This window comes from Bradyrhizobium sp. USDA 4369 (assembly GCF_054056435.1).
This window is the reverse complement of sequence record NZ_JBSRYH010000001.1, coordinates 8322428-8379364: the sequence shown is the minus strand read 5'-3', so window position 1 is coordinate 8379364 and position 56937 is coordinate 8322428. Positions and strand designations below refer to the sequence as shown.

The 56937-nt window shown below is 59.7% G+C and carries 55 protein-coding genes and 5 pseudogenes (2 of these 60 only partly in view); 47 read left to right on the top strand and 13 right to left on the bottom strand.

Features of this window, described 5'->3' with window-relative positions; translation table 11 throughout:
• From ACVIJ6_RS37885 to ACVIJ6_RS37875, 3 genes are all read left to right on the top strand, one after another.
• A protein-coding gene (locus tag ACVIJ6_RS37885) for a DUF2493 domain-containing protein (RefSeq protein WP_444837231.1) crosses the window boundary here: on the top strand, positions 1-218 show its end. Its footprint begins 706 nt before the window's first position; the window shows 218 of its 924 coding nt (coding positions 707-924); its start codon lies beyond the left edge, outside the window; it ends in the stop codon at positions 216-218.
• Positions 219-356: 138 nt separating this feature from the next.
• Positions 357-839: a hypothetical protein gene (locus ACVIJ6_RS37880; protein WP_444837230.1), complete on the top strand. Its 483-nt coding sequence runs from the start codon at positions 357-359 to the stop codon at positions 837-839.
• 553 nt (positions 840-1392) lie between these two features.
• Positions 1393-1716 carry a DUF736 domain-containing protein gene (locus tag ACVIJ6_RS37875; protein ID WP_456776850.1) on the top strand — a complete coding sequence of 108 codons (324 nt, stop codon included), beginning with the start codon at positions 1393-1395 and terminating at the stop codon, positions 1714-1716.
• A gap of 169 nt (positions 1717-1885) precedes the next feature.
• On the opposite strand, the gene ACVIJ6_RS37870 is transcribed toward ACVIJ6_RS37875, so the two are convergent.
• The gene (locus ACVIJ6_RS37870; protein ID WP_444837228.1) at positions 1886-2113 is read right to left on the bottom strand and encodes a helix-turn-helix domain-containing protein; all 228 of its coding nucleotides are present in this window, start codon (positions 2111-2113) and stop codon (positions 1886-1888) included.
• A 225-nt stretch (positions 2114-2338) separates the two neighbouring features.
• Between ACVIJ6_RS37870 and ACVIJ6_RS37865 the strand changes: the two genes are divergently transcribed.
• The 25 genes and pseudogenes from ACVIJ6_RS37865 to ACVIJ6_RS37745 all read left to right on the top strand — a co-directional run bounded on the left by ACVIJ6_RS37865 (position 2339) and on the right by ACVIJ6_RS37745 (position 23995).
• Positions 2339-2626, top strand: a complete 288-nt coding sequence (locus tag ACVIJ6_RS37865; RefSeq protein ID WP_444837227.1) for a DNA -binding domain-containing protein — start codon at positions 2339-2341, stop codon at positions 2624-2626.
• On the top strand, positions 2563-2952 hold the full coding sequence (locus tag ACVIJ6_RS37860; RefSeq protein ID WP_444837226.1) for a transcriptional regulator domain-containing protein: 390 nt from the start codon (positions 2563-2565) through the stop codon (positions 2950-2952). The genes ACVIJ6_RS37865 and ACVIJ6_RS37860 overlap by 64 nt, the downstream gene beginning before the upstream one ends.
• A gap of 124 nt (positions 2953-3076) precedes the next feature.
• On the top strand, positions 3077-3532 hold the full coding sequence (locus ACVIJ6_RS37855; protein ID WP_444837225.1) for a DUF2285 domain-containing protein: 456 nt from the start codon (positions 3077-3079) through the stop codon (positions 3530-3532).
• 132 nt (positions 3533-3664) lie between these two features.
• Positions 3665-3943, top strand: coding sequence for a helix-turn-helix transcriptional regulator (locus ACVIJ6_RS37850; RefSeq protein ID WP_444837224.1), 279 nt, complete (start codon positions 3665-3667; stop codon positions 3941-3943).
• Positions 3944-3967: 24 nt separating this feature from the next.
• Entirely contained in the window at positions 3968-4849 is an 882-nt protein-coding gene (locus tag ACVIJ6_RS37845; RefSeq protein WP_444837355.1) for a replication initiator protein A, read from the top strand.
• Positions 4850-5198: 349 nt separating this feature from the next.
• A complete protein-coding gene (locus tag ACVIJ6_RS37840) occupies positions 5199-5663 on the top strand; it encodes a DUF2840 domain-containing protein (protein ID WP_444837223.1) in 465 nt (154 codons plus the stop codon).
• Entirely contained in the window at positions 5660-6169 is a 510-nt protein-coding gene (locus ACVIJ6_RS37835; protein WP_444837222.1) for a S26 family signal peptidase, read from the top strand. Before ACVIJ6_RS37840 ends, ACVIJ6_RS37835 begins: the two co-directional genes overlap by 4 nt.
• The gene (locus ACVIJ6_RS37830) at positions 6166-6891 is read left to right on the top strand and encodes a lytic transglycosylase domain-containing protein (RefSeq protein ID WP_444837221.1); all 726 of its coding nucleotides are present in this window, start codon (positions 6166-6168) and stop codon (positions 6889-6891) included. Before ACVIJ6_RS37835 ends, ACVIJ6_RS37830 begins: the two co-directional genes overlap by 4 nt.
• 600 nt (positions 6892-7491) lie before the next feature.
• The gene (locus ACVIJ6_RS37825) at positions 7492-9219 is read left to right on the top strand and encodes a relaxase/mobilization nuclease domain-containing protein (RefSeq protein WP_057198324.1); all 1728 of its coding nucleotides are present in this window, start codon (positions 7492-7494) and stop codon (positions 9217-9219) included.
• 89 nt (positions 9220-9308) lie between these two features.
• Positions 9309-11285: a conjugal transfer protein TraG gene (locus ACVIJ6_RS37820; protein ID WP_082529050.1), complete on the top strand. Its 1977-nt coding sequence runs from the start codon at positions 9309-9311 to the stop codon at positions 11283-11285.
• Positions 11286-11295: 10 nt separating this feature from the next.
• Positions 11296-11751: a hypothetical protein gene (locus tag ACVIJ6_RS37815; RefSeq protein ID WP_057198292.1), complete on the top strand. Its 456-nt coding sequence runs from the start codon at positions 11296-11298 to the stop codon at positions 11749-11751.
• Between the two features lie 181 nt (positions 11752-11932).
• Complete coding sequence (locus tag ACVIJ6_RS37810; protein WP_057198294.1) at positions 11933-12598, top strand: hypothetical protein; 666 nt, start codon at positions 11933-11935, stop codon at positions 12596-12598.
• A gap of 82 nt (positions 12599-12680) precedes the next feature.
• Positions 12681-14012 carry an MFS transporter gene (locus tag ACVIJ6_RS37805; protein ID WP_057198296.1) on the top strand — a complete coding sequence of 444 codons (1332 nt, stop codon included), beginning with the start codon at positions 12681-12683 and terminating at the stop codon, positions 14010-14012.
• A 246-nt stretch (positions 14013-14258) separates the two neighbouring features.
• Positions 14259-15176: a P-type conjugative transfer ATPase TrbB gene (gene trbB / locus ACVIJ6_RS37800; protein ID WP_057198298.1), complete on the top strand. Its 918-nt coding sequence runs from the start codon at positions 14259-14261 to the stop codon at positions 15174-15176.
• On the top strand, positions 15176-15502 hold the full coding sequence (locus ACVIJ6_RS37795; RefSeq protein WP_021075728.1) for a TrbC/VirB2 family protein: 327 nt from the start codon (positions 15176-15178) through the stop codon (positions 15500-15502). The genes trbB and ACVIJ6_RS37795 overlap by 1 nt, the downstream gene beginning before the upstream one ends.
• Positions 15502-15765, top strand: coding sequence for a VirB3 family type IV secretion system protein (locus ACVIJ6_RS37790; RefSeq protein ID WP_021075729.1), 264 nt, complete (start codon positions 15502-15504; stop codon positions 15763-15765). The genes ACVIJ6_RS37795 and ACVIJ6_RS37790 overlap by 1 nt, the downstream gene beginning before the upstream one ends.
• An 8-nt stretch (positions 15766-15773) precedes the next feature.
• A complete protein-coding gene (gene trbE / locus ACVIJ6_RS37785) occupies positions 15774-18215 on the top strand; it encodes a conjugal transfer protein TrbE (RefSeq protein ID WP_057198300.1) in 2442 nt (813 codons plus the stop codon).
• Positions 18212-18949, top strand: a complete 738-nt coding sequence (trbJ, locus tag ACVIJ6_RS37780; protein ID WP_057198302.1) for a P-type conjugative transfer protein TrbJ — start codon at positions 18212-18214, stop codon at positions 18947-18949. Before trbE ends, trbJ begins: the two co-directional genes overlap by 4 nt.
• Positions 18946-19320 (top strand): putative entry exclusion protein TrbK-alt, encoded by a 375-nt coding sequence (gene trbK-alt / locus ACVIJ6_RS37775; protein ID WP_057198304.1) that lies wholly within the window; start codon positions 18946-18948, stop codon positions 19318-19320. Before trbJ ends, trbK-alt begins: the two co-directional genes overlap by 4 nt.
• Positions 19321-20547 carry a P-type conjugative transfer protein TrbL gene (gene trbL / locus ACVIJ6_RS37770; RefSeq protein ID WP_057198307.1) on the top strand — a complete coding sequence of 409 codons (1227 nt, stop codon included), beginning with the start codon at positions 19321-19323 and terminating at the stop codon, positions 20545-20547.
• Positions 20548-20633: 86 nt separating this feature from the next.
• Positions 20634-21311, top strand: coding sequence for a conjugal transfer protein TrbF (trbF, locus tag ACVIJ6_RS37765; protein ID WP_057198309.1), 678 nt, complete (start codon positions 20634-20636; stop codon positions 21309-21311).
• A gap of 32 nt (positions 21312-21343) precedes the next feature.
• Positions 21344-22034: pseudogene (locus ACVIJ6_RS37760) on the top strand (TrbG/VirB9 family P-type conjugative transfer protein); the annotation flags it as partial.
• Positions 22033-22560: pseudogene (gene trbG, locus ACVIJ6_RS37755) on the top strand (P-type conjugative transfer protein TrbG); the annotation flags it as partial. The pseudogenes ACVIJ6_RS37760 and trbG, both read left to right, overlap by 2 nt.
• Positions 22560-23747: a TrbI/VirB10 family protein gene (locus tag ACVIJ6_RS37750; RefSeq protein WP_057198313.1), complete on the top strand. Its 1188-nt coding sequence runs from the start codon at positions 22560-22562 to the stop codon at positions 23745-23747. The pseudogene trbG and the gene ACVIJ6_RS37750, both read left to right, overlap by 1 nt.
• A gap of 5 nt (positions 23748-23752) precedes the next feature.
• Entirely contained in the window at positions 23753-23995 is a 243-nt protein-coding gene (locus ACVIJ6_RS37745; RefSeq protein ID WP_057198315.1) for a DUF2274 domain-containing protein, read from the top strand.
• Here ACVIJ6_RS37745 and ACVIJ6_RS37740 read toward each other — a convergent pair.
• Positions 23968-25116 (bottom strand): LysR family transcriptional regulator, encoded by a 1149-nt coding sequence (locus ACVIJ6_RS37740; RefSeq protein WP_349510070.1) that lies wholly within the window; start codon positions 25114-25116, stop codon positions 23968-23970. The genes ACVIJ6_RS37745 and ACVIJ6_RS37740 overlap by 28 nt on opposite strands.
• A 179-nt stretch (positions 25117-25295) precedes the next feature.
• Positions 25296-25533 (bottom strand): annotated as a pseudogene (locus tag ACVIJ6_RS37735) (IS21 family transposase); the annotation flags it as partial.
• Between the two features lie 307 nt (positions 25534-25840).
• On the opposite strand from ACVIJ6_RS37735, the gene ACVIJ6_RS37730 reads away from it, so the two are divergent.
• On the top strand, positions 25841-26251 hold the full coding sequence (locus ACVIJ6_RS37730) for a hypothetical protein (protein WP_444837219.1): 411 nt from the start codon (positions 25841-25843) through the stop codon (positions 26249-26251).
• 887 nt (positions 26252-27138) lie between these two features.
• Here ACVIJ6_RS37730 and ACVIJ6_RS37725 read toward each other — a convergent pair.
• Positions 27139-28307 (bottom strand): IS3 family transposase gene (locus ACVIJ6_RS37725; RefSeq protein WP_152343783.1). Its coding sequence is split into 2 segments (ribosomal slippage): positions 27139-28019 and positions 28019-28307, totalling 1170 coding nucleotides; the frame shifts between segments, so codons are not numbered across the junction.
• A 1281-nt stretch (positions 28308-29588) separates the two neighbouring features.
• Here ACVIJ6_RS37725 and ACVIJ6_RS37720 point away from each other — a divergent pair.
• A complete protein-coding gene (locus tag ACVIJ6_RS37720; RefSeq protein WP_156402927.1) occupies positions 29589-29789 on the top strand; it encodes a hypothetical protein in 201 nt (66 codons plus the stop codon).
• Positions 29790-30039: 250 nt separating this feature from the next.
• Here the strand turns inward: ACVIJ6_RS37720 and ACVIJ6_RS37715 are convergent, their stop codons facing one another.
• Positions 30040-30609, bottom strand: coding sequence for a TetR/AcrR family transcriptional regulator (locus ACVIJ6_RS37715; RefSeq protein ID WP_057199284.1), 570 nt, complete (start codon positions 30607-30609; stop codon positions 30040-30042).
• A gap of 244 nt (positions 30610-30853) precedes the next feature.
• On the opposite strand from ACVIJ6_RS37715, the gene ACVIJ6_RS37710 reads away from it, so the two are divergent.
• The 6 genes and pseudogenes from ACVIJ6_RS37710 (at position 30854) to ACVIJ6_RS37685 (ending at position 38027) form a co-directional block, all read left to right on the top strand.
• The gene (locus ACVIJ6_RS37710; protein ID WP_057199283.1) at positions 30854-31906 is read left to right on the top strand and encodes an efflux RND transporter periplasmic adaptor subunit; all 1053 of its coding nucleotides are present in this window, start codon (positions 30854-30856) and stop codon (positions 31904-31906) included.
• A pseudogene (locus ACVIJ6_RS37705) lies at positions 31906-35041 on the top strand (efflux RND transporter permease subunit). Before ACVIJ6_RS37710 ends, ACVIJ6_RS37705 begins: the two are co-directional and overlap by 1 nt.
• A 277-nt stretch (positions 35042-35318) precedes the next feature.
• The gene (tnpA, locus tag ACVIJ6_RS37700) at positions 35319-35714 is read left to right on the top strand and encodes an IS66-like element accessory protein TnpA (RefSeq protein ID WP_083780697.1); all 396 of its coding nucleotides are present in this window, start codon (positions 35319-35321) and stop codon (positions 35712-35714) included.
• The gene (tnpB, locus tag ACVIJ6_RS37695) at positions 35711-36058 is read left to right on the top strand and encodes an IS66 family insertion sequence element accessory protein TnpB (protein WP_041750840.1); all 348 of its coding nucleotides are present in this window, start codon (positions 35711-35713) and stop codon (positions 36056-36058) included. The genes tnpA and tnpB overlap by 4 nt, the downstream gene beginning before the upstream one ends.
• Positions 36059-36129: 71 nt before the next feature.
• Positions 36130-37779 carry an IS66 family transposase gene (tnpC, locus tag ACVIJ6_RS37690; protein ID WP_012044968.1) on the top strand — a complete coding sequence of 550 codons (1650 nt, stop codon included), beginning with the start codon at positions 36130-36132 and terminating at the stop codon, positions 37777-37779.
• Entirely contained in the window at positions 37776-38027 is a 252-nt protein-coding gene (locus ACVIJ6_RS37685; protein ID WP_012044969.1) for a hypothetical protein, read from the top strand. The genes tnpC and ACVIJ6_RS37685 overlap by 4 nt, the downstream gene beginning before the upstream one ends.
• 348 nt (positions 38028-38375) lie before the next feature.
• Here ACVIJ6_RS37685 and ACVIJ6_RS37680 read toward each other — a convergent pair whose 3' ends face one another.
• From ACVIJ6_RS37680 to ACVIJ6_RS37660, 5 genes are all read right to left on the bottom strand, one after another.
• The gene (locus ACVIJ6_RS37680; protein WP_057199281.1) at positions 38376-39920 is read right to left on the bottom strand and encodes an MDR family MFS transporter; all 1545 of its coding nucleotides are present in this window, start codon (positions 39918-39920) and stop codon (positions 38376-38378) included.
• Positions 39921-39923: 3 nt separating this feature from the next.
• Positions 39924-41090: an HlyD family secretion protein gene (locus ACVIJ6_RS37675; RefSeq protein WP_057199280.1), complete on the bottom strand. Its 1167-nt coding sequence runs from the start codon at positions 41088-41090 to the stop codon at positions 39924-39926.
• A complete protein-coding gene (locus tag ACVIJ6_RS37670) occupies positions 41083-41565 on the bottom strand; it encodes a MarR family winged helix-turn-helix transcriptional regulator (protein WP_057199279.1) in 483 nt (160 codons plus the stop codon). The genes ACVIJ6_RS37675 and ACVIJ6_RS37670 overlap by 8 nt, the downstream gene beginning before the upstream one ends.
• Positions 41566-41740: 175 nt before the next feature.
• Entirely contained in the window at positions 41741-41980 is a 240-nt protein-coding gene (locus ACVIJ6_RS37665; protein ID WP_057199278.1) for an acyl carrier protein, read from the bottom strand.
• 222 nt (positions 41981-42202) lie between these two features.
• Positions 42203-42712 (bottom strand): PepSY domain-containing protein, encoded by a 510-nt coding sequence (locus ACVIJ6_RS37660; RefSeq protein ID WP_156402926.1) that lies wholly within the window; start codon positions 42710-42712, stop codon positions 42203-42205.
• A gap of 614 nt (positions 42713-43326) precedes the next feature.
• Between ACVIJ6_RS37660 and ACVIJ6_RS37655 the strand changes: the two genes are divergently transcribed.
• The 4 genes from ACVIJ6_RS37655 to ACVIJ6_RS37640 all read left to right on the top strand — a co-directional run bounded on the left by ACVIJ6_RS37655 (position 43327) and on the right by ACVIJ6_RS37640 (position 46143).
• Entirely contained in the window at positions 43327-43476 is a 150-nt protein-coding gene (locus ACVIJ6_RS37655; RefSeq protein ID WP_156402925.1) for a hypothetical protein, read from the top strand.
• A 4-nt stretch (positions 43477-43480) separates the two neighbouring features.
• Positions 43481-44365 (top strand): alpha/beta fold hydrolase, encoded by an 885-nt coding sequence (locus tag ACVIJ6_RS37650; RefSeq protein ID WP_057199276.1) that lies wholly within the window; start codon positions 43481-43483, stop codon positions 44363-44365.
• Positions 44362-44778, top strand: coding sequence for a hotdog fold thioesterase (locus ACVIJ6_RS37645; RefSeq protein WP_082529116.1), 417 nt, complete (start codon positions 44362-44364; stop codon positions 44776-44778). The genes ACVIJ6_RS37650 and ACVIJ6_RS37645 overlap by 4 nt, the downstream gene beginning before the upstream one ends.
• A gap of 183 nt (positions 44779-44961) precedes the next feature.
• Positions 44962-46143, top strand: a complete 1182-nt coding sequence (locus tag ACVIJ6_RS37640; protein WP_230646587.1) for an ABC transporter substrate-binding protein — start codon at positions 44962-44964, stop codon at positions 46141-46143.
• Between the two features lie 945 nt (positions 46144-47088).
• Here ACVIJ6_RS37640 and ACVIJ6_RS37635 read toward each other — a convergent pair.
• Both ACVIJ6_RS37635 and ACVIJ6_RS37630 read right to left on the bottom strand, forming a co-directional pair.
• A complete protein-coding gene (locus ACVIJ6_RS37635) occupies positions 47089-48321 on the bottom strand; it encodes a benzoate/H(+) symporter BenE family transporter (RefSeq protein WP_057199274.1) in 1233 nt (410 codons plus the stop codon).
• Positions 48322-48831: 510 nt separating this feature from the next.
• Positions 48832-49620: pseudogene (locus ACVIJ6_RS37630) on the bottom strand (IS30 family transposase); the annotation flags it as partial.
• Between the two features lie 292 nt (positions 49621-49912).
• On the opposite strand from ACVIJ6_RS37630, the gene ACVIJ6_RS37625 reads away from it, so the two are divergent.
• Complete coding sequence (locus ACVIJ6_RS37625; RefSeq protein WP_057199273.1) at positions 49913-50299, top strand: hypothetical protein; 387 nt, start codon at positions 49913-49915, stop codon at positions 50297-50299.
• A 202-nt stretch (positions 50300-50501) separates the two neighbouring features.
• On the opposite strand, the gene ACVIJ6_RS37620 is transcribed toward ACVIJ6_RS37625, so the two are convergent.
• Positions 50502-50933, bottom strand: coding sequence for a hypothetical protein (locus tag ACVIJ6_RS37620; protein WP_057199272.1), 432 nt, complete (start codon positions 50931-50933; stop codon positions 50502-50504).
• Positions 50934-51693: 760 nt separating this feature from the next.
• Between ACVIJ6_RS37620 and ACVIJ6_RS37615 the strand changes: the two genes are divergently transcribed.
• The 6 genes in view from ACVIJ6_RS37615 to ACVIJ6_RS37590 are tightly spaced (at most 39 nt apart) and all read left to right on the top strand, a layout consistent with a single transcriptional unit that may run on beyond the window.
• Positions 51694-52311 (top strand): transglutaminase-like domain-containing protein, encoded by a 618-nt coding sequence (locus ACVIJ6_RS37615; RefSeq protein ID WP_230646583.1) that lies wholly within the window; start codon positions 51694-51696, stop codon positions 52309-52311.
• Complete coding sequence (locus tag ACVIJ6_RS37610) at positions 52308-52757, top strand: MaoC/PaaZ C-terminal domain-containing protein (RefSeq protein ID WP_057199270.1); 450 nt, start codon at positions 52308-52310, stop codon at positions 52755-52757. The genes ACVIJ6_RS37615 and ACVIJ6_RS37610 overlap by 4 nt, the downstream gene beginning before the upstream one ends.
• The gene (locus tag ACVIJ6_RS37605; RefSeq protein WP_024343075.1) at positions 52754-53866 is read left to right on the top strand and encodes an acyl-CoA dehydrogenase family protein; all 1113 of its coding nucleotides are present in this window, start codon (positions 52754-52756) and stop codon (positions 53864-53866) included. Before ACVIJ6_RS37610 ends, ACVIJ6_RS37605 begins: the two co-directional genes overlap by 4 nt.
• The gene (locus ACVIJ6_RS37600; protein WP_057199269.1) at positions 53863-55014 is read left to right on the top strand and encodes an acyl-CoA dehydrogenase family protein; all 1152 of its coding nucleotides are present in this window, start codon (positions 53863-53865) and stop codon (positions 55012-55014) included. Before ACVIJ6_RS37605 ends, ACVIJ6_RS37600 begins: the two co-directional genes overlap by 4 nt.
• Before the next feature lie 39 nt (positions 55015-55053).
• Positions 55054-55863 carry an enoyl-CoA hydratase/isomerase family protein gene (locus ACVIJ6_RS37595; protein WP_057199268.1) on the top strand — a complete coding sequence of 270 codons (810 nt, stop codon included), beginning with the start codon at positions 55054-55056 and terminating at the stop codon, positions 55861-55863.
• A gap of 27 nt (positions 55864-55890) precedes the next feature.
• A protein-coding gene (locus ACVIJ6_RS37590; protein ID WP_057199267.1) for a phenylacetate--CoA ligase family protein crosses the window boundary here: on the top strand, positions 55891-56937 show its 5' portion. It continues 150 nt past the right edge of the window; the window shows 1047 of its 1197 coding nt (coding positions 1-1047); the start codon lies at positions 55891-55893; the stop codon falls past the right edge of the window.

The following is a 56937-nucleotide window of genomic DNA, read 5'->3' as shown; positions in this document are numbered from 1 at the left end:
CCTCCAAATGGGCCACTAACCGCAAGGTGCCACAGATCGCTTTCAAACCGGACTGGACGAAGCATGCCAACGCGGCACCGTTCAAGCGCAATGACGCCATGCTCGAACTCCTACCAATTGGCGTCATGCATTTCCCGGGCACGGGAATCCAGGACAACCTCGCCGACAAGGCAAGACGTCTCGGCATTCCCGTCTGGAAGTTCGGTGACGGCGCGTAAGCGCCGTCTTTACTACCTGAACCACCGGGTGGAGTTGCATCGCCGCAACTCCGCCTCGTTTCGACTTTATGTCCAAAATTGCGCCGCGGTGGTGGTGGAAGGCGCGACCGTTACATCTTTGCATATGGAGCCACCACCATGCTCGCGCTTGGACTTGCCCTCAACGCCGTTGGCATTGGCTTGTTCTGCTGGCTGATCTTCACGCTAGCCGTATACGCGTTGCCGTTTTTTGTCGCAGTGAGCACCGGCATGATCGCGTTCCATAGTGGCGCCGGCATCCTCGGTGCGCCGCTTGTTGCCATTGCCGCCGGCGTGTTGGCACTCGCGGCCGGTCGAACCGCGCTTGCAATGACACGGTTTCCGATCCTGCGTGCAGCCATAGCGGCGGCTTTTGCCATCCCAGCCGCGATTGCTGGCTATCATGTGCTCTTCACGATGTCGCAACTCGGGATGCCATCGCCCGCTTGGTGTGAGGTCTCCGCTTGCCTCGGCGCGGCATTCATCGGCAGCACGGCGTGGACGAAGTTGACCGTCTTCGCGGAGCCCCGCCCGTTGGAGCAGGGCAGGGGCGCGCAGAGTGCGCCTCAGCCAGTTCTTTCGGCCGCAACACGCGACGGATAGTCCCTCGCCACCTGCCTCCTCGACCAAATTCGGGTAGGCCGGCGCGTTGAAGGAGGGATGGTCGAACTTGAGCGAAAAGTGGTCGCGTCCCTTCGGACATGACTTGTAGCAGGCTGCGTTATCTCGGCTCTGTCAATACAGATGCGATGGTGACGTCCTTCGCACGGAGCTATTTGTCGGCTGACAGTAGCGCCGTTTCCTGCACGTTGTTTCTTTCCCCCTGAACATTCCGACCTCTTGCGCATTGAAACCGAGACTAGCCAAGTCTTCTCCCGAGATTGTGGTTCAGCACGCAGACGCGCGTGGCCTCTTTGATGGCTCGATCTGGCGGCGAAGACCGGCTCCGCCTCGATCGTCTGAGCCGCAACGCCGTCGCTTGAGACTTTCTTCCCCTGGGCTACGCCCATTCCTCGCGAGGCAAGAAAGTCTCTACGACAGCGTCCTCCGCTGCGCTCCGGCCCGCAAGCGGGTGCGTCGCCGATCGTCCTCGGCCTGTAGATCGCCATCGAGGCCGCGGTGGTCGCGGGCTCGAAACACAAACAGGAGAAGTGACATGGCTACCATCGGTTCTTTCAAGAAGGTCGGCAACGGCTTCCAGGGCGAGATCGTCACGCTGAGCCTGCAGGCCAAGGGCGTCCGCATCGTCGCCGAGCAGAACCGCTCCTCCAACGAGAACGCGCCCAGCCACCGCATCTTCGTGGGCCGGGCCGAAATCGGCGCAGCTTGGTCGAAACGCTCCGAGGAAGGTCGCGACTACCTCTCGCTCAAACTCGACGACCCGTCGTTCAACGCACCGATCTACGCGAACCTGTTCGATGACGAGGGTGGTGAAGGCTACACACTGCTGTGGTCGCGGCCGCGGAAGAACGGCGAGTAAAGCTCGCTCCGCCCCGCCCGGGTTCTCCGGGCGGGGCTTCTGTTTGGTTCACGCTTGGCCCAAGCATGATGCTAGAACTCGAATGCGGGAAGCGCGATTTCTGTCGGTGAAGCCGAGCATCCACTGCCCAGTTACCAGCGGAGCACTCCAACCGTCGGCTGGCGTCGGCCTACGATTTGCTTCCGCGTCCAACCCGTTTGAGCAAGTCGCCCGGCTCCGATCCCAATGCTTCGGCAATCTGTCCAAGCACAGTAACGCTCGCCGCTACATCGCCGCGTTCGATCGCGCCGACGTAACGAGCGCTTAGGCCCGCGCGCTCGGCCAACTCCTCCTGCGTCATTTTTAGATCGTGGCGTCTCCGACGCAGGTTCACCGCCATGATCTCCTTGAGATCCATAGCGATATGGGAACCTGAGCCGGAACGATCGTTCTAGGAACGATCGTTCCTATTCGTCACAAGACGTGCTATTCAAATGCGCGGAGGTGGACCGACTTTCATCGACCCCGATGGGGATGCATTGCCAGATCGGACTGGCCGAGCTGATCAAAATAGGGCTAAAGTAAGTCCTTCGAACAACAACGGTCTGCAAGGAGTTAGAATCATTCGCTCTGTGGCGCTCGCATGAAACAACCACCGTCAGATCCCTTCGTAGCGGACGTAGCTCCGACGGACACCGTTCTCACGGTGTACGACGAGGAGCACATCATTACGTATTTGCGAATGCTCGATGCGGACGCGGAGGGGGCCGACTGGCGCGAGGTGGCTCAGCTGGTGCTAAAGATCGATCCAGAGCTCGAGCACGATCGCGCAAGGCGCGCGTTCGATACCCATTTGGCCCGCGCGAAATGGATGACGGAGCATGGATATCGTCATTTGCTGCGAGGCGGCGCGTCAAATCCGAATCTTTGAAACCCTTTTGTAGAAAAACTTGCTCTCGTGATTTCGGGTTCGATCTGATGCATCACGCGATGCAGGATCAGGGACTTCCTCAACTATTGCTGGTCCGGTTTATCGCACTTCAATCTTGCAGTGCGAAGGGGACACGAATGTCAAAGTTCGATTGGAGATCACCAAGTGCCTACGATCGAGTTGAAGAGGCGGACATCACAGGATTAGCCTGGGAATGCCTGCGGCGTAATCCCAACTTTCAAGCTGATCATCGGAGTACCGCGAAAACGATTCCAAACGTAAGCCCGGACTTCCGCCAGCGTTGGGGCTTGTGTTTTCGCCGCTGACCCTAGCCGATCCTACCTCGAGCAAACCATCTTCTGGGCGCCGGAGGTTCTGCCGACGGTCGTTCCTGTGCGGCCGGTTTCGCTCGCGGTCGGGCAATCGCGCGGCACACTAGATATCGGAGACTTGACCGAAGGGCAGCTGCGGCAAGGCCCTGACGGTTGGCACGCCGTGCTCCTTTTGCACAAGGTAGAGCATCGCGTTTGGTTCAAGGAAGCACCGGTCGTTGCCGGCACCTACGCTGTCGAACTTCCGCTCGACCGCGATTTTGAATTCCGTGCGGACGCCGGAAGGCGCCTCTGGCGAGCGCTGAACGGCAGGTCCCCAGGGCCGCCGCTGCATTCGCTTTCCACACATAGCCGCAGGCGGCTCGGGCTCGCCCTGCGTGCGCTTGATGCCCGGATCGACGGCAGCACCTACCGGGAAATAGCGGAAGTCCTGTTTGGTACTGAACGCATCGCCGAACGCGACTGGCGCACGCATGATTTGCGCAATCGGACCATTCGCCTGGTTCAGAGCGGCCTCGCGCTGATGCGCGACGGCTATCGCGCATTGCTGCGCCCGCCTTCTCGCAAGAAATAGACGCTCTTTCAGGGGTATCGAAAACACGACCCCTGATCTTCGGCATCCCCCTTCGAGGCTCTACTCCGCCATTGTGCCCGTCGATGCGCCGCCGACCTCGCTGGCGCTCCAGACGATCCCGGAGCTCTTCAGATGCCCGATCCTAACGCCGGCTTGCCGCCACGATACTTGCGCACGGCCGAGGCGGCCCGATTCCTCAGCCTTTCCGGCCGTACCCTAGAAAAGCACCGGACCTACGGTACCGGTCCGGCTTACCGAAAGATCGGCGGTCGGGTCGTCTACGCCCTGGATGACCTCAAGGCTTGGGCCGACCGCGGCACCAAGACGTCAACCAGCGATCCCGGCGCGGGCACCGTGCTGCCTGCAAAACGGCATGCACCCGTTCCTTATGCAGGCAAGGAGCGGCGCTGAGCGATGTCAGAAAGCAAATTCTCAATACGCCGGCGGCACCGTTCGGAGCGCGATCAGCTCGAGCTGTTCCGTGCATTGCCCGGCGATTTGGCCGCACGCGATGCGCAAGATCTGATGGCCTATCCTTTCTTCTCGCTGGCAAAATCCAAACGGATCATCCCGATCGATTTTCGCGCCGGACCGGTCGTCATCCGTGTCGAAGCCGTGTCAGAGCACGGAATGGCGACGATCTGGGACGCAGACGTTCTGATATGGGCGGCTTCGCAGATCGTAGAGGCTCGCGATGCCGGCTTGAAGACATCGCGTCTGATGGCCACCACCCCGTATGAAATCCTGACTTTCGTCGGCCGCGGCACCAGCGTGCGCGACTACGACCGCCTCAAAGCTGCACTGGACCGGCTCCAGTCGACGACCGTCGTGACCTCAATTCGCCAGCCGACAGAGCGGCGGCGGCATCGCTTCTCCTGGATTAACGAATGGAAAGAAACTGCCGATGCGCAAGGCAAACCCCGTGGACTGGAATTGATCCTGCCGGATTGGTTCTACACAGGCGTTCTGAACGATGCGCTCGTGCTGACGATCGACCGCGGATATTTCGATCTCACGGGCGGTCTCGAGCGTTGGCTGTATCGTCTCGTGCGCAAACACGGCGGGCGCCAAAGCGGCGGCTGGAGCTTTGATGTCGCGCACCTCCACGTCAAGTCCGGCAGCTTATCGCCGGTCAAGCACTTTGCTTACGACCTGCGTCAGATCGTGCGCCTGCAGAAGCTGCCAGGCTACGAACTCATCATCACGCAGGATCCAAATGGCGCGGAGCGACTGAACTTTGCACCAGTTGCGATCGATCCACTTACCGAGCGGTTACGAAAGCGCGGCCTCCTACCTAACGCGGGGGATAAGCTGTGAATTCACTCGTGCTATCGGGGACCACAACTGTCGTGCCATCAGGGACCGTATCCTCGTGCTATCGGGGACCGGAATCAGACCCAAAGTACTGGTACACTGTATCTTTTCGACTCCGTAACTTTACTAACAGGGAATCCTCCGGATTCCCTTCTAACGGACTTCAAGCGTCGAGCGCCGATCGGCGACGCGCGACGGACGGCGTCGCTTGCATTAATTCGGCATTCGGATCGCAAACTAATCCGATCAGCAATTTCCCCAACGATCGTGGCCTGCTGCCTCCCATAGGGCAGGGGCGAGCGCCTGGTCAGCCTTCGAACCGTCAGGATGTCGCTCGACGCGGAGGTGGATCGTGAACGACCTAACAACAGTTGAGATTCTGTGGCTCGAAAAGCGCGTTGAGAATCGCGTACGGTTCGGCCGTTCCGTTTCCGAGCGGATTGTGGATCGCAGCCGCCGCGTTTTGTCCTTCGCGCCTGGCAGCATCTTTGCGTTCGTACGTTGGACATCGAACGACTTCGGGACCGTTCTCTCCCGCGTCGATATCTTGCGTGCCGTAGCGCCTGGGCAGCGTTATTCGACAGTCCCCTGGATCAATCCCGGCGGCGAGATCTTGCTGAGGCTAACGGGCTGGCCGAAGGTCGAACGCGTGCTGCAATTGATCGATGCGGTCGAGGCGCTCGGCATCGATCCCTCCGATGCAGCCCCCGATTATTGGCATCACGTTCACAACCGCCTGTCGGTGAATGAAGCACCTCGCCCATACACCCGCTCTCGCCATCAAGCGTGGCTCCATCGTCGGAGGATCGAACCATGAGCGGCGGTTGTGGAACCATTCTTACGGCATTTGGAGCAACGGTTCTTCTCCTCTCCTCAATTGGAGGAACGGCGCCACGCTACATATGGAACGTCTCGAATAGCGTTCCAATCGGCCTTTATCGTGTCGAGCCCGTGGGCCAGTTGATCGTAACGGAACTCGTCGCCGTGCAGCCACCCGATCCACTCGCGGCATTCCTGGATCTGAATGGCTATTTGCCCTCGCGAGTTCCGATGCTCAAGCGGGTCTTGGCTTTGCCAGGACAGACCGTTTGCAGAAATGGTTTCACCATCGCCGTTGATGGTCTTGAAGTGGGACAGGCACGCAGCCGCGACGGCCGCAACCGACCGCTACCAGACTGGCAAGGATGCCGCGTCATCGGAGACGGCGAACTCTTTGTCATGAATTGGCAGTCGCTCGACTCGCTCGATAGCCGGTACTTCGGGCCCATACCCACATCCGCAGTCATCGGCAAAGCGGTGCCAGTTTGGACCGACGAGGAGTGATCGTGCACGTCACTTGCTCCCACTCGTCCGCTTTTGGCCGGCCCTTCTGCTCTCCTTCCCGGCCATATCTGAACGTCCGGGCAGGTCATATCCGTGAGTTGCCGGGATCGATCGCCAGCGAGGAGATGATCCGCGCAATTGCACGCCTCATTGCGGCGATTACGCCGCGCATGTGCGTGGTCGCGGCCTCGACGTTTCTCGGGACAGTGGCGTGCGCACAGTTGGCGTCGCGTATTGAACCGCTCGATCGATACGCCGGCTTCATCGCAGAAGCGTCTGATCGCTTCCGTGTTCCCGCGCGTTGGATCCGCGTCGTCATGCAGATTGAGAGCGGAGGCAACGCACGTGCGACGTCTCGCCTCGGTGCAATGGGGTTGATGCAAGTCATGCCGGGCACGTGGGTACAACTCAGCCTCCGCTATGGGCTAGGTCTCGACCCATTCGATCCGCGCGACAACATCTTGGCGGGAGCCGCGTACCTCAAAGAGAAGCATGATCGCTTCGGATCGGCTGGTTTCCTGGCAGCGTGTCATGCGGGTCAGTTGCGCTACGAGCAGCACTTGGCAACCGGCCGAGCACTTCCATCAGAAACTGTGGCTTACGTCGCGGCTGTCACGCCGTTGCTCGCCTCCGAGCAGCGTGAGCGTGATGTTTCGGGCGCGAGCGGCGTCGTTCCTTCGCGGCAGGCTCCGCTGTTTGTTGAGCGCGCGGGCGCACAGTGACGGACATTCGGTTTTCATTCGAGGCGCTGCAATACGATCATGACGCTAAGACCTTCGGGTTTGCCACTGAAGGACCCTCACTCACGCGGCAAGCGTTCGCGGCGGAGTGCGATATCAACGTGCTGATGGCATACGGGCGATGCCTTCGGCCCGCGCTCTACTCGTCGCTTCGCTCCTCACCGAGCCACCCTACGGGTGTCTCGGCCCTTCGGGTAACGATCGCTATCGCAAGCGCTCGCTTCGCTCGCAAAAGCGGGGCGCTTCGCAAGTCAACTGCCAAGTCGCGGCGGCTCTTTCGCAATGAATCGGCCACCAGCCGACGTTTCGGGCAGGCGCTATTGGAGGATCCACCGCAATGACCCGAACTGCATTTTGTCGCAAATCGCCGCGAGTACCGACAGTCTGTTGGCTTGGAAGTTGGGCCCTGGGAACCAGCGACCGAGGAGGGCAGGATAAAAGCCGCAAGGTGCGGCCGGTCGGTCGGTTGGGAAATGTCAGCAATCTCAATCATGCTCCGAACATTGCGAAGGACCGGCGCAACTTGCGAGTTTCGCCATGGCGCTGTTCTTGCTCGGTTTTCGACACCTTGCGGCGGGCAAGATGAGCCGCAACGACGATTTCCGCATCCGTCCAGGCCGTATCCGTTCGACGCGCGCGCCCAAGGCAAAATCGTTTCTCGCGCAGGCCCTCAGAGCCGCGCAGAAGGCAGGCGGTCTCTCACACGGCGGAGTTACTAGGAGTGGGTCCTTCGGGCGCGGCCGTGCGGCGAGCGTTGCCGCGGCACGGCTCCTCAACAACCGCGCCCGGGGCGCCATGGTCAAGGCACGTGTCGTACGCCGGACGCGGTCGCCTGGCGCACTGCGGGCTCATATCGGTTATCTCAAACGGGACGGTGTCGCGCGCGATGGATCGCCCGGCAAACTCTTCGATGCTGCCGGGGATGATGCAGACGGCCGGGCTTTCGCGGAACGCTGCGATGGCGACCGGCATCATTTCCGGTTCATCGTCTCGCCGGATGATGCCGCCGAACTAGAGAGCCTGCGGAGCTTTACTCGCGAGCTCATGGATCAGGCCTCGCGCGATCTCGGCACGCGGCTCGACTGGGTCGCCGTCGATCACTGGAACACCGAGCATCCTCACATCCACATTCTTATGCGCGGCCGCGCGGACGACGGTTCCGACCTTGTCATCAGCCGGGACTACATCGGGTCCGGCTTTCGGGCGCGCGCAGGTGACCTCGTGACCCGTGAGCTCGGCCCGCGATCAGAGCTTGAGATGCGGCGCGGTCTCGAGGCAGAGGTCACGAGCGAACGCTGGACGCGGCTCGATCGGGTGCTTGCCCGGGAAGCGGGCAGGGCAGAAGGGGTGGTCGATCTTCGCCCCGAACGTGACGCGGGGCGCGATCCGCTGCGGGAGATCCGGATTGGTCGGATGCGGACCCTTGAGCGGCTCGGACTCGCTGAGCCGGCCGGGCCCGCGCGCTGGGTTCTGGCGCCGGATGCCGAACAGCGCTTGCGCGCACTTGGGGAACGCGGCGATATCATCAAGCGGCTGCACAGGAGCCTGGCCAGGGATGGTACATCTCGCGCGCCGTCGTCCTGGGCGATCGAGGGCGAAGGCCATGGCGGACCCGTGATCGGCCGTCTCATCGCCCGCGGGCTGGATGACGAGTTAAGGGGAACAGCGTTTGCCGTGGTGGACGGGATCGACGGGCGTGTGCATCATCTGAAGCTCCCCGACATCGATACAGCCGGCGACGGTCCGATCGGGGGCATTGTGGAGCTCCGTCGTTTTGAGGATGCGAGGGGCCGGCCGCGGATCGCGCTTGCCGTCCGCTCCGACCTCAACCTCGACCAACAGGTAGTGGCCGAAGGGGCGACCTGGCTCGATCGGCGCCTCGTTGCCCGCGAACCTGCCGATCTCTCGCGAGCCGGTTTCGGTGCCGAGGTCCGCCGCGCGCTTGATCGTCGGATTGATGCGCTGGCGGAACGGGGCCTCGTGCGCCGGGACGGAGACAAGGTCATCATCGGCCGCAATCTTATCAGTACCCTGCGTACCCGCGAGCTCGATTCAGCGGGTGAGCGTTTGGCTGAAGAAACGGGGCTGGCGCATATGCCCGCCGAGGCAGGCGAGCCCATTTCGGGGATTTATCGCCGACGGCTGTCGCTTGCCTCCGGCCGCTTTGCCATGATCGACAATGGCCTGGGCTTCCAGCTTGTACCATGGATACCGTCCCTTGAGCGCGAACTTGGCAGGCAAGTAAGCGGCATCGCCGGTCCCGGCGGCGTCGACTGGAGCTTTGGACGCAAGCGCGATCTTTCCCTCTGACCCGCCGATCTCTGCGCTGCGGCGCGCGCGACCGCGACACCAGAGATATGGTCGTTGCGTGGGTGCACAGGGCGAGCGCTTCTGGGCCTATGTCCGCGACCAAGATACTCTGGGGGCAGCTGTTCCTTGTCTCGATCGTCGTGCTCGCCTTTGTTTGGACGGCGACCGAGTGGACGGCCTGGCGTCTCGCCTACCAACCGCAGCTCGGACCTGCCTGGTTCATGGTCGGGCGCTGGCCGATCTATCAGCCGCTTGCTTTCTTCATCTGGTGGTTCCAGTTCGACGCCTACGCGCCAAAAATATTCATCGAGGGGGCCTGCATCGCCGCAAGCGGCGGGTTCGCCGCTATCGGCATCGCGATCATGCTGTCGGTCTGGCGGGCAAAGGAAGCTCAGCAGGTGACCACATACGGCTCGGCGCGCTGGGCCGACGCACGTGAGGTCAGGCGGGCGGGCCTTCTGGGGACCGACGGCGTCGTGCTCGGCCGCTTTGATGGCCGATATCTCCGGCACGACGGCCCTGAGCATGTCCTTTGCTTTGCTCCTACCCGTTCGGGTAAGGGCGTCGGCTTGGTCATTCCGACTCTTCTTACTTGGCCGAACTCCACCATCGTTCACGACATCAAGGGCGAGAATTTCCAGCTCACCTCGGGCTGGCGCGCGCGCTTTGGGCCCGTGCTTCTGTTCGACCCCACCAACCAGGCAAGCGCGGCCTATAACCCTCTCCTCGAGATCCGCAAAGGCGACTGTGAGGTACGGGACGCCCAAAATATCGCAGACATCCTCGTCGATCCCGAAGGCGCGCTCGAGCGCCGCAATCATTGGGAGAAGACCAGCCATTCTTTGCTGGTTGGCGCGATTTTGCATGTCCTTTACGCTGAAGCCGACAAGACGCTCGCCGGCGTCGCCAACTTCCTGTCTGACCCGTCACGCCCGATCGAGACGACGCTGAATGCGATGTTGGCGACGCCGCACCTCGGAGAGCGCGTTCATCCCGTGGTGGCTTCGGCATCGCGCGAGCTCCTCAACAAGAGCGAGAATGAACGCTCAGGTGTTTTGTCAACCACGATGAGTTTCCTGGGGCTCTATCGCGATCCCGTCGTCGCCAAGGTCACGGGACGGAGCGACTGGCGCATCCGCGATCTCGTTGACGGACCCCGGCCCATCTCGCTCTTTCTTGTCGTCCCGCCATCCGACATCGCCCGCACAAAACCCCTGATGCGGCTTGTGCTTAATCAGATCGGACGGCGATTGACCGAGAGCCTGGACACCGATCGGCGACGACAGAAGCTGCTTCTGATGCTCGACGAGTTTGCAGCGCTCGGACGGTTGGATTTTTTTGAGAGCCAGCTTGCCTTCATGGCAGGCTATGGCATTCGCAGCTTTCTGATCACCCAGAGCCTGAACCAGCTCGAACGCGCCTACGGGCCGAACCACGCTATCCTCGACAACTGCCACATCCGGGTCGCTTTTTCGACCAACGATGAGCGCACCGCCAAACGCGTGTCGGACGCCCTTGGAACCGCGACCGAGATGCGCGCGATGAAGAACTATGCCGGGCATCGCTTAAGCCCTTGGCTTGGGCACCTCATGGTCAGCCGCCAGGAAACATCGCGGCCGCTGCTTACACCGGGGGAAGTCATGCAGCTCTCACCTAACGAGGCGATTGTAATGGTCTCGGGGGTGCACCCCGTGCGCGCCAGCAAGGTCCGATACTATGAGGATACGCAGCTAAAGCGCCGGGTCTTGAATCCATCCCGCGCCAATCCGGTCGCCCTGGTCGCGCAGGCAGACGATTGGTCAGGCCGTCCGCAAATCCCGCCCTCTGCCGAACTCCTCGCGAAGGTGACGCGGAGGTCCCGTGATCCTAACGGTGGCATTCGCCGTGAGCCCGAACTGCCGCAACACGAGGATGTCGTCATTGGGGTACCGCTGGCTGAGAACGAGTTCGATGCCGCGCCGGATGATGGTGACGCCGATGCCGTGCAGGCGAGGGCTCTGAGCCGTTCGATGCAGGGCATCGCACGTTCCGTCACCATCGACCCCGACGATCCGATGGATCTCTAGGCTAGTGAGCATGAAAAAAGTCCAGCTCAGCATCTACCTCGATCCAGAGACGCTCGCTGGCCTGGAGGCCTTCGCAAAGCGTCACAGCAAGCCCAAGTCGCTGGTCGCCGAGGCTGCCATCGCCTCCTTCCTTTCGCCCGACGAATCCGACCGAAGGGAGGCCGCGATCGCCAAGCGGCTAGACCGGATCGTGCGCGTGCTCGAACGGCTCGAACGAAACGATACCGTCACGCTGGAGACGATCGCGCTGTTCATCCGCTTCTGGCTAACGTCAACGCCAGCGCTGCCGGAGCAATCGAGCCCAGCAGCGCGCGCCAAGGGCGCGGAGCGCTATGATCGTTTTGTCGAAGCTCTCGGGCGGAGGCTATCCAGCGGGTCGACCATGCTGAAGGAGGTGAGTATCGAATCGCACGACGGGGAGAACGCCGTGCGTGGCAACGACGACGCCGGCGCCGGCGCGAGCTAATCAGCCCGCCGATCCCTTCTTTCGCTACGCCAAGGTACGATCGCTATCGTCGACGGTTGCAGCGCCAACGATGCTGCTCTTCTGTTGCCTCCATCAGACTCAATCACCCCTTGGCAAAATCCGTCGCACCGCAATCGTTGCGGCCTTGATCGGTGCGCTCAGAGTACGGAGAAGAGCGAAAATGCAGCTCCGCGGCGAACCCGAGTTGGAGGCCAGCCAGGCCGCGGTGGCAAAATCGCCACCTCACAAACGGAATTCCGCGGCAACCCGCAAGGTAACCGTCCGGATCACCGAGAAGATTCACGAGCAACTCGAAGCTGCGACTGAACGTCCGGGCGTGGGCAAGAGCATGATCGTGGAGGCTGCGCTTGCACAATTTCTGAATCCGCGCCCTCCAGAAAATGCGGTGCATGACGGTTTTGACGACATACACGCCCGATTCGATTCTCTGGAGCGCAATTTACGGACAATCGCTGAGACGGTCGCGCTGCATGCGCGATATCACCTCGCCGTGATGCCGCCGCTGTCGCAACAGCAACAGCGAGAAGCCTGCCAGCTCGGTGATGAGCGCTTCAAGGTCCTGGCCGAGCAAGTCGATCAGCGGGTTCAGCAGGACCGTTCGCTTATCCAGGAGACGATCGATCGCCTCAATGCGACACGATTTAACGGCTTGAAATCGATACTCGATCAGGATGAGACAGTCGACCTCAAGCCGACAGACACCCCAAACGGCGCCGGTTTGCGAGGCGATGCAAATATAAAGCAGGAATCATCCGCTGCCGCCCAGGAGGGCGGCAGCAATTCCAACTTTCGTCACCTCCCGAACGCCTTCTGCTGGCCGGCATGATCAAGCTGGATACGAAGACGCAATACGAGCGGCGACAAGCACCGAACCGGACGCGGATGAATGTCAACACGTCGATGATCACCTGAGCCGGAAGTGGTGGCGCCTGATCCTGGCCGCCTTCCTCCCATTTGCCGCTGGCTATTATCTTTCCTTCCTCTTCCGAACCATCAACGCCTCCATCTCTCCAGCGCTGGCATCCGAATTTGGACTTGATGCCGCAAAGACCGGGCTGCTCGCATCGGTCTATTTCCTCGTCTTCGCAGGTGTCCAAATTCCCATTGGCGTCCTTCTCGATAGGTATGGACCGCGTCGTGTCCAGGGCGTGTTGCTGGTGATGGCGGCCGGCGGCGCGACCCTGTTCGGGACCGCAACGGGATTTTCGGAGCTTCTGGTTGCGCGCGCCATGATAGGACTTGGGGTTGCAGCCTCATTGATGGCAGGGCTCAAGGCCGTGGTCATCTGGTTTCCCAGGGAGCGTATCGCCCTCGTCAACGGCTGCATGATCATGCTGGGGTCGCTTGGAGCCGTCACCGCAACGGCACCGACCGATTGGGTATTGGATTGGATCGGTTGGCGAGGTCTTTTCGAAGTCCTGACTTTTGCAACGATCGCCGTAGCTGCCTTCACTTACTTTGGCGTACCGGAAAGCTCCAGCAATGAAGCAGCGTCGACGACCTCCCGGCTTACTTTGTGGTCTGTGTATTCCGACGCGAGATTCCTGAGACTTGCGCCACTGTCGGCAGCCTGCATCGGCTCGTCATGGGCCCTGCAATCTCTGTGGGCTGCGCCCTGGCTTACGGATGTGGAAGGGCTTGATCGGCATAGTCTCATGACGCAGCTGTTCATCATGGCTCTCGCAATCAGTTTCGGAGCGTTGCTGCTGGGCGTGATGGCGGATCGTCTACGCAGACGCGGCACAACAACCGAAATCCTGATAGCTGGCATGGCAGGGGTGTTCATTGCGGCCGAACTTGCACTTATTCTCCGGGTGCCAATGCCATCGCTACTGCCCTGGTGTGCCGTGTCAGTTATGGGAGCGGCAACAGTTCTCAGCTATGCGATGATCGCCGATTATTTTCCGCAAGGCCTTGCCGCGCGAGCAAATGGGGCGTTGAACCTTGCACATTTTGGTTCGGCGTTCGCGGTTCAGTACGGGATCGGGCTTGTTGTCGGACAATGGGCACCTCAAGACGGTCATTATCCGGTAATGGCGTATCAGTTTGCGTTTGGTCTCAGTGCAGCCTTTCAGGCAGCCGCATTGCTCTGGTTCGCTGTGCCTTGGCTCCGAACGTTGAGCAGGCACCTTTACGCGTCGCTTACGCGGCCGTTTGCAGAGCGAGACAGCCAAGCGGAATTTGTCATGGTGCCCGTCGAGGGATCTATCCTCGAGGCGCGTGAGGCGGCGGAATGGTAGACTGGCCGGCCTGAGCCTGGTTTCCAAGCCGTCTTTTGCGGCGATCGGTGCTACGTTGGGATTTCGACATTCCCCACTTTTTCTTTTTCTACGCCAGGCCGCGAACCAAACATCCCGCTTGTTGCGCGAAGAGGTTTACTGCCTTTTCTAATTGATCCCACTGAGGTCGTTCAGGCGACTTCATTTGTGGGGACGGTGGTGACAATCCATTCCATTCAATCGGAGGCAATATCTCGCGGCGCGCGCATGCTGCGCACTGCACTTGGCCCCGCGATCTCGCGCTTTCTGGAAGATCCTTCAGTCGTCGAGGTGATGCTAAACCCTGACGGCCGATTGTGGATCGACCGTTTGTCGAGCGGTCTGACGGACACCGGTGAGATCCTGTCAGCGCCAGACGGGGAGCGCGTCATTCGGCTGGTCGCTCACCACGTGGGTGGTGAAGTGCATGCGGGTGCACCCCGTGTATCGGCCGAGCTACCTGAAACTGGCGAACGTTTTGAAGGTTTGTTGCCGCCAGTTGTTGCGGCTCCAGCGTTCGCGATCCGCAAACCGGCCGTCGCTATCTTTACGCTTGATGACTACGTCTTGGCAGGGATCATGACGTCAGAACAGGCTATAGCGCTGCGGCAAGCCGTTAGTTCACGCAAGAACATCCTGGTTGCCGGCGGAACATCAACCGGCAAAACGACGCTCACGAACGCGCTGCTCGCGGAAGTCGCCAAGACTTCCGATCGCATCGTTCTCATCGAAGACACAAGAGAGCTCCAGTGCAAGGCGCCAAACCTTGTCGCTTTGCGCACCAGGGACGGCGTGGTGTCGCTTTCGGATCTCGTGCGTTCATCCCTTCGCTTGCGTCCCGATCGTATTCCAATCGGCGAGGTCCGCGGGGCCGAAGCTCTCGACCTGCTCAAGGCCTGGGGTACCGGGCATCCCGGGGGAATCGGTACCATCCACGCAGGCAGCGCGCTCGGAGCCTTACGCCGGCTCGAACAGCTCATCCAGGAGGCGGTGGTTACGGTACCGCGCGCCCTGATCGCCGAGACCGTGAACGTCATAGCCGTTCTTGCTGGCCGTGGCGCTGATCGCCGCGTTTCCGAACTTGCTCACGTCGCCGGGCTCGGGACGTCGGGCGACTACAGCCTCTCAGCATCAGGAGACCAGTGATGAACTGCCGATCGCCTCTCGGCCGAAGGGCCGTTACGACCGCATCAATTGCGGCCTTCTGCCTGTTCGCTTCGCCGGCCTGGTCCGCAGGCTCGAATATGCCGTGGGAGCAACCGCTCAATCAGATCCTGCAGTCGGTCGAAGGCCCGGTCGCCAAGATCGTCGCCGTTATCATCATCATCGTGACCGGGCTGTCCCTGGCTTTCGGTGACACGTCGGGCGGTTTTCGTCGGCTGGTCCAGATCGTGTTTGGTCTGTCGATTGCGTTCGCCGCATCGAGCTTCTTTCTGTCGTTCTTCTCGTTCGGCGGCGGCGTGGTGATCTGATGGATGAGCAGATCCCAGGGTTTGTTGCCCCCGTGCATCGCGCCTTGACCGAGCCGATCCTGATGGGTGGCGCACCGCGGGCCGTTGCCATTCTAAACGGCACCTTGGCAGCCGCACTCGGTCTCGGTCTGCGGCTTTGGCTTGCCGGTCTTCTGCTCTGGTTCATCGGTCATATGGCCGCCGTTTGGGCTGCGAAACGCGATCCGGAGTTCGTCGAGGTCACGCGCCGGCACATCCGTATCCCTGGTCACCTCTCCACGTGAGTCCTTCCATGATGAATCTTGCCGAATACCGTTCCTCGAATGTGCGCCTGGCGGACTTCCTGCCGTGGGCTGCTCTTGTCGACGAGGGCATTGTCCTGAACAAGGACGGCTCCTTTCAGCGGACGGCGAAGTTTCGAGGACCGGATCTCGACAGCGCTGTGCCGGCCGAACTCGTCGCCGTCGCCGGGCGCCTGAACAATGCCCTGCGTCGCCTCGGATCCGGCTGGGCTCTGTTTGTCGAGGGACAACGGCATGCCGCGGGAGCCTACCCTCCGAACACGTTCCCGGATGTGGCGTCCGCCCTGGTCGACGCCGAGCGCAGGGCGCAGTTCGAGGAGGCCAGCGCCCATTACGAGTCCAGCTACTACCTGACTTTGGTTTATCTGCCGCCTGCCGAAGGAGCGGCCCTGGCCGAGCGGCTGCTTTACGAGGGCAGCAACCGGACCTTCGGTGCAGACGCGCGGGAGGCGCTGGCCGGTTTTGTCGATCGGACCAACCGTGTCCTGCAACTCATTGAAAGCTTCATGCCGGAATGTGGCTGGCTCGATGATCAGGAAACGTTGACCTATCTGCACTCAACGATCTCGACCAGGCGCCATCGGGTTCGTGTCCCCGAAATACCCATGTATCTCGACGCGCTGCTTGCCGATCAACCGCTGACGGGCGGTCTTGAGCCGATGCTGGGAGCGGCCCATCTGCGGGTGCTGACAGTCGTCGGATTTCCGACCGCGACCGTGCCTGGGATTCTTGATGACCTGAACCGTCTGGCATTTTCTTATCGCTGGTCGACGCGGGCGCTCATGCTCGACCGGAACGACGCCGTGAAGCTCGCGACAAAAATCCGGCGCCAATGGTTTGCCAAACGCAAGTCGATCGCTGCGATCCTGAAGGAGGTGATGACCAACGAGGCATCGGCCCTTCTTGATACCGACGCCCACAACAAGGCGATCGATGCCGATGCGGCCCTGCAGGAACTAGGCACCGATCAAATCGGGGAAGCCTTTGTTACGGCGACTGTCACGGTCTGGGACGGAGATCCCCGAGCTGCCGACGAAAAGCTGCGCCTAGTGGAAAAGGTCATCCAGGGGCGTGATTTCACCTGCATGATCGAGACTGTGAATGCGGTCGAGGCCTGGCTCGGCAGCCTGCCGGGCCACGTTTACGCCAACGTCCGCCAGCCGCCGATCTCGACATTCAACCTCGCCCATATGATCCCCTTGTCGGCGGTTTGGGCGGGCGAGGTGAGGGACCATCACCTCAAGGCACCCCCGCTGTTCTTTGCCAAGACGGAAGGGTCCACGCCGTTTCGGTTCTCGCTCCACCTTGGCGATGTAGGGCATACCCTCGTTGTTGGCCCGACCGGGGCGGGCAAGTCGGTACTCCTGGCGTTGATGGCCCTGCAGTTCCGCCGCTATCCAGACGCACAGGTCTTTGCCTTCGATTTCGGCCGGTCGATGCGCGCGGCGGCATTGGCCATGGACGGGGACTGGCATGACCTCGGCGGTGCGGTCGCGGGAGAGACGGATGAATTTGTGTCCCTGCAGCCACTTGCGGGGATCGATGAGGTCGCGGAGCGTGGATGGGCGGCAGAATGGGTCGCCTCGATCCTGTCGCGAGAAAAGATCGACGTCACCCCAGAGACCAAGGATCATGTCTGGACTGCGCTGACCTCGTTGGCATCGGCTCCTCGTCAGGAGCGGACCCTCACAGGTCTCTCGGTCCTCCTCCAATCGAATATCCTGAAGCGAGCGCTCCAGCCCTATTGCCTTGGCGGTCCCTATGACCGCTTGCTCGATGCCGAGAATGAGCACCTCGGTAGCTCATCGGTCCAGGTTTTTGAGACCGACGGATTGATCGGAACTGCCGTCGCGCCGGCCGTCCTGGCTTATCTGTTCCACCGCATCGAGAGCCGTTTCGACGGGCGCCCAACGCTGCTCATCATCGACGAGGGTTGGCTCGCGCTTGATGATGCGGACTTTGCCGGCAAGCTCCGTGAATGGCTGAAGACGCTTCGCAAGAAGAATGCGTCGGTCGTGTTTGCGACCCAATCGCTTGTAGATATCGATGGGTCAGCAATCGCGCCTGCTATCATCGAGAGTTGCCCGACCCGGATCCTGCTGCCCAACGATCGCGCTATCGAGCCGCAGATCATGACGATCTACCGGCGATTTGGGCTCAATGACCGGCAAATCGAAATCCTGGCGCGGGCGATTCCCAAGCGAGACTATTACTGCCAGTCACGCCGGGGCAATCGCCTGTTCGAACTCGGACTTGGCGAGGTCGCGCTTGCCTTCACCGCCGCTTCCTCCAAGGCCGACCAATCTCTGATCGATCGAGTATTGGCTGAACATAGCCGCGAGAGCTTCGTGAGTGGATGGCTGAAGGCCCGCGACGTCGCTTGGGCGACCGATCTCATCCCACACCTCGCTGAACTGGAGGCTTCTAAATGAACCGCTTCCGTCGTTTCGCTGCCGCTGGCGTGGTCGCACTTGCCGTGCTCGTCGGTCCCAATCCGGCCTTCACGCAGTTGGTTGTGTTTGATCCCAACAACTATGCCCAGAACGTTCTGACCGCCGCTCGAGCTTTGCAGCAGATCAACAACCAGATCGCATCGCTGCAAAATCAGGCGCAGATGCTGGTCAATCAGACCAGGAATCTCGCGAGCTTGCCATACTCGTCGCTGCAGCAGTTGGAGCTGTCGATCCAGCGTACCCAGCAATTGCTCGCCCAAGCCCAGCGCATCTCTTTCGACATCCAGCAAATCGATCGCGCGTTTTCTGCCACGTATGCGCCGGCATCCCCCGACGCTACGGACCAGGCGCTGATTGCGAACGCGCAGGTGCGTTGGCAAAACTCCGTTGCGAGCTTTCAAGACGCCATGCGGGTCCAGGCGACGGTGGTAGGTAACCTCGACACCAATCGCGCCCAGATGGCGGCGCTGGTTGGTGCGAGCCAAGGGGCAACTGGAGCGCTGCAAGCGAGCCAGGCCGGCAATCAGCTTCTCGCGCTTCAGGCACAACAACTGGCCGATCTCACGGCAACAGTCGCCGCTCAAGGACGCGCCCAAAACCTGGAATCTGCTCAGCGAACGGCTGCTCAGGACCAAGGCAGGGAGCAACTCCGGCGTTTCCTGACGCAGAGCCGAGGTTACCAACCCACAAGCGTGCAGATGTTTCACCAATGAGCGATTTCAGGGCGTTCAAGGCGCTGTCTCTCGGCGTGACAATCTTTGTCGTCGTGCTCGCTGCTGCTTGCACCATCCACCTGCGTGACGACGACAATCAGCCTCAGCCTGCCTCTTCGGTCGTCCGAGAAGGCGATCCCCAGACAGCCGAGCTCGAGCGATGTCGTTCAGTTGGATACGAGCAAAAAGACAGACTTGCCGAATGCCGAAAGGTTTGGGCGGAACAGCGCCGCCACTTCATAAGGCAGAACATCGACACTCCGCGCAATCCCGCCCGGCCCGATCCAGACGCCACACCGCCTGCGTCCGTCAAGGATCAGAGCCGTTTGCCGCCCGGTTTGTTTCCGGCACCTCAGCCGACGGAGCGATAGATGGGTGGTACAGGCATCATCGACCAGTTTCTGGAAACGTTCACCCGCTATATCGACTCCGGCTTTGGCCTGGTGGGAAATGAGGTCGGGTATCTCGCGTCCACGCTTGCAGCCATCGACATCACGCTGGCGGGCCTGTTCTGGGTCTGGGGCTCCGATGAGGACATCATCGCTCGCCTCGTGAAGAAGACGATGTTCGTCGGCGTCTTCGCCTTCCTTATCGGTAACTGGAATACCCTTGCACGCATCGTCTTCGAGAGCTTTGCCGGCTTAGGATTAAAGGCTTCTGGCACCGGCTTGTCATCGGCAGAGTTCCTCAGGCCTGGACGGATCGCTCAGGTCGGCCTGGAGGCCGGACGGCCGATCCTGGAATCGATTTCAAGACTGATGGGCTACGTCAGCTTCTTCGAGAATTTTGTACAGATCGTGGTGCTGCTGTTTGCCTGGATTGTCGTGCTGCTGACGTTCTTCATCCTCGCCATCCAGCTCTTTATTACCTTGATCGAGTTCAAGTTGACTACCCTGGCCGGCTTCGTGCTGATTCCCTTTGGCCTGTTTGGGAAGACGGCCTTCGCAGCCGAACGGGTCTTGGGAAATGTGATCTCGTCGGGTGTCAAGGTCCTGGTGCTGGCGGTAATTGTTGGCATCGGATCGACGCTGTTCTCCCAGTTCACCTCAGGGTTTGGCGGCAACCAGCCGACTATCGAAAATGCGATGGCACTGGTGCTCGCGGCTCTCTCGTTGCTTGGCCTCGGTATCTTCGGGCCGGGAATTGCCAACGGCATTGTATCTGGCGGTCCTCAACTTGGGGCCGGTGCGGCCGTCGGAACCACGATGGCCGCAGGTGGTGTGGTTGCCGCCGGAGCAGCACTCGCAGCAGGCGGGGCTGCTCTCACCGGCAGCATGGTTGGAGGCGCGGCGAGGGGAGGCAGCGCGCTCATAGGCGGCGCGGCATCCGCCTTTCGGACGGGCGCGCAAACCGGGGAGGCGGGCGCCACTTCGGCAGCGAGTCCCCTGCGATCGCTGGCCGCCCGCTTTGGCAGATCAAATGCCGCGGGCGATGAAGCCGGCGGCGCGGATGCGTCATCTGGAGGCGCACCCGCCTGGGTTCGCCGCATGCGTGGACAGGCGGTCAGTCATGGTGTCTCCGCGACGACGCAGGCGCTGCGGTCTGGGGACCACGGCGGTGGTGGGGCCTCCGTCGATCTCAGGGATACAGAGCGCTGAGATCAGCGCCATCGGCGCACCTCTCAGAACTCTTCAAACGCAGCAAACACCGCCCACGTCCGATTTCTCGTATGTCGAGGTCAAGCATGTTCAAACGATCCGCCGTTCACTATGGCCGCACACCTCAGCCGGTTACGCCTTACCAAAAAGCCGCGCAGGTTTGGGATGATCGGATCGGCTCGGCGCGTGTCCAGGCCGGGAATTGGCGCCTGATGGCGTTTGGTTGTCTGTTCCTCTCTGCTGGCTTTGCAGCTGCTCTCGTCTGGCAGTCGGCACAGGGATCAATTACGCCGTGGGTTGTTGAAGTCGACCGCCTCGGCGAAGCAAAGATGGTCGCGCCGGCAACCTCGACATATAAGGCGACCGACCCTCAAATCGCCTTCCATCTCGCCCGCTTCATCGAGCATGTCCGCGCCCTCCCCATGGACGCGATCGTGCTACGTGAAGATTGGCTTCGAGCGTACGATTTCACGACCGATCGCGGCGCCGCCGCGCTGAACGACTACGCCCGCAACAGCGACCCGTTCACAAAAGTCGGGAAGATCCAGGTCGCCGTCGAACTATCCAGCGTTATCAGGGCTTCGCCTGAGAGCTTCCGCATCGCCTGGATCGAACGCCGCTACGAGAATGGTCAGCTTGCCGCCACCGAGCGGTGGAGTGCCATCGTCAGCGTTGTCGTAGAACCGCCGCGCGACATCGATCGGCTGCGCAAAAACCCCCTTGGCATCTACGTCAACGCTATCAACTGGTCCAAGGAGTTTTGACAGTGACGTCGACAGACCAACCTTCACTGCGAATGAAAATGGGGAAGGGGTTTCCGGTTCTCCTGATCTGCGCATATGCCCTCGCGGGATGCACAACATTCAAACCTCCGCAGATCAGTTATGACGACGAAATCCCGACGCTGCCAGATCAGCCGCAGCTCACGGACGACCGACCGCGCCCCCTTCACGTCCCACCCGTTTGGACGCCGGCGCGCGGTGGCAAGGAGAAGGAAGCTGAAGCACCCGTTGATCGGATCGAAAGCGCCAACGATGCGGCCCGCATTCAACCTCGGAAGGCCGGATATTTCAACGCCGTGCAGGTGTTTCCGTATAGTCCTGGCGCGCTTTATCAAGTCTATGCGGCGCCAGGACAGATCACCGATATCGCGTTGGAGCCGGGTGAGCAGTTGATCGGCTCAGGACCCGTGGCCGCAGGGGACACCGTACGCTGGGTCGTTGGCGATACCGAGAGCGGCAGTGGCGATACACGGCGGGTCCATATCATGGTCAAGCCGACACGAGCCGCCATCGAAACCAACCTCGTTCTCAACACAGATCGGCGGACGTACCTGATCGAACTGCGCTCGCGTGAAAAATCATACATGCCATCGGTCTCCTGGTTCTATCCTGAAGACCGGGCCGCTCGCGGTCGTGCGCTTCCGCCAAAACCCTTCATTCCGGACGGCCCATCGGCGCTATCGATACGCCTTTGAGGGCGATACGCTGGGTCGTTGGCGATACCGAGAGCGGCAGTGGCGATACACGGCGGGTCCATATCATGGTCAAGCCGACACGAGCCGCCATCGAAACCAACCTCGTTCTCAACACAGATCGGCGGACGTACCTGATCGAACTGCGCTCGCGTGAAAAATCATACATGCCATCGGTCTCCTGGTTCTATCCTGAAGACCGGGCCGCTCGCGGTCGTGCGCTTCCGCCAAAACCCTTCATTCCGGACGCTGCCCATCGGCGCTATCGATACGCCTTTGAGGGCGATAATCCTCCATGGCGCCCCGTCAGCGCTTTTGACGACGGCCGCAAGGTCTACATCGAATTCTCGCCTGGTATCGGGCAAGGCGAGATGCCCCCACTGTTTGTCATCAACTCCGACGGGAAGACGGGACTCGTCAATTACCGGGCGTTCGGCAACGTCCTGATTGTCGACCGATTGTTCGCAGCAGCCGAACTGCGGCTGGGGGGCGAAGACCAGCAGAAGGTCCGCATCGTCAGAACCGACGGGAGAAATTGATGAGCAACACCGAACAGGGGCCCACGAACGGCGTTCGGCCGGGGCCCGAGGCAGAGATGGCGAGTTCTTTTCGGTTGCGGCCGGAGCGCCAGCAGGTCGCACGGCTCTCGCGCAAAGCGCTGATCGGGGGCACTGCTTTGGCGCTGATCCTCATGTCCGCTGCTGTTTTTCTGGCGCTGCAAACACGCGAGCGGGGTTCCGTCTCGGACGAACTCTACTCGACCGATCACCACAATGTGGCGGATAAGCTTGCAAGCCTACCCAAGGACTACGGCTCAATTCCCCCGGACGTGCCACGACTAGGGCCGCCTTTACCAGGTGATCTTGGCCGTCCGATTGTCGCGGCACAGACTCAAGCTGGCCCGCTTGCAGTGGATGCCGAGCAGCAACGAGCCATCCAGGAAAGCGAAGCTGCTCGTACCAGCAAAGTGTTTGCTACTACCGTTACCCGACCATCGCCTAGTCAAGCGCCGTCAGCCGAAGCGCCGCCAACGGGAGCCACTTCAACTGACGACGCATTTGCCCAAAACGGTCAGGATCGTAAACTCGCGTTCGTCAATGCATCGGTCGATCGACGCACCACTAGCCCTGACCGTCTGATGAAGCAGGCCTCCCCCTTTGTTGTTCAAGCCGGCACTATCATTCCCGCCGCTCTGATTACTGGGATTCGTTCCGATCTGCCCGGTCTGATCACGGCTCAGGTAACTGAGAATGTCTACGATACCCCGACAGGGCGGGCTCGTCTTATCCCGCAGGGCGCGCGGTTGATTGGGATCTACGATTGCCAGATTGCGTTCGGACAGTCACGAGTCCTCCTGGTTTGGACACGGCTCATCATGCCGAACGGGCGTTCGATCGTTTTGGAGCGCCAACCCGGCGTGGATGCCTTGGGATATTCCGGTCTTCAGGATGAGATCGATAATCATTGGAAAGAGATGCTCGGAGCAGCTGCGCTTTCAACCCTGCTCGCCGTGGGCACCGAGGCGAATTCTGGGCCGGACATTAGCAGCACCAACGGCGCCATCCTTCAAGCGCTGCGTCGTGGGGCAGGTGATTCTCTAAACCAGACCGGCCAACAGGTCGTTCGTCGCAATCTCAACATCCAGCCAACTTTGACGATCCGTCCGGGATTTCCCGTGAGAGTGCTCGTCAATCGGGACCTGGTGCTTGAGACTTACAAGGGATAAGGTCGATGGCGAAGCTTAAGCTAGGAGCATTCGAGGATGCTAAGCCGGTCAAGCTCACGTTCGAACTGCCGACGAACATACATCGCGATCTGGTAACCTACGCTGAGGTTCTGGCCCGCCAAACCGGACAGACCATAAGCGATCCTGCCAAGTTGATTGCGCCGATGCTGGCTCGGTTCATGGCGACCGATCGAGCTTTTGCAAAGGCCCGCCGAGCGCGTCAATTTCCCGAGCAAGGTGATGGGTAGCGCTCAGAGAGTAGCTTCAGGAAGGTTTCTAGGACCGAATTTTCGTTATCCTTTTGCCAATAGGCTGAATAGTTCAACACGCTCGGTCCACTGCCGTCCCGTAGTTCTCGATATACGAGACCGGAAAGAGTGGCACCTGCGTCCGATTCCAGAACAAGGCTGATGCCGACCTTCATTGTGACCAGGCTCTTTACAATGCCACGACTGATATCGTGACGTTCAATCTTCGGTCGATCATCGGGCGATACAAGCTTTGAAACCAACAGATCTTCAATTTCACTTCCCGGATCGTAGTGACTCAAGATAACCGTCTCGTCTCGTAAGTCCGTCCAATAAATGACTTTTCGCTGCGCCAGAGGATGTTCCGCAGGCAAGACGACCAACACCCGCTCATTCCAAAGCGGCATTCTGCTGGTTTTTTGAGATGATGTCCCTCCCGTCAAGATCAGAACGTCCAGCGCACCATTACGAAGCGCCGCCATCAGATGGGCGCGCCGTCGTTCCACGGTAGAGAGTTCGATTTGAGGAAATCTCTGAAGAAGGTCCAGCAGCGATGCTCTCAAATTGCCCGCGGCGAGAGATGTACAGAAGCCAACTGCAAGTCGGCCAGCTTCGCCACGGCCACTTGCCCTCATAGTAGCAGCAAGCGCATCCAGCTGCTCGACTATCGAGCGCGCTACGCTCAAGAAGTGACGGCCGGCCGGGGTCGCACGCACTCCCCCACTTGATCGCTCAAATATATGGACTCCAAAGCTGTGTTCGAGCAGCTGAATTGAACGACTAATGGTCGATTGCTTGATTGACAGTACTTCGGCGGCTTGCCGAAAGCTGCCGTAATCTGCCGCTGTGATTGCCTGTTGAAGTTGATCCAAATTCAAGCCAAGGGGCCGTCCTCCCCTCAGCAGCCCGGGACGCTCCATGACTACCGCACCATCCATATGAAAGAAAAAAGGTGCATCGGTTGTACACAAGATTGAGACGATTCTTAGTTGTAGATTGCAGTGGTGATAAGCTGCCAGCGACTTGTGAGCCCCGGTGCCTATTGAGCGATAGGCGATGACTATCGCCAGCAAACTGTCCTGCCTATCGGCTACCGCGAATCTGATCTCGTTGGCCGGCATGGCGAACCAATCTTACCTGCAGAGGGCTGCTATTCAGGGTGAGTCTGAAGAATGTTGACGTCAGAAGGGCCGAGTCGTTTTACCTGGCTTGTAGCGCCTAACAGGTGCCTTACCACGGTGCCGGCCGTGGCTGGCCGGAGCGCGAACTGTTCAAGGGTTTATGCGGTATTTGCGGGCTTGATTCCGAGGCAGGCGCGGAAGCCTTGTTCGGGGTGCGAGCGCTCGTCGAGAATGAGGTCGCACAATGCGCTGGTTGCCGGCCCGATCGCGGCGGCGTCCCTGACGGATACGCCCGATAGTCCAGCCGGCGTAGCGCCGATGGCTGGAGGCCATGTGCTCCGGCACGGTGGTGTGCTTGTGATTGCCACTCATGCGCTGATGCGCGGCAATCCGCTCGCCCTTGTGGACCATCCATATGAAAGAAAAAAGGTGCATCGGTTGTACACAAGATTGAGACGATTCTTAGTTGTAGATTGCAGTGGTGATAAGCTGCCAGCGACTTGTGAGCCCCGGTGCCTATTGAGCGATAGGCGATGACTATCGCCAGCAAACTGTCCTGCCTATCGGCTACCGCGAATCTGATCTCGTTGGCCGGCATGGCGAACCAATCTTACCTGCAGAGGGCTGCTATTCAGGGTGAGTCTGAAGAATGTTGACGTCAGAAGGGCCGAGTCGTTTTACCTGGCTTGTAGCGCCTAACAGGTGCCTTACCACGGTGCCGGCCGTGGCTGGCCGGAGCGCGAACTGTTCAAGGGTTTATGCGGTATTTGCGGGCTTGATTCCGATTAGTAGCCAAAACGGCCTGTTCGGCAGGGTGCCTTTAGAAGATCGGACCTACCTTGACGGCGGACCAGATCCGCAATGCGCCATAGCAAGTCCGGCAGTAAATCGAGAACCAGATCGTGACGGAGCTTGGCCCTATGCCGCCTGCCGCACCGCAGCGCCAGATCGCCCATCTCGTCGGCTGCAGCCTGAAGACATCGAAGGCATTTTGGACCGGATCAAGCAGGCATTGCCCGCCGTGAATGTCCTGTTCGAATCAGTCGGACCGCAATTTCGCATGGCGCATGGCGAGCCGCCGGTGATGGTCTTCCGTTTGCTCGGCATCATGTGCACGCGCGCCTGCAGAACGTAGGACAACTGATGAGTTGCCTCGAGGCATTCAACGAGGCGCTTGCCGACATTCACAGTGATCTCTGCGCGGCTTGCTAGACAACGAGGGCCACAGCCCTGATTTTGGAGCAAACGCAGAAGTGCGTCGCTGGTTTGGTAGAAGACGGTGGCGTACCATGAAGAAACCGAAGCGGTTCCAGCCAGGTGACCCAGAAGCCTCGCGGGCCGTCTCGACGAGTTACGCAAGCGAAGCGCGGCTCGCCCGGGAGCAGACCAACATGAACATGCAAGCTCGATCTATACCGGCCGCTGAGACAGCGAAGCCGCTGGAGCGCGAGCCGCTCCACTTCGGACGCCCAGCGCCGGCTGCCCAAGTTAGCCTCTCTTCTTGAGAGATAGGGGCAGCATTGCCATGGTCAAACCTCCCTTAACCGAAAGGCGAGCGCAGTAGGTGGCACGCGTAACTCTGTTTTGGTTCATTCTCTCTCAGCAAAAGCGGGAGACGGCGCGGGGCGGTGCACGCGCCCTCTCTTGCGGCAATCTTGCTCGAGGTCTTATCCTGGCCTTTGCGGCCCTTCGCCACCGACGAGTTCCGCTCGAAAATGACGGTGATCTCCAGAGTTGATCGTCGGTGCGGTATTTGACCACCAGAGCGACATTGGATCGTGCGTTCTCATACCACATCCTCGTTGAGCAACGTGGATACAAGTCCCATCGGGCCAGGACCCGACGCCTTTGGCCGGGCCCTTGCCGACATCCGGCGCCGCTTCGCTGCGCGGCACTTATGAACTAGCTCGGAGGCCTCGGTTTCAAGAGGAGGGGTCTTGCGTGCCAAGGTGTCTTGCCTAGATCACCGGCGCGCGCTGATCTAGAGGCGGGGTATGATCTTCCCCCGATAAAGTGGACGGGTTAAGCGGCTTTTAGCTCCATCTCGATCGGGGGGATATATCCGAGTGCGGAATGGAGCCTTGTCCGGTTATAGAATCCTTCGATGAAGCTGAAGATATCGCGCTGGGCCTCAGTGCGGGTCTTGTAGTTGCGATGATGGACGAGCTCGGTCTTCAGGGTATGGAAGAAGCTTTCCATCGGGGCGTTGTCGTAGCAATCGGCCCTGCGGCTCATTGATGCCGTCATGCCGGCCTCCATAAGGGTGCTGCGATAAGCGTGCGAAGCGTATTGCACACCCCGGTCGGTGTGACAGATCAATCCGGCCTGCGGCCGCCGCTCCCGGATTGCCATCGTCAGGGCTGCGGAGGCGAGCTCGACCTGCATGTGATCGCGCATGGCCCAGCCGACGATCTTCCGACTGAACAGATCCATGACGGCGGCCAGATAAAGCCACCCCTCGGCGGTCGGGATGTAGGTGATGTCGCCGAGCCAGACCCGGTTCGGGGCTTCCGCCGTGAAGTCGCGCGCGACCAGGTTCGGTGCGATCGGCAGGTCGTGACGGCTGTCGGTGGTGCGCACACGGCGTGGCTTTGCGGTGATGGCGCGGATGCCATGCCGGCGCATCGTCCGCTCGATCCGGCCGCGGCTGGCGCTGCGTCCCTGCCTGCGCAGAGCGGCATGGACGCGGGGACTGCCGTAGCGGCCGCTGCTGTCCTGATGGACCTGCCGTATCTCGGCCAGCAGCGCGGCATGGGATTTTGCCCGCTCGCTCACGGGGCGGTCGCGCCAAGCGTAGTAGCCGGCCGGCGAGACCTCGAGCACGGCGCACATCAGCCGCACCGGATAGGTGTTGCGATGGTCCTCGATGAAGCGAAAGCTCATGTTCGGGTTCCGGCAAAGATCGCGATCGACTTTTTTAAAATGTCGCGTTCCATCCGCAGCCGCTCGTTCTCCTGGCGCAACACGGCGAGTTCCGAAGCCTGGTCCGCCGACATCGGCGTCGCCTGCGTGGTGGGGCGCCACGCCGCCGATGCCGGCTCGCGCCGGAGCTTATCGACCCAGCGCCGCAGCACTGAGTCGCGCAGACCGAGCTCCTTGGCTACCGACCCGATCGAGCGGCCGCTCGACACCACCAACCCCGCCGCCTCGCGCTTGTACTCTTCAGTAAACGACCGACGTGCACGTTCCATTCAACACCTCCAGGCTCAACGAGCCTACTACAGGTGTCCACTCATTCGGAGGAAGTTCAGTAAACCCGGGCCGCTATGAAGGCACCACGGAGGAGAGGCAGTGCAGTCCCGATCTCCCGCCTCCAGATCAGAAACCGCGTCTGCAATCTCGCGTTCTTTCTGGCCTGTTAGGAGAGCCCCTTGCGCGACGAAGACCTCGATCTTGCCCTTGAGCAAACTTTTCCGGCGGATCCGCCAGCCTTCATGGCCGGCTTGGCCATCGCCGGCGGACCGCCGTCAAAGTCCGGTCAGGGATGCCGAAAGAGGACCGGGGCGAAGGAGAGTAAGACGCGTCCTACGGCAAGTAAGTGAGGCGCGACTCTCTGTGCGGCAAGCCGTGTAGCCGGTGGTCGAGGTAGCTCAAGCAAGGCTGCCACCAACGTTACAGGAGATTGTTTACTAATTAGGAACGAACGATAGGAGCTATTTTGACTTAGAGCTAGATGGAGTTGCGTAATGGCTGGCTCACCGTCGATCGTACCAGACCAAATCGATCGGGATATTTATCTCGTGCTGGACGACCTTGGGGGGAAGTACGGGCGGGCTTGGCGCGAAACCGCGAAGCGGACACAGAGCGGCCCGCCTTGATCCGAGACCTACTGGACATCTAAATCCAGCCCGCGCAATCGCCTTCAATCCCGCCGGCGGCTGGTCACGCGACGTCACACAGGAGATTGCCAACGAGCTGCGTGACCGCTGTACTCAGCGTGGCGGGGTGCCTTGCTCGTTGGACGAGTTCTGAGGCGCTACACCGCTGAAAAGGGCGCTTCAGTCTAGCCCTTACCAGACCGTGCCGAGGTGTTGCTACATGAGCTCGTCCGCCAGCGAATAGGATGAGCTTCCTCGTATATTGATATCGAGTACGGCCACATCAAAGCTATCCGGCTCGATCGCCCGGAAAGCTCAGGAATGGGCCCGATGACCTCTGCACCAAGTGGTCTCAGCGCTTTCGCTAGGTCAACTCCAAGAAAGTACTCGTCCTCAAGAATCCGAACACGGCAGCCGTTACTTTGACTGACCGTGCCCTGGGCCAGCCCGAGGCTGCGGGCAACGGCGCGTTGCGACATGCCGACGCTGTAATGCAGGCGTAGAACTTCGCGAATGTGGCGCATGGACAGTCTCTCGGTCGGGCATCTCCGGATTGCAGACTGTCAGCGGTGCGCGCCGCCTGGTTGCCCCCGATCGCGATCGCTGGAAATAGCGATCGCGATCGGCTGGAAATGGTGATCACGATGCTCTGGAATGGGTGATCACGATGGCCTGGAATGGGTGATCACGATCGGCTGGAATACGCACGTGGATACCTCGTTCACCGCACTGCGGGTGATCCGCGAGCTTGACCGCGTTATCGAGGCGCGAGGCCAAGCCCGCATGATCGTCAGCGACAAGGCACCGAGTTCACCTCAAACACCATGTCGGCCAGGCAGGAAGACCTCGGGATGAAGTGGCAATACATCTCCCCCGGCAAGCCGCCGGAATGGGTTTGTGGAAAGCTTCAAGGACTGGTTGCGCGACCAGCGTCCCGACGAGCACCTGTTCACCAATGTCATCGAGGCCCGCAGATCATCAAGGAATGGAAGGATCGACTAAAACACCAGCCGACCCCGCACGAGCCTCGACGGGCTCGCACCGAACGGGTGCGCGGCGCCCCAAGCGGGGCCAAACCCGGTACAGAGGGCAAACAGGGGCAAGATCAGCCAAGATCCCATCCTTTTAGGAACGCTTCCACCGTCTGTTCGACACGTGCTGCGGCATGGGCCTCAGTGGGCTCGCCTACGCCGAGGAGGGCTCGGAGTTGGCTGCGCCCGAGGATCATACCTACAAACTGCTCTGCCGCGTGCATCGCTTCGGCCGGCGAAAGGCGCCTTGACGACTTCGCCGCAAGTTGCGTCGCGAGCTGGGAAATCAACCGGTGGGGACCAGCCGCATACACCGCCTTGGCGAGTTCTGGAAAATGCGGCGCCTCCCAGATTAGCACCCTGTGCAAGGCGATCGAAGTGGGGGCGAGCAGTTGCGAACGAATGCGACGGGCCAGATCGATGAGGCTAGAGCTTAGGTCCGAGCCGTCCGCAAACTCGGGCAGCGAGGCGGTTACCAGATCGGCGAAGTACTCTGCCAAGGCTTGGAACACCTGATCCTTTCCTGAGAAGTGATTGTAGATCGTTTGGCGGGCCACCCCTGCCTTAAGCGCGATCTCGTCCATGGAAGTGGCGGAAAAGCCCTGTCGACCGAAGAGTTCTGATGCCGCTTTGAGTATGGCCACATGGATGTCATGTCGACCGGATGACCGTCGTCTTGTCGGTTCCGTTTCTTGACGCATTGGCATAGGTTGGGTACCCATTTAGACTGCCCAGTCTAAATGACGTAGGTCGGCCAAGATGTACAGACGTAGCCTTGCGCTGCTGTTAGTCGCCGTAGGCATAGCCGCGACGGCTTACGCTTGGCATGCTATGCGCGCGGCACCGCCTGCGACAACGGCGAGGCCAGCGCCACCGCCCGAGGTGGGGGTGATCACCGTCACACCACAGACCGTCGAGCTTCCCCTGATCTATGCTGGTCGCGTTGCCGGTGTCCGCGACGTTGAGATCCGCTCGCAGGTGGGCGGCATTTTGCTTAAGCGCGAGTATGCGGAAGGTGCCCGGGTGAAGGAAGACGAGGTCCTTTTCCGCATTGATCCCCGTCCTTACCAAGTTGCGTTGGATCGTGCGCAAGCTCAACTGGCGCAGGCTCAGGCCAACTTCGTCCAGGCCGAGCAGAATTTTCGGCGCGTCGAAGAGCTGGCGATCCGTCAGGTGACCACTCAAAAGCAGCTCGACGACGCCCGTGGCGCGCGTGATGCCGCCGAAGCGTCGGTAAAGCTCGCTCAAGCCGAGGTCGGCAATGCGACGCTCAATCTCGGATATACGACCATCAAAGCGCCAGTAGCCGGCATGACCAGTCTGCGCTCGCCACCGGAGGGCACTCTCATTCTTGCGCAGCAGACCTTGCTGACGACTATCACCCCACTCGATCCGGCTTATGTCCACTTCGCGCTCACAGATGCGGACTATCAGTCGCTACGCAGCATGAACCGAAAGCGCGCTGTTCCGATCGCGCGGAAGGACGTCTCGGTCGAGCTTCACTATGCCGAGGGAACCAAACATCCGCACACCGGGAAGCTCGACTTGTCAGCCAGCATTATCGATTCTCAGACGGGAACGATCCAGTTCCGCGCCATCTTTCCGAATGCCGACGGCACGATTCTGCCTGGCCAATTCGTGCGGGTCCGGCTCCATGGCGTCACCCTTCCTGATGCGATTATCATTCCCAAACAAGCGGTCATGCAGGGGCCGCGCGGTGCCTCTGTTTATGTGCTTGGCGCCGACGACAAGGCGGAGGCGCGGCCGATTAAAATCGGCCGAGAGCTCGACGCCGGTGTGGTGATTGAGGATGGCCTGAAGGCGGGCGAACAACTAATGGTTGACGGTGTCATGCGGGTGCGGCCTCGGGCGCCAGTCCGACCAGTTCCGGCCAACCTGCCGTCGCGCGAGGGCAACCCGCCGAAGAAAGGCGCCAAATGATCTCCCGCTTCTTCATCGACCGGCCAGTTCTTGCCTCCGTACTATCCATCGTCATCGTGCTTGCAGGCCTGGTTTCAATGCGTGTGCTTGCGATCGCGCAGTATCCGCAGATCGTGCCTCCCGAAGTCGTTGTTACCGCCAGTTATCCGGGCGCTACCGCACAAACCATTGCCGAGACGGTCGCGGCGCCGCTCGAACAGCAGATCAATGGAGTTGAGCGCATGCTCTACATGCGATCAACGTCAACGGATAGTGGGACGATGCGCCTGACCGTCACATTCGAGATCGGTACCAACTCGGACCAGGCGACCATTAACGTCAGCAATCGCGTCCAGCGTGCGGCTCCATTCCTGCCGATTGAGGTCAACCGTCAGGGCGTAACGGTGCAAAAGCGCTCGAGCACGATCCTGCAGCTTGTGACCATGTCGTCTCCCGCTGGTCGTTACGACACGATCTTCATCGGCAACTATGCGCTTGTGAATGTGATCGATGAGCTTCGTCGGCTCCCCGGTGTCGGCGATGCCTCGCTGTTCGGGGCGTCCGACTACTCCATGCGCATCTGGGTTCGTCCGGACAAGGTCGCGCAGTACAATCTCGCCATCGGAGACATCGCCCGCCGCGATACGCGAACAGAATGCGCAGTTCGCTGCCGGCCGCTTCGGGGAAGAACCGATGCCCGGCGCTGAGCCATTCACGTATTCCGTCAGTACCCCGGGGCGGCTCATAGATACCCGCGAGTTCGAGAACATCATCCTTCGTTCCGACGAGAAAGGCGCGGCGTTGAGGCTAAAGGACGTCGCGCGCGTCGAGCTTGGCGCGCTCAACTACGCTTTTTCGGCGACCTACAATGGGGCGCCAGCGGTCCCCATCGGTATCTACCTACAGCCGGACGCCAATGCGCTGGAGGTGGCCGCCGCAGTGCGGCAAACCATGGACCGCCTCGCCCAGCGTTTTCCGGAGGGGCTTACATACGATATTCCGTTCAACACCACCCGCTTCGTCGAAGCGTCCATTCGCGAAGTGATCAAGACGTTCGTCGAGGCTATCATTCTGGTCGTGGCGGTCGTGTTCCTGTTCCTCCAGAATGTCCGAGCTACGTTGATTCCGGTCATCGCCATCCCGGTTTCTATTATCGGTACCTTTGCCGGCATGTATGTGCTCGGCTTTTCCATAAATCTTCTCACGCTGTTCGGTTTGGTTTTGGCGATCGGGATCGTGGTTGACGATGCCATCGTGGTGCTGGAGAACGTGGAACGGATCATGCGCGCGGAAGCGAAGTCGGCGCGAGAAGCGGCGATCCAGGCCATGGAGGAAGTAAGTGGTCCGGTCATCGCCATCGTGCTGGTGTTGTGCGCTGTGTTCATCCCCGTGTCGTTCCTGGGGGGCTTGGCAGGCGAACTGTACCGCCAGTTTGCCGTGACAATAGCTGTGTCCGTGGTGATTTCCGGCGTCGTTGCACTTACTCTTACACCTGCACTCGCCGCCCTGCTGCTCAAGAGTGGTCATTCTGAACCGTGGCTGCCTTTTCGACTGTTCAATAGCGCCTTCGAAGGACTCACTCGGTGCTATAGCGATGCTGTGGGCTTCTTCCTGCGCCGTGTGCCGCTGTCGCTGACCCTCGTTGCAATGATGTTTGCCGGCACAGCATACCTCTTTTACCGAGTACCGACAGGGCTCGCGCCGGCTGAGGACCAAGGCTATGCGTTTCTCGTCACAGCGCTTCCGCCAGCCGCCGCCGTCGATCGCACGCGCGAGGTCAACAGCACCATCACGGAAGGGCTTAAGGCCAACCCGGCCGTTGCTAGTGTGATCAGTTTTTCAGGCTTCGATTTGCTCTCGCTGGCTCAAAAGACCAATTCAGGCATTGCTTTCGTAACCCTTAAGGATTGGGCCGAGCGCACCGATCCACGATCAGATGCCCGCACGTTGGTGCCCGGCTTCTCGGCACTGAATGCGCGCTTTCGCGACGGTGTAGTCATCGGCTTCAATCCGCCACCGATCCAAGGCATCAGTACAACAGGCGGTTTCGAAGCCTATTTGCAGGACCGCTCGGGAGGCAGTCTTGATCGCCTGGCGCAGATCACAACCAGCTTGATACAAGCAGCAGCTCAGCGTCCTGAGTTGCGCGGCGTGCGTACCACGTTTAGCACGGCCGTGCCGCAATACCGTATCCATGTGGACCGCGAGAAGGCAAAAGCGTTAAGCGTTCCGATCAGTGCTATCTTCGACACCATGCAAAGCACTTTCGGTAGCCTGTACGTGAACGACTTCACGCTGTTGGGGCGTACGTTTCGCGTGAGCCTTTCCTCCGAGGCGGAGTTCAGAAGAACGCCTGACGATCTGCGCCATGTCTTCGTTAGATCGCTCGACAACGCGATGGTACCGCTAAACGCGGTCGTATCGCTTGAGCGAGTTGTCGGCCCCGACATCGTCGATCGCTTCAACATCTTTCCAGCCGCGAAGATCCTCGGCGAGCCCGCGCCTGGATACTCCTCTGGTCAGGCCATTTCCGCGATGCAGGATATTGCGGCCAAAACGCTGTCAGCAGATTATTCGATCGGTTGGATCGGGTCAGCCTACCAAGAACTCGCCACTGCCGGCACCGGCTATCAGGGCTTTTTATTCGGAATTCTGATGGTGTTTCTCATACTTGCCGCTCAATACGAGCGCTGGTCACTGCCGCTTGCGGTGATCACGGCCGTGCCGTTTGCCGTATTCGGGGCCGTGCTCGCCATCTTCCTACGCGGCATCGACAACGATGTTTATTTCCAGATCGGGCTTGTGACCCTGATCGGCTTGGCCGCCAAAAACGCCATTCTGATTGTGGAGTTTGCCGCGCAGCGCATGCGCAAGGGGGCAACAGTCTTTGAAGCCGCTGTGGAGGGAGCTCGCTTGCGGTTTCGCCCCATTATCATGACCTCGTTGGCTTTCGTGCTCGGCGTGCTGCCACTAGCGGTCAGCACCGGCGCCGGATCCGCTAGCCGCCATTCGATCGGCACGGGCGTGATCGGCGGTATGCTGGCCGCGACTTTTGTCGCTATCCTGTTCGTGCCGGTGTTCTTTCGCTTGGTAACCCGCGCGCGTCCTGTGACTGACACTAAGCGGACAGACGTCGTCCAAGCCCCCGCAAAGTAAACGTCGATCGTCTGCTTGTCCGGAGCACCTAGTTGCGGGCTTTGCTCTCTGCCTTGATGGGCGGCTGTCTTAAGTTATCCGGCCCATCAGCTCTGGCCCGCTTTCACCTAGCAGCACTCGGCGCCTGAAAGCCTGACGGTCGCACCGACTTGCGACGTCACGAATATCGAAAAACGAGCTCAGCCTGATCGTATCCCCCCGGCGGCGGCCGCCTTGTGTAGTTTGATTGGCGGGCCGAGGATTTGACCTTAAGTCTAGCTTTAAGGTCACCTGGCGAATGCAGGTCAATGTGTTGGGCGCCGAGCGTCGGCGGCGATGGAGTTACGACGAGAAGGTTCGCCTTGTCGAAGAAACCTTGCAGGCTGGCGAGACGGTCTGCGGCGTCGCGCGCCGGCATGGGGTGGCTCACAGCCTGCTGTTCACTTGGCGTCGACAGGCGCGCCAGGGTCGACTGGGCGGAGATTCTGTGCCAGCTCTCGTTCCCGTCGAGATCACACCGATGGCGGCTCCGACTTCGAGCGACGCGCCACAACGAGTATCTTCACCGCCTGCGCAGCGTGCAAGGGCTGGAATCATCGAGATCGAGCTTGGCGGCGGCTGTCGCGTTCGCGTTGACCGTGACGTGGACGTTGAGGCGCTGCAGCGAATTCTTGAGCTGCTGCGGCGACGATGATCCCGATTCCGAGCGGCGTCAGGGTTTGGATCGCCACTGGCCACACCGACATGCGTCGCGGCATGCAAAGCCTGGCTCTTACGGTTCAGGAGACCTTGAAGCGCGATCCCCATGCCGGCGATCTCTACATCTTCCGGGGCCGCCGCGGTGACCTCGTCAAGATTCTTTGGCACGATGGGCTGGGCATGTCGCTCTACGCCAAGCGCCTCGACCGTGGGAAGTTCATCTGGCCCTCAGCGTCGGACGGCGCGGTATCGATCTCGGCGGCGCAAATGGCTTACATGCTCGAGGGCATCGACTGGAGGAATCCCCAACTAAGCTGGCGGCCGCAGAGCGCTGGCTGATTCAGGAAAATCTGCGGCTGCCGGCATTTTGAGGAGTCCCAACGCATTCAATCTATGATTCACTGCGTCGCATGAATGCTGATCGCGACGCTGTTCCGGATGACGTTGGCGCCCTGAAGGAGGCGCTGGCAGTCGAGCGCGCGAAGGGTTTGGAGATCGCCGCTGAACTCGCGGTCGCCCGCGCGAAAGCGTCGGAAGACGAAGCGCTGATCGCCCAGCAGCAGTTGCAGATCGCCAAGCTGAAACATCAGATCTATGGGCCACGGTCGGAACGTTCGGCGCGGCTGATCGAGCAGTTGGCGCTGACGTTCGAAGAGCTGGAAGCCGACGCCACCGAGGACGAGCTGGCGGCGGAACGGGCCGTGGCGAAGACGACGACAGTGCGTGGATTTACACGCAAGCGCCCCGAGCGTCAGACCTTCCCCGAGCATCTGCCACGGGAACGGGTGGTGATCGATCCGCCGGCAGCTTGTGAATGTTGCGGCAGCAATCGCCTTCGCAAGCTCGGCGAGGACGTGACGCGCACGCTGGAGGTAGTGCCGCGCCAGTGGAAGGTGATCGAGACGGTACGGGAGAAGTTCTCCTGCCGCGATTGCGAGAAGATCAGCCAGGCCCCGGCGCCGTTCCATGCCATCCCGCGGGGATGGGCCGGCCCGAGCCTCCTGGCCATGATCATGTTCGAGAAGTTCGGCCAGCATCAGCCCTTGAACCGCCAGGCCGAGCGGTATGCCCTGGAAGGGGTGCCGATCGCGCTATCAACCATGGCCGATGCCGTGGGGGCGGTCTGTACGTCGCTGGATCCCCTGCTGCGCCTGGTGGAAGCCCATGTTATGGCAGCCGAGCGCCTTCATGCCGACGATACGACGGTGCCGGTCCTGGCCAAGGGCAAGACCGACACGGGACGGTGCTGGATCTACGTTCGGGACGACCGGCCGTTTGGGGGCGCGGGTCCACCAGCAGCGATGTTCTACTACTCACGCGACCGCAAGGGCGAGCATCCGCAGGGGCATCTGGCCCGGTATGCCGGCATCCTGCAGGCCGACGCCTATGACGGCTACAACCAGCTCTATCTGGCCGGGCGCCAGCCCGGACCGATCCGGGAGGCTGCCTGCTGGTCACATGGAAGGCGCCCGTTCTTTGCCATGGCCGACATCGAAGAGAATGCGCGGCGCAAGGGCGCCGGAAAGAAGGAAATCCCGCTCTCTCCGATCGCGATCGAGGTCGTGCGGCGGATCGATGAGCTGTTCGAGATCGAACGTTCCATCAATGGCAGGAGCCCCGAAGGGCGTCTTCAGGTGCGACAGATGCTGAGCCGGCCTCTGGTGGAGGACCTTCAGGTCTACATGCGCGAACAGCTCGCCAAACTGTCCCGCGGTCACGACCTGGCCAAGGCGTTCAACTATATCCTGAAGCGATGGGCAAGCTTCACGCTGTTCCTGGACGATGGACGCGTGTGTCTCTCCAACAATGCCGCCGAACGAGGCTTGCGAGGCATTGCTCTTGGACGAAAATCCTGGCTGTTCTGCGGGTCTGATCGCGGAGGGCGACGTGCCGCAGCCATGTACAGCTTGATCGTCACGGCAAAAATGAACGGCATCGATCCGCAGGCGTGGCTTACGGATATCCTCGCTCGCATCGCCGCCCATCCGGCTCATCGGCTGGACGAGCTTCTGCCCTGGAATTGGACGCCAGCACCAACAATCTCTGCTCAAGCCGCATGACCATCCATGTTAACAAGGTCCATCACGTCACCACCATCACTCAGGTCGCGAAAGACCTCGGCGAAGATGAGGATTGGCTACGTGACGTCGCCAACGAAATGGAGATCGAGGACGGCGTCATCTGGGTCTATGGCGTCGGAGAAGACGGCGTCCAGGCGTTCACCAACTTCGGAATCGAAAACCTGATCGAACTCGTCCGGATGTACAAAGAAAGTCCGGGATTGCTTAAGCGCTGGCCGTCCGAATAATCCAACTCGCCTGCGGCCTACGCCGGACGCATACGCCTGATCGGCCTTATTGCCTTATCGAGACGGCAGGACCTCGGCACCTAGGCTTTGGCACGGCCATCAAGGCGAGCCTGAAGGCTCTTGGTGCCGAGTTCTTCTTCGATGCGGTAGCCTTTTCCGTGATTGTTTGCGGCGCCTGATATCATTGCGCACGCTGCACGGCACCGGCTCCTGTTCCGCCTCTCGGACCAGGTTGGCCAGATTGGCCTCTCTTCCTGAACAATTCGTGGCAGAGAGAAGTCGGGGGCTGGCGGTGGGCGCCATTGAGATCAGATCGACCTTTCCAAGGCGTTGCTCCGGCCGAGTCCGCTACTCCATGGCCGCGTGCTCTGGTCCTGCTGCTTGCTTGCGCAACATGGCCTTTGTTGAGCCGATCATGATCGCGAGCGGGATCGTGGCCACAACAAACAACATGACCAATTGATAGTCTTGGGAAAACGCAATGATTTGCGCCTGCACGGCAACCATCTTGTCGGCCATCGCCCGTCCCGCATCGGTAGACAGATTGATAATGCCGCGCACGTCGGGCATCTGAAGGGCATGGTTGAATGGGTTGATGTGCTCGGACAGGATGGCATAGCTGCGCCGGGTTCCCTGCGTGAGCTCAGCAATCACGATGGAAATGCCGATCGAACTGGCAACGTTGCGCAATAGCGTCAGCATCGACGTGCCTTCGGTTCGAAGGTGGCTGGGAAGCGTCAAGAACGAAACAGTCGAGAGCGGCACGAACACGAGCCCAAAGCCAAAACCTTGGATGATGCTGACGGCGACGATCTCCGGCACCTGCGTCAGGTCGGTCCATCCTGTCATTTGGAACAGCGAGCCCGCAGTCATAGCCAAGCCGCTGACAATCAACGTTCGAGCCTCGATAAAGCGCATCAACCGGCCGACCATCATCATGGCCAAGAAGGTCCCGAAGCCGCGGGTTGCCAGCAGCATACCCGCGGTAATGATGGGATAGCCGATCACGTTTTGCAGATAGGGCGAGGCGAGCGCCATGGTTGAGTACAGGACCAATCCCATCACGGTCATGAAGATACACCCCGTCACGAAATTGCGGTCCTTGAACAGCGCGAATTGAATGAACGGGCTCGGGGTCGTGAACGAGTGCGCGAAGAAATAGTAGAAGCCTACACCGGAGATGATGAACTCGGCTATGATCTCGTTGGATTCGAGCCATCCCAACTGCTCGCCACGATCAAGCGCGAGCTGCAGGGCGCCGATGGCGACTGCCAATGCAGTAAACCCGAACCAATCAAACCGCAGCGTGTAATCCTTCTCAGTTTCGTCCATAAAGACCAACAGGCCGAGGATTGTCAGTACACCGAAAGGTAAATTGACAAAGAACACCCAATGCCAGGAATAAGTTTCGGTAAGCCAAGCGCCGAGGGACGGGCCCATGATCGGGCCTAACATCACTCCCATGCCCCAGATAGCCATCGCCTTTGCTCGCTCCTGCAAAGTGTAAGAGTCGAGCATCACTGCCTGCGAGAGCGGTACGAGCGCTGCACCGAATACACCCTGCAACAGGCGAAACAACACCATTTGAGTAATGTCTTGCGCGAGCCCGCACAGCACCGATGCCGCGGTAAAACCAGCCGAGCAGATGATGAAGATACGCTTACGTCCGAAGCGATTGGCGATCCATCCTACCGGGGCGGTCATGATGGCGGCAGCGACGATGTAGGAGGTGAGCACCCAGTTGATCTGGTCTTGCGAGGCCGACAGCGTGCCCTGCATATAAGGAAGGGCAACGTTGGCGATGGTCGTGTCGAGCGCCTGCATGATCGTTGCCGTCATGGCGCAGGTCGTCACCATGTTACGGCGCAGCCCCGAAGGCAACGGACCCGACATGGTTCAATCCTCGTGCTGATTTGCCGTCGCCGACAGCCCCAGCAAGCCGGCAAGCGTGCGCTTGTGGCCGGTGTCAATGGTGGCATAAACGCTCATGCCGGCCTTCAGCTTGCGCACCTGCTTGTCGTTCTCTTCGAAGTAGATGCGCACCGGCACGCGCTGAACCACCTTAACGAAATTGCCAGTGGCATTTTGCGGAGGCAGAATCGCGAATTGCGCGCCGGTGCCCGGGGACAGCGAACCAATCTTTCCCTTGAAAACGTGGTTGGGAAACGCATCGACTTGCAGCGAAACGGGCTGGCCGACCGCAACATACGTCAGGTCGCTTTCTTTGGGATTGGCGTCGACCCACGGGTTGGCGACGTCCATCACGGAAAACACTGGCGTGCCCGCGGTGACGTAGCGGCCGAGCTGGATCTGCTCGACCTGAGTGGCCGTGCCGTTGATTGGCGCACGAACCGTGGTGAGGTCGAGATTGCGCTGCGCGTCGTCAAGCGCCGCTTTCGCCTGCAAATAGGCGGGGAACTCCTCCAACGGCAAATCAGGATTGCCAAGCAATTGGGTGAGCGCATTCGAGCGCTGCTGCCGGACCAGCTGCTGCTGCGCCTGTGCGGTTACCAGCGCGGTCATAGTGTTGTCGAGATCGAGCTGCGATCCGACATTATTTTTCACCAGCGATGATTTGCGTTCGACGTCGCGCTGTTTGATGGCGATGCCCGCGCCGACGATCTCCAGCGTCTGGGAATATAGCTTGACGTTTGCGACGAGGTTGGCGTGGTTGGTCTTGGCATCTTCGAGTTTTGCGCGCGCCTGCGCCAGCGCAAGCCGGTATGGCACAGGATCGATCTGAAAGAGGGTGTCGCCGGGCACCACCAGCTGGCCCTCCTTGACAGAAACGCTGACGATCTTGCCAGAGACATCCGGCGTGATCAGTACTTTCTGCGCGCCCACATAGGCATCGTCCGTGCCGACGTAACGGCCGCCGTTCAGATAGACCGTAAGTCCGGCCACCACCGCAACCAGCGGCAGAACCACGAGCAGCAGGAAACGGCGATAGCGGCGCAAGCCCGCCATCAGTCGTCGACGTGGCTCGCCGGCGAGCTTTGATCGGCCGGGCGCGGACGGATCTCCCTTGTGCTCCGGTGGGAATTTGAGGATCGGATCAGCCATAACGCTGCTCCTCTCTAGACAAATCTTCGTTCGCACCCTGCACCGCGTTACGAACGTTTTCCTTGATTTCCTCAAGTTGTGTAAGCAGGCGGTAAGCATCCGCGACGGGAATGCCGTTAAGCGCAGTGGCAGTAAGCTCGGAACGCAGGCCGTTCAGTTTGCTAAGCAACTGGCGTCCGGCCTTCAAAAGATGGAGTCGATTGATCCGACGGTCATTGGCATCGCCCCGGCGTTCGAGCCAATTGTTCTCACATAATTTATCGACCAATCGCGTCAACGTGATCGGTTGCATCTCCATTTCTTCGGCGAGTTCCGCCTGGCTCATGCCCTCCTTGCGTCCTACCTTGGCCAAAACCGCCCACTGTGCGCGGGTTATGCCAAAGCGCCCTGCCTCCTTGTCCGCATAGACACGTAGCATTCGCGCCAGTTCGGCGAGAGTGAACAAAAAATCCTGATCCACGGAAGCGCGGCTCATTTACATCTCCGATAAGCATGTGATATTATAAGCTTGCTTATGTGATAGTCAAGCTTATGAGCGGCCGATCAAGATGCAATGATGCGCGGCGGGACGCTGGATGTGTAGGGTCGCTGAATCGCGTGCGAGCAGGCATTTTCATCGAATGACTCCAATCGCCTGCAAGAAGATTGGGCTATGTGTTTGCCTTGTCCTCGAGATACCTCCGCGCATCTCCTACGGTGAGGACAGATGTGGCAATCTCGTCAGGAATCTCACAGCCAAATGCCTCTTCAAAAGCTATGAGAAGCTCGATCGTATCAAGGCTGTCAGCGCCCAGGTCCTCGATGAAGCGAGCATTGTCGACGACCTTCTCCGGCGGAACGTCAAGATGCCGGCTGACTATGTCCCTAATCCGATGGCCAACGCTATCCATGGCTCAGATCTCACTTCAGCCACCGAAGACTACCGCACAATTTCAAAAACCCGTTAGGTAACAAACAGTTCCATCTACGCCGTGGGAAGTCGAGGGCAAGGCCCCGAGAGCCATCGGTAAAGCTTGCACGCGCCCGTCCCGATGGACGATCGTGGCCGCCTACCGAAGCACATGGAACTCCATGGCACCAACCACGCCGCCAAAGTCACAAAATGGCGACGGTCAAGGACGCCGCGCTGTCGGTGGCTCAAGGATGACTTCTCTTAACTGGTCGCCGCTCACGATCAGGATGATGAAGTTCAATCGGCCGTCCCTTTTCATCAAAGTTGCACTGATTGCATTTCCCTTTGTAACTTTCTCAGCAATAGCGACTGCATCCGATAATTCCTGCCGTACATTCTTCAGAGCCACCAATTCATTCCGGTTGTCGGAACTCTCCAAAGAGAGGGTGCTTTCTTTCCTTGCAACGCTTCCAGTTTTTGCGTCGATGGCATTCTCCCAGATCAGCGTCCTGCGCATGGTCTTGACCCAATAGACTGCGGAACCAGCCAAGATATCGAATCTGACTTCTAGTGCCGTTGATCCACTATGCAGCTTCTCTGCTATTTTGATCGCCCGCCGTAACGAAACTCGGGCTTCACGAAAGAATTGAAACTCCCGAGTTGTCCCTTGATCAGCGTCGCCAGTAGCCGGTGGATTGTCTTCGCTAGCCGCGACGTTTGACCACAGCATCGCTCGAGCTGGCGATAGGTGCGCGAGCGCCAGAAGGCCGATTAAGAAAAGTATGCGACTACACATCTCTAACCAAAGCCGAATCCCGGGACGAAATCCCCCGACAAGGTCGCAAACCTGTGTTTGCAAGCAATTTCCGACGCGGACGAACCTCTGCTTGTTGCCTTCCTCAATTCTCTCACTTCTTTCTCGCGCGAGCCCTATGGCGGCCATCGCGAGCAAATCCGTGCGCAAGCCTATCATAAGCTTGCTTGCTTCTTTCGAGAAAAGGGTTTATCTATGACGGAAAGGGACGACGCGGGTGCGCGTTCCATGCCTAAGGCGTGCCGGATTAAGTACTTGCCTTGCTTAGCGGTTCAACCGGTCCAATGAGAGAGCGGCGCGCACGGATAGAGTGGCAAGCTGGGGAGGGCCCGGCATCAACGATCGCGGTAGTCATTGCGGCGTGGTCTTGGGCGTCGTCGCCCCCTTCTCGGTTGCGGTGCTTCTGCTATTTTTTGAATGGGACGGTTGCTTTGGATTCTCCATCTGACCTTCATTGGCAAAAAGCCGGTCGCCAAAAGTCAGCGCTCTGCGAAGGCGTGTGGACTTAAGCATCAGGAGGGTCCCTGCAATTGTTCGCCCAGACCGGAATCAACCTGAGCCCCGAACATGCCTGCAAGGCCGCCCGCGCGGGGCCGCTCGCGATATCGATGATCGCCGCGCTGCCGATCGTCGGATCCTGTCACGAAACGTCGATCGACGGTAAGGTTACTCAGGATTGAGACGATGACGCAGCGCGCGACTATGCTCGCCGGGCACGAGGGCCACCAAATTGCCGCATCGACGGAAGGGCCAGAGAATGGCTTTCCGGTCGTGCTGGCACATGGCGGAGGCCAGACACGGCGAAGCTGGCTCGTCGTCTCGCAGCTGCTGGCCCGGCATGGATTTCGATCAATTGCAATAGACCTGCGCGGACATGGCGATAGCGCTTGGGCTGAGGATGGCGCATATGACATCCGAGATTTTGCGAGCGATCTTGTGGCCATCGCAAGCGCACAAGCTCGAAGGCCGGCGCTCATCGGCGCCTCGCTTGGGGGCTTGGCGGGCATTTTCGCGGAGGGCGAACTGAGCCCGTTCAGCTTTGCATCTCTCACGCTCGTTGATGTCACTCCACAAATGGAGCCGGCAGGCATCGCGCGCGTTGTCGGCTTTATGGCGGCTCATGCACGCGAGGGATTCGCCTCTCCCCAGGAGGCTGCGCAGTCGATTTCCAACTATCTGCCCCATCGCCCAAGCCGAAAAGCCTCATCCGGACTTCAAACATATCTTCGCCGCAAGGAAGACGGACGATATTATTGGCATTGGGATCCCGCCTTCATCGATCAAATCGTTCGACCGAAAGTGATGGAAGCAGCGGCGATCGATCGTCGGCGCTGCGCGCTGAACGCTGCGGCCGGCAGGCTGCGTCTGCCCGTCCATTTGATACGGGGAGGCTTGAGCGACCTCGTGTCTCCCGAAGCTGTGGTGCATTTCAAGACGCTGGTTCCCCACGCTGAATACACCGACATCGCGGATGCTACACATATGGTGGTGGGCGATCAGAACGATGCTTTCGGTCAAGCCATCGTTGAATTCCTGATCCGAAGGCATGGCGCGGAGGTGGTCTCGTGAACCGAGAAAGGAAGCCCCACGATATTGAACAACTGCGGAAGCGTTTGCTGATTGCTCCCTTTCATCGCTGGCTCGGGCTGAATTTGATTGATTTCGATATGAACGAACTCGTGCTCGAAATGCCTTGGCGAGACGAGATTGTCTCCAATCCCAAAATCGCATCGGCGCATGGCGGCATTCTTTCCGCGTTGATCGACCTGACGGGACTCTACACCATCCTTGCAGCTGGAGGGACACCGCGGGCGACAATCGATCTGCATGTCGATTTCCATCGACCTGCATTACCTGGTCAGCTGCGCGCAATTGGCCGATTAGTAAAGATGGGGCGTCAAATCAGTGTTGCTGAAACACGTGTTGTCGGTACCGACGGCGCCCTTCTGGCAAGTGGAAGAGGTGCCTATGTTTGCGAATAGGATGCCGTCAGGCCGTTTCGTCACATGCGTCACTGGCCCGATCTTCACTGGGCCCCAGCAAGGCACGGTTCACTTGCGGTCCGCCAAATAAGATTTCGCATAGAACTGATCCATCAAAAGCAAAGGAAGAATGGAATGAAGACAGTCACCTGCAGATTCGCCGCAGCGTCCCTCGCCCTGACGATGCTTGCGGTCTCGCCATCGGCGGCACTCGCCCAAAAGAAATACGATCCAGGCGCGTCCGACACCGAAATCAAGATCGGGAATATCATGCCTTACAGCGGCCCCGCATCCGCCTATGGCGTTATCGGCAAGACTGAGGAAGCCTACTTCAAGATGATCAACGATCGCGGCGGGATCAACGGTCGTAAGATCAACTTCATAACATATGACGACGCCTACTCTCCTCCTAAGGCAGTAGAGCAGGTCCGCAAGCTAGTCGAAAGCGACGAAGTCTTGCTCGTCTTCAACCCACTCGGCACGCCGTCCAATACAGCGATCCAGAGGTATCTCAACTCAAAGAAAGTCCCGCAGCTGTTCGTTGCGACGGGTGCAACCAAGTGGAACGATCCCAAGAATTTTCCCTGGACGATGGGCTGGCAGCCTTCCTACCAGAGTGAGGCCCACATCTACGCCAAGTATCTGATGAAGGAGAAACCAAATGCGAAGGTGGCCATCCTTTATCAGAACGACGACTTCGGCAAAGACTATGTCAAGGGCACCAAGGATGGGTTCGGCGCCAAGGCTGCCAATATCATCATGGAAGAGAGTCACGAAGTTTCCGAGCCGACTATCGACTCCCACATCGTCAAGATCAAGGCTGCCAACCCAGACGTTCTCCTGATCTACACAACCCCGAAATTCGGCGCGCAGGCGATAAAGAAAACGGCTGAGATCGGCTGGAGACCGCTGCAAATCATGACCAACGTCTCGGCATCGGTAGGTAGCGTGATGCAACCTGCGGGCTTCGACAATGCTCAAGGAGTGATTTCAGCTGCCTACGCAAAGGACGCGACCGATCCGCAATGGACTAATGATCCCGGCATGAAGAAATGGGCCGAGTTCGTCGACAAGTACATGCCTGGCGCCGACAAGACCGACAGCGGCCACATCTATGGATACGGCGCTGCCCAAACACTGGCGAAGGTGCTCGAGATGTGCGGCGATGATCTCACGCGTGCCAATATCATGAAGCAGGCCGCGAACCTGAAGGACTTTGAGCCTGACACGCTGCTGCCGGGCATCAGGATCAACACCGGGCCGACCGATTTTGCACCGATCAGTTCGCTCCAACTAATGAGATTCAAAGGCAAGAAATGGGAATTGTTCGGCGACACCATTCACGGTGACGTGCCTGCGGAATGATTCTCCGGCGGGTAGAACAAATAGGCTCCCGTGAGCAATCACGGGAGATCTTTTGTGACCTTGATGCTGTGCAGCAGCATGGCTCGTCCGACTTCGTCCATGACAAAGCAGCGCGACAACAAGGCTGGGTAACGCTTTCAGCGAGAGCGCTCGGCAGCGTCGGAAGTTTGGCAGGATTGAACTTTAGCGTCAGCGGCTTCGCCACCGGGGGCCGGCTACTCTTCGCGAAAGATGAACGTTCCTTCGAGAACTACCGCGGGAACTGCTCGGCCGTGCCAAGGTGACGAGCTATCCTGCCTCCGGCGCACGTTCCTTCAAACTTCAACGTGAGTTCGTCGTCGCTACCGAAAACGGTGTGCCCATCGGCATGCTTTGTTTTCAAGTTCTCCCTTCCTTTTAGAGCCATTCGGCGAGCGTTAGTGCTCCGACTGTCGGAGCAGGCCCGGGTTGCGAAGTCGGGGCGAGCGTGTTTGGATGATCCTCGGCGCGGCTCGGTCAGAAGTCCGCCCCAAGTCGCCGGTTGAAACGCCCTAGAGATAAAGGATTGGATCAGCACTTCGAGGCTCTTCGATCTCGGTGCATCGGCGGCAGAATCGCCGACGAAAAGCGGATGCGCGCCGAACCTTCACCGACGTGTTCGCGCACACGCTGAGCGCACAGCCCGATGCCAGTCATAATCCGGCTCAGGAGATGCCCGTGGCGCACCAACCCCTGGCGGCCATCCTCGGTGAGCTTGTCGGCATGCTGCTTAGCACGACTGCAGCTTTGGCCTCGACCGGCTGCGCCAACAGTGCTCATGTCTCAGATATTCAGCGGAGTGCTCCGGGTGATCGCGGACCTGCTTTTCGCGAAAATACCGCTTCTTCATTTCTCAGGCGACATCATTGCATGCTTTCTCGGGCTACCGCTGTTGGCCAAGAACAAATTGACCAGTAGAAATCCGTCTTACGACATCGGCCGCGACGCAAAGTCCGCCCGCTCCAACAGGACGGATATGACAATGCCGGAGACCAATCCCCAAAAGGGGGCCCCTACATTCAACAATGGCATGTCAGCAATGGTCACGAGAAACGCCACCAGCGCGCCGAAGGAGAAGCGGTTGGCGAACGCCGTAACGAAAGTCGTCTGCAACACGCTCAACATCGCGAGGCCTGCCAATGCTGCAACAAAGGACTTTGGAGTGTTGAGGAGCAGTCGGGTGAAAGTTGGCGCAAACAGCCCGAACATGATCGACAGAAGACCAACCACGATCCCGGCGACATATTGGCGTTTGCGCTCGCCGCTGCCGACGATGATGGCATTCGTCGGCCCTGTCAGGCACGTGCTGATGGCGCCAACAAGGGCGCTGGCGAACGCGCCGACCCCACAGGCGATCGTCACCGCAGTGACCGGCGGATTGTGCCCCGCTGCCTTGAGTACAGCGAAGCCCTGACCGTTCTGCACGACCAAGACGGTGATCGCCAGCGGCAAGACAAGCTCGACCAAAGCAGCGATCGACCAAGCCGGGTCCTGAATGACCGGTCGGATCAACTCGAACTCCAGCGGCGACGAATCCTCGAATCTGCCGAGGACGATCGTGGCAAGCGCGCCAACCACCAGCGCTCCGATGATGGGCGGGCAGCGGCGGCCCAGCCCTGGGACCGAGGACAGGAGCAGCCAGACCGCCACCATGGGTCCGGCGACAGCGCCGTCCGCGAATACCGCACGGACGAGGTCGAGGCCAAAACGCAAAAACACGCCGGCAACCATTCCCATCACTATCGGGAGCGGAACCAATTCCGTCAAGCGCTTCACCCAGCCGCTTCCACCCAGCACCAGGATGAGAGCGCCCGTGACGTAGTATGCTCCGACGACCTGATGAAAATTCAGGTGCGTCAATGACTGTCCGACCAGAACCGTGCCGGGAATCGTCCAGAAGAAAGCTAATGGCTGTCGATAAAGCCAGCAGAACAGGATCGTGATCAAGCCATTAATGAAGAAGGCACCGAAGATCCAGGACGCAATTTCGCCTTCCGAAAGTTCACCCTGCAAACCGGCTGTCAGGATGATGGCCATCGGAGCAGTCGCGGCAAAGAGCCAGCCGATGAATCCGTTCGAGGCGTACAGCAACCCAAAATCAGAAATGATCTTTCCGGATATTGACGGTCTATCAGTTGGCCGTTCGAGATGGGGGAGCATGGACAGCTAGCACCAGCGAGAAGTATCGGTGACCAATCCTACCAAGAGGCAGCTCGATACGATAGTCCGCAATCGGTTAGGAGCCAGGTGGTCCGCCGACGTCTCCAGAATGGCTTTTCTTGAACGAATGCCGCCTTGGCGAGGCTGCCCCCGGCACAAGGAGCCTCGCGACTCAGCCCCTCTTTCGGATTGTGCGATGACGCTGTGAAAGGGCACAAGCGTGCGGCGCGCTTTGGCACTAGTCCGATCGAAGGCCAGATCAGCAGGATCAAAGCCATCAAACGACAAATGTATGGCCGGGCAAACTACGCGTTATTGCGACGACGCGTCCTCCTGGCTGCTTTGCAACCTATCCAATCCCGATCGCTCATGCTTTGTCGCGCTATAGTGCTTCGCGCACTGCGCATGCCGGCTTCGTGCTCGATACGCTGGAACAGGCACTGCACGATCGGCGGCCGATCCATCGCGGCGGGCTCGTGCATCATAGCGACCGACGCAGCAAAGGCGGATTCAAGCGGTCGTCGCAACATCGATTTTGTTACTCATGGTAGCCACTCGTCAAGCGCCTCCGCCGGCGTTTTCCATCCCAGCGTCTTTCTCGGTCGGGCGTTGAGGGCGGCAGCAACGGCGGCGATCTCGTGAACGCTATGGACGCTCAGGTCTGTGCCTTTCGGGAAGTACCGACGCAGCAGAGTGTTCTCGTTAGTGCCGCGCTGCCATGGACTTTGCGGATCGCAGAAGTAGACCTGCACGCCTGCATCGATCTTGAGACGATCTTGTTGGGCCATTTCGGCCCCTTGGTCCCAGGTCAGCGAACGGCGCAGCTCTTGTGGCAAGGTGATGATGGTGCGAGTAATCGCGTCCCGCACGTTCAGCTCCGTGTCCCGCGAGCGCAGGCCCATTCTTGATGCGCGGAGCTTCGCCGTGCCCCATGAGCCGTGGAAGATGCAGCAGCATCGTGAACCGCGTTGTGCGCTCGACCAGCGTACCAATCGCTGAGCTGCCAAGACCAAGGATGAGGTCCCTCTCCGAGTGTCCCGGCACTGCTCGATCGGCTGCTTCGGCGGGGCGTTGACTGACCATGATCTCCGGCGAAACAAAGCCCTTGCCTCGCCTTCTTACGCGCGCTCTGGGCACTCTTAGCACACGTCCCGTTTGCAAGCAGGCCGTCAGTTCGCGGCGTAGCGCTCCCCGACCTTGAACGAAGAGAGCGTGATAGATGGCTTCGTGGCTGATGCGCATCGTGTTGTCGTCCGGGAAGTCGATCGGCAAGCGTCGGGCAATCTGCTCCGGGCTCCAGGCACCTCGGCCGCTGCCGTCTGTGCTGCGCGACCAAAGCGGCTGAGCCGAGTAGCCGCAGCGTCTCTTAGCTAACGGATGGTTAGTTCTTCCCGGAGGCCGTTTGATCAAAAACGGTTTCAGGGACCCGGCGGCGCACCAAATATCACCGGTGGCGCGTGTAGGTCGACCGCTCTGCTCATCCAACCGATATGCCTCCTCGAAGGCATCGTACGCGTCAGACGAGGGATCAACATCGAGATCAGCAATTGCCTCGAAAACATCCACGGCCACGTTGAACATGCAGGGCTGAATGTTCACAATATTTCCGTACCATTTGAATGCGGCAAATGCGGAGCGGATTTTCTTGATGCCGCCGCTCGGTCTCAACTTGCGCGCGTTCGATGAGCGAACGCGGCACAAGACACACGATCATCAGGTCTGTCGTCATTGGCGGGAGCTCATCGAGGGGAATGAGCTTGATTTCATGGACGGGCTCGACGTGGTGATGGAACAGATTGCGCAGCGCCTTCAGGGCAAGGAAGTTCGCGGATCCGAACAGGTCCCGACCGGCTTGCTTTTTGAGCTTGTCATTCAATCCGTAAAGGGCATTCAGGAAATTGAGCAGTGTGTCGGGATCCGGCTCTTGAAGCTGGTTGAAGTAGGATCGGAAAAACCGGTCGATCGCTGCGTTCAATGAATCGGAGCCCATGGGCGCTGTCTGGATGGACTTCGTATCCAAACCGCGCGATTCTGCTATAAGCATTGGGTCAAATTGAGATCTGGGAACCCGTTCGCGCAAGCACGCACCCTTTCATAGATGGCACCATCGTCACCGGGGGTGCCCAGCGTGAGATAGGTATGTCTTTCGTCCTGCCGGGCGTAGACAATCCATTCACCGGTCAGCCGCCGGGCTTGACTGCGATCATGATATCCGAGGTGACGAATTCGTGCAGCATGAAGCCGATCAGCTTGTCGTCGGGAACGGACATGTTGGTGGCCGCTTCTTCGACGGGGTCGGCGAAGCTGTTCGCGCGCCAGTGATTATCGACATTCGTCGGAATTAAGGCGGCTTGATGATAATGCTTATGCCGCAGGCCTCGCAGCGGTGGCCTTGTAAACAGTGACGGGGGTTTGGTGAGGCTCGGGCGGGCGATGGGATGTTCCTCCAGAGTGGCTATTTCATCAAAGACCGCAAACACACTGCCGGTGCGCCCCTCGTACACGTTGGCGAGTTCGCAAACAAGACCGGCAGAGTAACGGCCGTTCACCAGGTGAAGATCGAGGTTGTCACGGACGTAAGACGTGCTGTGGTCGAGGGCAGTTGATTCCATTGATGACATTCGTAAAGGCGACGGGTAGCCTCCGGCTCGACTATCTAAGGACGAGAATCGCCAGTTGGTGGATGCCGGATGATGTCGTGTTCATTGAAGAGATGCCGATGACGGCGACGGGGAAATCGGAATGCGTCACTACGCGAGAAATTTGAGGGTTGTGTGTTGCCCGAAAAACAGAGCTCGAGCAGACCTCAGCAGCCGCCACAGCGCAGCGGATGATCATCGCGGAATTTGATAAGCACGGCGTTTGTCTTGGTCACCCTAGACCGTACCGGCTCGTGGTCGAGGATCTCGCTGACCGTCTCATCGATCGGATGCGGCGCGCCGCCACAGCCAGTCAAGCCTAAAACTAGCAGGACGGTAGCCTGGCTTCGCGCACTTACCTCGATCGAGAAACATGCCGGTGAAGGTATCCGGACCGCTTCGCCGAGGTTGTCGATCTGTACGGAGGGCCCGCATTTCAATAGGGTCGACGCGGAACTGCCAGTGGGGCCGCTGCGAATAGATTTCCACAATTGAGGGAGCGGCCGAGGCGGATCGAACGTCCATCTCATTAAGCGGAAATCAAGATTTCGTGCACCGTTGACAGGCCTGCATACGATGGAGTAAATCTAACGTATGTTAGAAAAGCTGCTTCAAGGGGTGGATAATGTCTAGCGCGGATCATCGACCGCCGGCAGATCCGGCGTGCTTAACTTCCCCAACAAACTTTGTCGATAGCGATAGCGCCGAGGTGAGGGCTTTCGTAGAGTCTGCTTTGCGCAACCTGAACTCCAGCGCTTCCGATACCGAAAAGGCAATCCGACTGTTCGAAGCGGTGCGCGATGGCATCCGATATGATCCCTACACGTTTGAACTGAGCCCCGATGCTTATCGCGCTAGCGTGGTGGCAGGGGCGGAGTCTGCTTTTTGTGTGCCCAAGGCGATCTTGCTGACCGCCTGCCTACGTGCTGTTGGCATTCCCGCTGCATTGGGCTTCGCCGACGTTCGTAACCATTTGAATACGCCAAAGCTAACCGAGCTGATGCAAACGGATCTCTTCATTTACCACGGATACGTGCAGCTGTGGCTCGACGGGAGGCCCTACAAGGTTACGCCGGCCTTCAACATGGAGCTATGCAAGCGCTTCGGAGTAAAGCCTCTTCTCTTCGACGGGACGTCTGACGCTCTGTTTCACGAGTTCGACGAAAAGAATCAGAGGCACATGGAATATGTTCATGACCGGGGCTTGTACGTGGATGCGCCAATCGACGAATTCCTGGCGGCGTTCAAAGCAACCTATCCCAAGCTGGAGGAATTCAACCGTTGCCGGATCGCGGGGCAGAGCGGCTTTGACGATGGTTTTGCGCCGACGGAGGAAGGGCATCGGCCGTGAAGTACTTGGAGGATTTCAAGGTCGGACAAATTTTTGCGTTCCGCACCCCTCCCTTAAGCAAGGACGAGATAATTTCGTTCGCCAGGGAATGGGATCCGCAGCGGCTGCATACGGATGAATACTATGCCAAGCAAATCCATGGCGGTCTGATCGCATCGGGGTTCCAGACACTCCTCCTCGTATTCAGGCCGATTATGCGGGACTTCATGACGGGGGTCGCAAACATCGGTGGTTTGGGTTTCGAGAGACTATCTTGGAACGCGCCTGTGCGGGCGAATGAGCCGCTTGATGTTACATTGAAGATGCAGGCAGTGAGGCCCTCCCAAACCAAGCCCGATCGGGGTGTCGTCAGCTACCGTGTCGAAGCGCGCAACATGGCAGGAGAGCCCGTGCTGACCGTCGATACCGCCGCGATGGTTAAGCGAAAGGCAGCGCCGCCGTCATGAGCAATGTGAGGGCGCATTCACAGGACGATTTGCGGATGCTGCGCGGAAGCGTGCGCACACTCTTTGAGCGCGCGGGCGGCATCGCACGCGCCCGTAACGCTCGCGACAAGGGCTGGGACCGACAGGTGATGAACGAACTGGCCCATGCTGGCGTGCTCGGTGTCGCCGCCCCAGAAGCGGTCGGCGGACTTGGCATGGGACTTACAGCGGCCGGTGTGATCGTGGAAGAAGTTGGTCGCGCGCTCACGCCCGAACCGGTGGTGTCAGCCATCGCACTTGCGATCGGAATGATTCAACGGGTATGTCCTGGCGATGCGATGCTCGCTACGGCTATCAGTGGCAAAATCGCCTGCGCCCTCGCTTGGCAGGAACGTGGTCTTCGAGGTTACTCTGACCAAATGGCATGCCGTTTCGACGGTAAGGTGCTGAACGGCTCAAAGGCCTGGATTGCCGGGGCCGTCGGCGCGGATCAATTGCTCGTGGTTGCGCAAAATGATTCGAAGCCCGTTCTCGTTGCCCTCGACGCTGATGGCAAGGGGATCTACTCGGAGCTGCGGCGACAGTCCGACGGAAGCCAGCTCTGCGACATCGGCTTTGTCGACGCCCCAGGTAAATTGCTGGCCGAAGGCTCGGTGGTATCGGAAGCGTTGTCCACCGTCGTCGCCGACGCCACGGCGCTCGCCGCCGCCGAGCTGGTCGGCGTCAGCGCTAAAGCACTCGAACTGACCCTCGATTATGTGAAGACGCGCGAGCAGTTCGGCAAGCCAATCGGGTCGTTTCAGGTCATCCAGCACCGCGCCGTAGACCTGTATGTCGCTCAGCAGGTGGCCGAGGCGGGGGTGAGCGAGGCGCTGGCACGGATGGATGTGAGCGCCGATCAGGGCGCGCGCATACGTGAGGCGAGCCGCGCCAAAGCTCGCGCCTGCAGCACGGCCAAGAGGATCACCCGGGAATCGATTCAACTCCACGGTGCAGTCGGCTATACGGACGAGTTCGACATCGGCTTGTTTCTGAACCGTGCGCTTGTGCTTTCGGCCTGGCTCGGGGATGCCGCCTACCACCGGGCTCGTTGGATGGACGCTCTTGAGGCAAATGAGGCAGGTCGATGACCGACTGGAATGCACTGAGTGACGAAGCGTTCCGCCGCCAGGTTCGCACCTTCTTCGAGACCGAGTATCCCGAAGAGCTACGCCATCTGCCGCATCGGGCGAAGTTCGCCGAGATCCGCCAATGGCACGAGAAGCTCTACGCCAAGGGCATGGTCGCGCCTGCTTGGCCGGTCGAATATGGCGGCATGGGTCTGGAAGCTTCGAAGCTCCTCATCTTTTATGAAGAGCAGCAGCGCTGGGGCGTGACGCGGGGCCGCGACATGGGTGTGCAGATGGTCGGCCCCCTTATCATCAAGTTTGGCACCCAGGCGCAGAAACACTACTGGCTGCCGCGTATCCTTACTTGTGAGCACATCTGGTGTCAGGGCTACTCCGAGCCGGGCTCGGGGTCCGATCTCGCCAGTCTGCGCACGAGTGCCGTGATCGACGGCGATTATTTCGTGATCAATGGGCAGAAGATCTGGACCACGATGGCTCATGACGCCACGCACATCTTTATGCTGGTGCGCACCGATTCTCATGCGCGAAAAAAACAGGAGGGCATCAGCTTCTTGCTCGCCGAAATGAACCAGCCGGGCATCGAAGTTCGCACGATCACGACGCTCGCGGGTGAAGACGAGTTCTGCGAGGTATTCTTCGACAATGCTCGCGCGCCCCGCGAAAACCTGGTTGGCGAACTGAACAAGGGTTGGACGATGGCCAAGGCCCTGCTCGGCTTCGAGCGAATCTTCATCGGTGCGCCCAACCTGGCGCAAAACGCACTTGTTCAGTTACGGACGATTGCGCAAGGGCGCTGCATGTTCAACGATCCGGTGTTCCGCGATCGCTTTGCGAAAGTCGCTCTGGATGTTGAGGATCACGCGGCGCTCTATAGCCGCTTCGCCGACCAACTCAAGCGCGGCGAAATGCTCGGTCCCGACGTGTCGATGCTGAAGATCTGGGTCACTGAGACGTTCCAAGAGATTACCGAACTCATGATCGAATCCGCCGGACCTGACGGCGGCCTGATCGGTCCCTTACAGCTCGGCAATGTCGGTGTTGACGTGCTGGCGAACTTCTACAAGGCGCGACCGACCACGATCTACGGCGGGACGAATGAGATCCAGCGCAATATCTTGTCGAAAGCCGTTCTCGGCTTGCCTGGCTGATAGATAATTGCCCGTACATTGAAGGAGGAAGAACACACCATGTCTGACCGCTATGCCAAATACAACAAACTGAAATTCGACTATCCGGCGGACCGTGTTCTTCGGATCACGTTCGATCGTCCCGAAACCTTCAACTCCGTGGATGCGGAAACGCACACGCAAATGACCGACATGTGGATTGATGTCGACCGCGACCCCAACATCAACGCGGTTATCGTGACGGGGGCTGGCAAGGCGTTTTCGGCGGGGGGAGATTTCAGCCTGATCGAAAGAATAGCGGGCAACTTCGACGAGATGATGAGAACCTGGAAGGAAGCCAAGGATCTCGTTTACAACATCATCAATTGCAACAAGCCTATCATCTCGGCGATCAATGGCCCAGCCGCGGGTGCGGGGCTCGTTGTCGGAATTCTGGCTGACGTGTCGATCGCAGGCAAGCGAGCCAAGATTGTTGACGGGCACCCCCGCCTGGGGGTTGCCGCAGGTGACGTAGCGGCGATCATTTGGCCGCTGCTCTGCGGCATGGCCAAGGCAAAGTATTATCTTCTGACGTGCAAGGCAATCTCCGGCGAAGAGGCCGAGCGCATTGGCTTGGTATCCATGTGTGTCGACGATGATCAACTGCAGCAAGTCGCTCTCGACACTGCAGTTGAGTTGGCAAACGGCGCGCAAAGCGCGATCCGCTGGACGAAATATTCACTGAATAATTGGTTGCGCCAGGCCGGGCCAATCTTCGACGCTTCCACTGCGTTCGAGATGCTGGGTTTCATGGGCCCTGACGTCAAGGAAGGCGTGCTGTCACATCGGGAGAAGCGCGCTCCGAATTTTCGCAAGGACTGCCCTATTTAGTTTGCGCGGGAGAGAGGTAGCGAGCATATGCCCGACGCGATTTACCGGAAGATCGCTGCAGCCTATGGCCAGGCGGCACGTAAGGCGCCCGGCCTAAAGGCACGCTTCGATGCGGCGGGTTTCGACCCGGCAAGCATCAGATCATTGAGGGATCTCTCTCGCCTGCCGGTTCTGAAGAAAGAACAGCTCCTGGCACTCCAAAGGGAAAATCCGCCCTTTGGAGGCTTTCTCGCAGCCGATCTCGAAAGCCTGTCGCGGATCTATGTGTCGCCCGGACCGATCTTCGAGCCCTCATTGGCGGGAGGTGGCGGGCACGGCCTCAAGGAGCTGTTCAAGGCTGCGGGGATCACGGTGGGCGATCTCCTCCTGAACACATGGTCCTATCATCTGGTCCCGGCAGGTCTTTTGTTCGACGAAGCAGCGCGTGCAGTCGGCGCGACGGTCATTCCCGGTGGTACGGGAAACCGTGAGCTGCAGGCGCAGATCATCGTTGAAACCGGCGTGACCGCGGTCTGCGCCAGCACGGCATTCTTCCTTACATTGGCGGATACGGTAATCGAGGCGTATGGGCGGAACGCTTGGAAGGTCAGATCAGCATTCCTCGGCGGCGAGATGGGCGACTGGATGGCGAAACGGCGTCGTATCGAAGCGGACTATGGCGTTACAACCTGGGCCGCCTATGCGACGGCCGATCTGGGTCTTGTGGCTTATGAGGATGACGGCGAAGGGTATGTTGCGCATCCCAATCACGTGGTGCAGATCTGCGATCCCATCAGTGGGGAACCCTTGGCCGCCGGCGAAACCGGTGAGATCGTGGTGACCGCACGCGACGCCAACTGGCCGATGATCCGCTTCGGCACCGGAGATAGCGGCTTCGCTCTTGAGAGTGACGGAGATGGTCGCGTTACGCGTCTTTCGGCCTTGCAGGGACGAGTCGGCGCGGCCGTAAAAGTCCGTGAGATTTTCGTCTACCCCCGCGCCATCGAAGAAGTGGTTATCGCGACCCCAGGCGTGCGCGCCGCCCAGGCGGTTGTGACATGCGAGAACGATCGGGATACCGTGCGCCTCTTGCTC

Coding starts and splice junctions, on each gene's coding strand:
- trbB (WP_057198298.1), top strand. CDS start 14,259: ATGCTGCGCACTGCACTTGGCCCCGCGATCTCGCGCTTTCTGGAAGAT.
- ACVIJ6_RS37860 (WP_444837226.1), top strand. CDS start 2,563: ATGGATGACGGAGCATGGATATCGTCATTTGCTGCGAGGCGGCGCGTC.
- tnpA (WP_083780697.1), top strand. CDS start 35,319: ATGCAGGTCAATGTGTTGGGCGCCGAGCGTCGGCGGCGATGGAGTTAC.
- ACVIJ6_RS37675 (WP_057199280.1), bottom strand. CDS start 41,090: ATGGCTGATCCGATCCTCAAATTCCCACCGGAGCACAAGGGAGATCCG.
- ACVIJ6_RS37665 (WP_057199278.1), bottom strand. CDS start 41,980: ATGGATAGCGTTGGCCATCGGATTAGGGACATAGTCAGCCGGCATCTT.
- ACVIJ6_RS37680 (WP_057199281.1), bottom strand. CDS start 39,920: ATGTCGGGTCCGTTGCCTTCGGGGCTGCGCCGTAACATGGTGACGACC.
- ACVIJ6_RS37720 (WP_156402927.1), top strand. CDS start 29,589: ATGGGTGATCACGATGGCCTGGAATGGGTGATCACGATCGGCTGGAAT.
- trbJ (WP_057198302.1), top strand. CDS start 18,212: ATGAACCGCTTCCGTCGTTTCGCTGCCGCTGGCGTGGTCGCACTTGCC.
- ACVIJ6_RS37865 (WP_444837227.1), top strand. CDS start 2,339: ATGAAACAACCACCGTCAGATCCCTTCGTAGCGGACGTAGCTCCGACG.
- ACVIJ6_RS37825 (WP_057198324.1), top strand. CDS start 7,492: ATGAGCCGCAACGACGATTTCCGCATCCGTCCAGGCCGTATCCGTTCG.
- ACVIJ6_RS37745 (WP_057198315.1), top strand. CDS start 23,753: ATGGCGAAGCTTAAGCTAGGAGCATTCGAGGATGCTAAGCCGGTCAAG.
- ACVIJ6_RS37870 (WP_444837228.1), bottom strand. CDS start 2,113: ATGGATCTCAAGGAGATCATGGCGGTGAACCTGCGTCGGAGACGCCAC.
- ACVIJ6_RS37810 (WP_057198294.1), top strand. CDS start 11,933: ATGCAGCTCCGCGGCGAACCCGAGTTGGAGGCCAGCCAGGCCGCGGTG.
- ACVIJ6_RS37670 (WP_057199279.1), bottom strand. CDS start 41,565: ATGAGCCGCGCTTCCGTGGATCAGGATTTTTTGTTCACTCTCGCCGAA.
- ACVIJ6_RS37750 (WP_057198313.1), top strand. CDS start 22,560: ATGAGCAACACCGAACAGGGGCCCACGAACGGCGTTCGGCCGGGGCCC.
- ACVIJ6_RS37880 (WP_444837230.1), top strand. CDS start 357: ATGCTCGCGCTTGGACTTGCCCTCAACGCCGTTGGCATTGGCTTGTTC.
- ACVIJ6_RS37815 (WP_057198292.1), top strand. CDS start 11,296: ATGAAAAAAGTCCAGCTCAGCATCTACCTCGATCCAGAGACGCTCGCT.
- ACVIJ6_RS37660 (WP_156402926.1), bottom strand. CDS start 42,712: ATGCTGTGGTCAAACGTCGCGGCTAGCGAAGACAATCCACCGGCTACT.
- tnpB (WP_041750840.1), top strand. CDS start 35,711: ATGATCCCGATTCCGAGCGGCGTCAGGGTTTGGATCGCCACTGGCCAC.
- ACVIJ6_RS37635 (WP_057199274.1), bottom strand. CDS start 48,321: ATGCTCCCCCATCTCGAACGGCCAACTGATAGACCGTCAATATCCGGA.
- ACVIJ6_RS37625 (WP_057199273.1), top strand. CDS start 49,913: ATGTTCACAATATTTCCGTACCATTTGAATGCGGCAAATGCGGAGCGG.
- ACVIJ6_RS37850 (WP_444837224.1), top strand. CDS start 3,665: ATGCCCGATCCTAACGCCGGCTTGCCGCCACGATACTTGCGCACGGCC.
- ACVIJ6_RS37605 (WP_024343075.1), top strand. CDS start 52,754: ATGAGCAATGTGAGGGCGCATTCACAGGACGATTTGCGGATGCTGCGC.
- ACVIJ6_RS37875 (WP_456776850.1), top strand. CDS start 1,393: ATGGCTACCATCGGTTCTTTCAAGAAGGTCGGCAACGGCTTCCAGGGC.
- trbL (WP_057198307.1), top strand. CDS start 19,321: ATGGGTGGTACAGGCATCATCGACCAGTTTCTGGAAACGTTCACCCGC.
- ACVIJ6_RS37795 (WP_021075728.1), top strand. CDS start 15,176: ATGAACTGCCGATCGCCTCTCGGCCGAAGGGCCGTTACGACCGCATCA.
- trbE (WP_057198300.1), top strand. CDS start 15,774: ATGATGAATCTTGCCGAATACCGTTCCTCGAATGTGCGCCTGGCGGAC.
- ACVIJ6_RS37595 (WP_057199268.1), top strand. CDS start 55,054: ATGTCTGACCGCTATGCCAAATACAACAAACTGAAATTCGACTATCCG.
- ACVIJ6_RS37740 (WP_349510070.1), bottom strand. CDS start 25,116: ATGCCGGCCAACGAGATCAGATTCGCGGTAGCCGATAGGCAGGACAGT.
- ACVIJ6_RS37650 (WP_057199276.1), top strand. CDS start 43,481: ATGACGCAGCGCGCGACTATGCTCGCCGGGCACGAGGGCCACCAAATT.
- ACVIJ6_RS37620 (WP_057199272.1), bottom strand. CDS start 50,933: ATGGAATCAACTGCCCTCGACCACAGCACGTCTTACGTCCGTGACAAC.
- ACVIJ6_RS37600 (WP_057199269.1), top strand. CDS start 53,863: ATGACCGACTGGAATGCACTGAGTGACGAAGCGTTCCGCCGCCAGGTT.
- tnpC (WP_012044968.1), top strand. CDS start 36,130: ATGAATGCTGATCGCGACGCTGTTCCGGATGACGTTGGCGCCCTGAAG.
- ACVIJ6_RS37820 (WP_082529050.1), top strand. CDS start 9,309: ATGTCCGCGACCAAGATACTCTGGGGGCAGCTGTTCCTTGTCTCGATC.
- ACVIJ6_RS37640 (WP_230646587.1), top strand. CDS start 44,962: ATGCTTGCGGTCTCGCCATCGGCGGCACTCGCCCAAAAGAAATACGAT.
- ACVIJ6_RS37835 (WP_444837222.1), top strand. CDS start 5,660: ATGAGCGGCGGTTGTGGAACCATTCTTACGGCATTTGGAGCAACGGTT.
- ACVIJ6_RS37685 (WP_012044969.1), top strand. CDS start 37,776: ATGACCATCCATGTTAACAAGGTCCATCACGTCACCACCATCACTCAG.
- trbK-alt (WP_057198304.1), top strand. CDS start 18,946: ATGAGCGATTTCAGGGCGTTCAAGGCGCTGTCTCTCGGCGTGACAATC.
- ACVIJ6_RS37790 (WP_021075729.1), top strand. CDS start 15,502: ATGGATGAGCAGATCCCAGGGTTTGTTGCCCCCGTGCATCGCGCCTTG.
- trbF (WP_057198309.1), top strand. CDS start 20,634: ATGTTCAAACGATCCGCCGTTCACTATGGCCGCACACCTCAGCCGGTT.